This is a genomic window from Candidatus Kryptonium sp. (assembly GCA_025060635.1).
Lineage (GTDB): Bacteria > Bacteroidota > Ignavibacteria > Kryptoniales > Kryptoniaceae > Kryptonium.
On sequence record JANXBN010000001.1, the window covers coordinates 865,074 to 922,006 of the forward strand.

Sequence of the window (56,933 nt, forward strand, 5' to 3'; positions counted from 1 at the left end):
ATCCAGTTCCTGCAGCTGTTATCGCCTGTCGGTATACCTTGTCCGCAACATCTCCAGCTGCAAATACGCCTGGAACGCTTGTAGCAGTTGAACCTGGCTTTGTAATTATGTATCCAACCTCATCCATTTCAAGCTGACCTTTGAAAATTTCGGTATTTGGTTGATGTCCAATTGCTACAAACAACCCATCGCATTTGTAATCCATCGTCTCACCAGTCAAGACATTTCTTAATCTTACTCCTGTTACTTTTCTTTGACTTACATCATATACTTCCTCAACGACGGAGTTCCAAATAAAGGTTATTTTAGGATTTTTTAAGGCTCTATCTTGCATTATTTTGGATGCTCTTAGCTTATCTCTTCGGTGGACCACTGTTACTTTGCTTGCATATCTTGTTAAAAACAGGGCTTCTTCCATTGCGGTATCTCCGCCTCCGACCACAACAACTTCTTTATCTTTGAAAAAGAAACCGTCGCAAGTTGCACATGCCGAAACGCCGTATCCACGAAGTTTCTGTTCTGATTCCAATCCCAACCATTTCGCCGAAGCCCCAGTTGCAATTATAACTGCATCGGCTGTGTATAGATCTTCATCCGCCCAGATCTTGAAAGGTCTTGTTGAGAAATCAACCTTTGTAACATCAAGCATTTCAAGCTTTGCACCGAATCTTTCCGCTTGCTCTCTCATAAGTTGCATTAGCTCTGGTCCCTGTATCCCTTTGGGAAAGCCTGGAAAGTTTTCTACTTCGGTTGTTAACATCAACTGTCCTCCAGGTTGAGAACCTTCAAAAACGAGCGGTTGTAAATCAGCACGCGCAGCATATATCGCTGCTGTTAAGCCAGCAGGTCCTGAGCCTATGATTATAAGTTTTCTGTGTTCAATCGGTTGCATCTTTCACTTCTTCGTTTGTTTTTAAATTTTCCAAAATCTCCAAAAAGTTTTTTATTGAAATATCCGCGTAGTTAATTAACTCGTTTTTATCTAATGTGGTTTCAACACCGATAGCAAACATATTGGCGTTTTTAGCTGCTATTAATCCAGCGATTGAATCCTCAAAGACGATGCACTCACGGGCTTTGCATCCAAGTTTTTCAGCTGATAAATTAAAAATGTCGGGTGCAGGTTTACCACGACTTACATCTTTTGCTGTTACAACAACATCAAAAAGTCCGTTTAGGTTCAATTCGTTAAATATTAATTCAACATTTTCAACTGGGGCAGATGTCGCAAGCCCAATTTTTATCCCCTTTCGCTTTAAAATCAGTATGAATTCAATTACTCCATCCACAGGTTTTACTTGTCCGATGGCTATTTCTCTGAAAATTTTATCAACCTCAATCCCAATTCTTTTGGCTTCTTCTTCGGTTATTTTACCGTTAAATAAAATTTTTGCACTTTCCTCGCCCCTTCTTCCAAAGATAATTTTTCTGAATTCTTCATCGCTTAAGTTATGCCCAAACATCTCACATATTTTCCCCCAAGATTGTCTGTGAAGTTTAAAAGTATCAGCTACGACGCCATCAAGGTCAAATATGGCGCATTTGTAATCAAAATTTAAAATCTTTTGCCATACCAAATTTTTTATAGCATTTTTGACATTTCGCATAAAGCCTGAAAACTTTGCTCTTTTTATTGGACTTAACTTGTAGCGTGATTTAAATTCATCTTCTGTTAATTTTGAAAGCTCAAACAGGTTCGGATTTATGTTATAGTCAAATGCTTTAAATTCCGCGACATTTGTTTCTTTTTGGAATTTTATATTCCACGGGCAAACATCTTGGCAAATATCGCAACCAAAAATTAAATTAGCAAAATTTTTTGAAATATCTTCCGGGAAGAATTCACCCCTATATTCAATTGTCCAATATGAGATACATTTGTTTGAGTCCAAAACATATGGTTCAACTATTGCGTCTGTCGGGCAAGCATCTATACATCTTGTGCATTTGCCACAGTGATCTGCGATTGGTTCATCTGGGATGAGTTCAAGATCGCAAATAATTTCTCCTATGAAGACCCAAGAGCCAAGATCCTTTGTTATTAAATTTGTATGTTTGCCAATCCATCCAAGCCCAGCTCTTACAGCCCAAACTTTTTCCATCACTGCGCCAGAATCAACATAAATTTTTGCTTTAACATCTGGGACAATTTCACGGATGAATTCAAGTAATCGCTCTAATTTTGATTTCAAAACAATGTGATAATCTTGACCAAGTGCGTAGATTGAAATTTTGCCTTGTTCAGATGTGGCTGGTGGAATTTTTTGAAAGTAATTTAAAGCAACAACAATTATTGATTTCGCATCTGGTAAGATAAGTCGTGGATCCACTCTTTGATCAAATGTTTTCCCCATCCATTTCATATCGGCATGATAACCTTTGGATAGCCAATCCGATAGTTTTACTCCTTCATGTTCAAGTTTTTCAACTTTCGCTATCCCAACTTTGGAAAAACCGATCTCAATTGCTTTCCGCTTTATTTTTTGTGTCAGCTCAGATGTGTTCATCTTCAATTTTTATCCATATCTCGTCGTTTTTTAACATAATTTCAAAAGTTTTCAATTTCCCAGAGCCGTAAACTGGTTTTCCACTTTTTATTTCAAATGTCCAGCCATGCATTGGGCAAATGATGTTTTCACCCTCAATTATCGCATCAGTGCTGTTGACAATTTTTGTGTGTTGATGCGGACAAATGTTTGAAATAGCGAAGAATTTTGAATTTAAATTTATAATCGCGATCTCAAGACCATCTATTTGAAACGATCTTGCTTTTCCAGGGCGAATATCGGAAGTTTTACAAAGTTTTACCTCTTTCGGCATGACGCCAGAGATGTTTTTTATCCAAATTTAAGTTAAACTCTGAAAATTGAAAAATTTTAATTAACTTTATGCAAACCAAAAGGTGAAAATCATGCAGGTCAAAACCGAAATTGGAATAGATTTTGAAAAAATTAAAAATTTTCGCCCAAAAGAAGTAAGTGCTTTTGAGATCACAAAGCTATTGACACAATCGCTTGATAAATTTATAATTTCACTTTGCGATAAATTAAACATTGATAAATCTTTCGCCATCGTCGCAACCGGGGGATATGGTCGTGTTGAGCTCTGCCCGAGATCAGATGTTGATATAATGTTCCTCGTTGAATCAAAAAGCAGTGAATTAGAAAAAGTCGCTATAGATTTTTTCCAAAATTTATGGAATTCAAAATTTAGCATAGGACATAGTTTCAGGACAATTGATGAATGCATTGAGCTTTTTGAGGTTGATGTTGAATCGTGGGCATCGTTTCTTGAAGCAAGATTTGTCTTTGGGGATGGAAATTTATATGAACATTTTGTTCGGAAGATAAAAAGTAAGTCGCTTGGTGAAAATTCGCTTAAATTCATCAACGCAGTAATTGAGGGAAATAGGTTTAGACATCAAAAATATGGTAATACGATAAAACTTCTTGAACCAAATGTTAAAAAAAGCGCTGGTGGGTTGAGGGATCTTCACACATTATTGTGGATTTTCAAATCCACAGATCCCGATTTTTGGAATTTGCCCGAGGATCAGTCAATGTGTAAGGGAATGCTTGAGGTTATGTTTAAAAAGGGTTTAATTTCAGAGGAAAAATTTCACGCTGTCATTGATGCATTTGAATTTTTGCTCTGGACGAGAATAAAACTTCATCTTGCTGTGGATGGCTTTACAGATGTGCTTGATTTTAATGTCAAAGAAAAAGTGGCAGTTGAACTTGGTTATTCCGATAGCGGTGATAGAAATGCCGTTGAGATCTTTATGCGTGATTATTATTTGAAGGCGCGTGAAATTTTGATGTTGAATAAAATTTTCACGACGAGATTTGAAAAATCCCTAATTGTTGAATTAGTTGGGGAAATTGAAAATTTGGATGAAAAATTTTCGCTTTACAATGGAAAGATAATTCTTAACACATATAAAGAGTTTCTTGATGCGGAGGAAATTTTCACTGCGTTTTTGCACAAATGTAGAACAGGTGCAGATTTTGATGAAGATTTGAAGCAGACAATTATAAATAGCCTCGGCAGGATTGATTTTTCTGGTAAAGGTCAGGTGGATGAGATTTTTATTCAAATTTTGAATTCAAATTCAAATGTTGCATCAACGCTTGAGTTGATGCATGAACTTGGGGTACTTGGGAAATATGTCCCAGCGTTTCGTGAATTAACAGGGCTTTATCAGCATAATCGTTATCATTATTTCACAGTTGATGAGCATACATTGAAGGCGATTCAAATAGCTGAAAGCCTCCACGCAGATGATTCAAATCTTGGGAAAATTTTTAATCGCATTAGTAGGAAGGATGTCATTTACCTTGCGATTTTGTTTCATGATTCTGGGAAAGCTATCAAAATTGACGGTCATGCTGAAATTGGAGCTGAAATCGCAAGGGATTTTTTGACTAAAATAAATTACGACGCAATTGACGATGTCTGTTTCCTTGTTAAAAATCACCTTTTGATGGAGCAAACCGCATTTCGCCGAAATTTTTATGAACCGGAAACACTATACTCATTTGCGACAAATTTTGAGACGGTTGAACAAATTGACATGCTATATATTTTGACCTACGCGGATCTTTCCGCCGTTAATCCAGATGTATGGACAAGTTGGAAAGCTCAGCTACTTGAGGAACTTTATCTTCTCTCCAAGCCCATTGTTGAAAATAGATTAACACTTGATGATGTTTATCTGTTGTTTGAGGAAAGAGCAAATCAAAGAATTGAAGCGGTGATCTCATCTTTATCGGAGAAATTGGGACTTGAAACGATTGAGAATCATTTTGAAAACTTGGTAGAGAACGATTCATATCTTGATGTTTTCACTGACCTTGAAATTGCTGAACATATAAAAGCAATTGATAAGTCGGGGAATCAGAAGGTGGCTTTGATATTTTCTAACAAAGATGGATATACTGAGATAACTGTCATAACGAAGGACGCGCCATTTGTCTTGGCGAAGATATGTGGTGTTTTATCCGCAAATGATGCAAATATATTTGACGCAAAAATTTTCACAAGAAGAGATGGAATTGTGATTGACAAGTTTAGAGTTTTTGATTATATCTCTGGCGATGAGCTAACAATAAAACAATGTGAAAAAATAAAACAAGATATGGAAGATGTTTTCAACGGACGCGTTGATCTTGATGAACTTTTTGAAAGACATAGAAGAAGATGGAAAAGAAAAATTGAAAGGGTGAGAAAAGATGTTAAAATCGCCGTTGAATTTGAGGATTCAAAAGATTATACTATAATTGATGTTTTCGCTCCTGATTCGCTTGGATTTTTATATAAGATTTCAAGAAAAATGTCGGAGCTTGGACTTAACATTTACTTCGCAAAAATAGCGACACGAACTGATGGAATTGTTGATTCGTTTTATGTTCTTGATTTTAACGGAGAAAAAATAACCAGCGAGGAAGCAAAGGAGAAAATAAAGAATGAAATTTTGAGCGTGATTTATGAACTTAACAATTTAAAACTAACTTCGGAATAAAATAATGAAGCAAAGGTTAATTGAAGCAATACAAGCCGAGCTAACAAAACCAAAGCAGATCACCGAGCAGGTGCTGAACCATATTTTATCGCATTATTCGTATACGCTTGATCAGATTGATAAATTCTTCAGTGAGGAAATCCCAAACCTTGAAGATTACGAGATAGACATACTTTTCTCCCCGATCTTTACGCCAAAAGTGCAAGATAAAGCGTTGTTTTCAAAGATTCTTGATGAGATGGAAATAACCGAAAGCGATGTTGAAGAAATAATAAGGGAACTTGAGGAAAAGAATCTAACGGCAAGTTTCTATATCGTCTTGAAAAAAGGTGATGAATTTTTTGAGAAAAATTTTTCACTTCCACTCAACAAAGTAAATTTAAGAAGATATGTCAACCTGCTAAACCTTGACTGTAAACCTTCGGCTCAACTTTCAAAGGCGATTGAAGCTGTTTTCAGAGACGAAAGCGATAAAGTCAAGGCAATTTTGCGCGATAAGTTTTGGAAGGAAGAATGGCGCGAGGAATTTTTAAAAGTGTATCTTGGATACATCGCTGGGCATGGAAATGTGACGATTGAGAAATTTGAATTCTTATTAAAAATTTTGAGAGGAAATCCGACCGCATCAAATATATACGAGATATATGATTTGATCTCTGATGTTATCCAGTGGACGGAAATTCAAGTGAATGTTTTGAAAACCGGAAGGAAACAATTCTTCAACGAAATGATAGAACAATCTTACAGAGAGGAGGGAAGCGATAAAAGAATTCAAAGGGAGGAAGAACTAAGAGACAGGGAAACAGAGTTGAGATATTATTTTGAAATTAGAGACGAGGTCAATTTTATACTTGAAAATATGAGCGAACTTTTGCCAATAAATAACGCAAAGAGATTAGCGAGATCATAATGTAAAACAAAGTTGGCAAATAAGCGTATGTTTATACCTTCGTATGTTAAACTTTATGAATCGGGCGAATTGAAAAGAAGAATTGAGATTCTTGAATCAATGCTTGAAAAGTGCAATATATGTCCGCATCAATGTGGGGTGAATAGATTAAAAAACGAAATAGCAAGGTGCTATTCGGGATACAAACCGATTGTTTCTGCTTATGTTCCACATTTTGGTGAAGAACCTATCCTCGTTGGAGTTAACGGCGCAGGGAATATATTTTTTGGAAATTGTAACTTGAGGTGTGTTTATTGTCAAAATTATCAAATAAGTCAAAATTGGAGGATTGAGATAAAAAATGAGATAACATTTGAACGACTTGCAGAGATAATGCTTGAGCTTCAAGACAAAGGATGTCATAACATCGGGCTTGTTTCCCCAACGCATTTCGTCCCACAAATTGTAAAAGCGCTTTACATCGCCGTTGAAAATGGATTGAGGATACCGCTTGTTTATAACACAAATGCGTATGATTCAGTTGAAGTTTTGAAATTGCTTGATGGGATAATTGACATTTATTTGCCTGACATAAAGTATAGCGACGATGAAATGGCTTGGAAGTATTCAAAGATACCGAACTATGTTAAATTTTCAAGGATGGCAATAAAGGAGATGTGGCGTCAGGTCGGGAGTGAATTAATTATTGAGGATGGGATTTTGAAGCGCGGATTGATAATTAGACATTTGATTTTGCCGAATGAGATTGCAGGAAGCGTGGATTCGTTAAGGTGGATTGCGGAGGAATTGGGAACTGATGTAACATTGAGCATTATGTCGCAGTATTATCCGACAAATAAAGCATTTAAATATCCATTGCTTTCGCGAAGGATAATGTTCAGCGAGTATGTTGCTGTGCTTGATCTTTTGGATAAGTTTGGCTTCATGAATGGCTGGATTCAAGATTTTGAGGAATCACCAGATTTTTACCGTCCCGATTTTTCCGATAGAGAAGAACCTTTCAAAGACAGAATTAAGGTTAGAAACACAACTGGCTGAAATTTGGGTTTTCCCACGCGAAACTTGAAGGTAGATTTATTTGTTATATTATTTTGAATTTGTCTAAATCTAAAATTAATTTGGAGAAAAATGGAGATGAAGATAAATCAACTATCTTGGCTTGTTGGAGGACCCCAGGGGAGTGGAGTTGATTCAGGGGCAAACATTTTTTCAAGAGCATGTGCATATGGTGGACTTTATGTGTTCGGGAAAAGGGAATATCATTCAAACATCAAGGGTGAACATAGTAATTATGTTGTGAGAGTTAGTTCGGAGTTGATAAGATCACATCTTGATGAGATAGATTTTCTCGTCACATTTGATCCTGAGACCTTATTTAGGCACATTCATAAAGTTGTTCCTGGTGGTGTGATAATTTACGATATCAATCAAAAATCCATAACGGTTGATAAAATTCCAACCATTGATAAACCAGCTAACAGGAGAATAAAGTCATTTCTCTCTGCAAATGGAGTTGGTTATAGCGTTGGTGATGTGATTGAATATGCTTCAAAGAATGGAATTCTTACTTACGGGATTCCGTATGTTAAATTACTTGAGGGTCTTGCGGAGAAGCTTAATAATCCTCAAATTGCAAGGATGGATGTTATGATAAATGTAATGGCTGTATCTGCCTCGTTTGCACTTCTTCAGTATGACTTTTCCCTTGTTGAGAAAGCGATACGATATGTTTTTAGAGCGAAGAAGAAAGTTGCAGATTTAAATGTTGAAAGCGCAAAATATGTCTATGAGTATGTCCTTGAAAATTTTGAAAGAACAAACTACAAACTTGAACCTGTTCATAGAAATGAAGTTGAGCGGATAATAATTCAGGGTTATCAAGCATCAGCGCTTGGCAAAATTGCGGGTGGATGCAGATTCCAATCATATTATCCTATAACTCCGGCTTCTGATGAAAGTGTTTATCTTGAAGACAATGCTGTTTTTGAAATTGTAGGGGATAATGGCGATGTTGAAAAAGGCTCAATTGTTGTCGTTCAAACAGAAGATGAAATTGCAGCTATAACGATGGCGATTGGCGCTGGGCTTGCTGGAGTTAGGGCTTCAACTGCGACATCTGGACCTGGATTTTCACTTATGGCTGAAGGATTGGGATGGGCTGGAATGAACGAAGTCCCAGTTGTTGTTACGCTTTATCAAAGAGGTGGACCATCAACCGGATTGCCGACAAGACATAGTCAGGAGGATTTGCTCTTTTCAATCTACGCGGGGCATGGTGAGTTCCCAAGAATCGTGTATGCATCTGGTGATATTGAAGAGATATTTTATGACGCTGCGAAAGTTTTTAATTTCGCGGAAAGATATCAAACACCTGTTATTCATTTAATTGATAAGGCGATGGCTAATTCAATTGCAACTGTTAAAAAATTTGATCTAACCAAAGTGAAAATTGATAGAGGTGAACTTATTGAGGCATTTTCTGATGGTGTTTATAAAAGATTTAAGTTTACTGAGACAGGTATATCTCCGCGAGCTAAACTCGGGACAGAAAATACAGTTTTCTGGAATACTGGGGATGAACACGATGAGCTCGGGCATATAACTGAAGATCACGAAGTTAGAACAATGATGGTTGATAAGAGGATGAAGAAGTTAGATCTTGCACTCGTTGAGATTAGCGACGAAGATAAAGCAATTCTCTATGGCGATGCTTTTGCTGAATATGCTGTGTTAAGTTGGGGCTCAACGAAAGGTGCTATACTTGATGCGATGGAGATGCTTACAAAAGAGGGATATAGGCTGAAATTCATTCAAGTTAAGTTGCTTCATCCCTTTCCTAAAGACAGAGTTGAAGATCTTATCAGTGGAGCGAAAGTTTTAATTGATATTGAACACAACAAGATGGCGCAGTTTGGTTCAATTGTAAAGCGGGAGATTTTAAGGGATATTGACTACTACATCCTGAAATATAACGGGCGTCCGATGTCATTGAGCGAAGTTTATTCCGCTTTAAAATTAATCCTTCAAAACAAAGCAAACAAAATACAGGTATTGAACAATGGCGATTAAAATAGATGAAGTCAAAAAATTAACACTTGAAGAATATAAAACAGATGTCCACAACGATTGGTGTCCGGGTTGTGGTGATTTTGGAATTCTCCAGTCGGTGCAAGTAGCGTTGTTTGAGCTTGGGATCCCAAGGCATAAGGCGGTTGTTTTCTCTGGCATAGGTTGTTCTGGAAAGACACCACATTACATAAATGTCTATGGTATTCATACTTTGCACGGTAGAGCTGTGCCGTTTGCAATTGGTGCAAAGCTTGCTAATCCTGATCTAAATGTCATAGTCGTCGGTGGGGATGGTGATGGTCTCGGTATAGGTGTTGGACATTTTGTAAGCTCGGGACGAAGAAATGTGAACTTGACATATATTGTTTATAACAATGCTGTTTACGGTTTAACGAAAGGGCAAGCATCGCCGACATTGAAGCTCGGAGTTAAAACAAAATCGTTGCCTAAACCAAACATAAATGATTCTATAAATCCAATTGCCCTCGCTCTTGTTTCTGGTTATACTTTCATAGCAAGAGGTTACTCTTACGATGTCAAACATCTAAAAGAAATAATTAAAAAAGCTATTCTTCACAAGGGACTCGCTTTTATTGATGTTTTGCAACCTTGCCCAACATATAACGATATAAACACGAAAGATTGGTATTCAGGAAAGGATAGAGTTGATCCTGTGACAGGAAAGCCAATCCCGAGAATTTACAAACTTGAGGAGACAGGTTATGATCCTTATGTTCACAATCCCGATGATCCAAACGAGTTAAATCTCAAGTGGGTTCAAGTCGTTGAGAAATCACTTGAATGGGGAGATAGAATTCCCATAGGTATATTCTATGTCAATGAGCATGTATCAAGCTATGAGGAGAGAATAAGCGATGTTATTTCGGATTACTTTTCCAATCCACCAGCGATGCAGAAAATTTCGCTAAAGGATGGTAGGACAAATGTTATGTTAGAGCATTTATTAAGGGAATTTTCAACGACCTAAATTCAAATGCCCTCCCCTCGGAACTGGGGAGGGTTTTTTGTTTTTAAGCGAGTATTTGTTTTTTTTGTCCTTAATTGTTATATTTTTAAACACAGGTTGAAAAACGAAAAATAATTCTTGCGAAGTTTCAATTTGGAGGTTGAAGCGGAAAATAAAGAACTTAAAAACCTTGAGAAGTTTAGTCAGTGGGTTTGTCATTTTATAAGAGTGCACTCGCAAGGGTGCACTTTTTTATTAATAAACAAAATTAATATAAGAGGCTGTGGAATTGAAGAAAAAACTCGTCGCGCTTTACAAGTTGCAGATAATTGATTCAAAACTTGATGAAATCAAAGGGAGGCGTGGTGATCTACCAGAGGAAATTGATTCGTTGAGTGAAGAAATTAAAAGAATTAAAGAGGAGCTACAGCGTTCTAGGGATTCTTTGAAAAATGTAATTGAAGCAATTGATAATGTTGATTCCGAGATGAGCCTGTTGAAGGAAAATATAAAAAAGTGGAAGAAGCAATTAACACAAGTGAAGTCAAATCGTGAATACGATGCACTTCAGAAGCAAATGAGCAACGCAAATGAGAAAATTGACGAACTTACAGAAAGGCGATCACAGCTTATTAAACGGCAGGGGGAGCTTGAGGACATAATAAAAGATTACGAGAAGGAGCTTGAGAAATTACAGGAGGAATTTGAGCAGAAGCAAAAGGAACTTGAAGAAATTGATTCCGAAATCAAAGACGAAGAGAAAAGACTTCAAAAGATTCGGGCGAAATTTGAAGAAGATGTAGATAAAATTCTTTTGAAAAGATATCAAAGGGTTAGGGATTCGTTAGGAACACTTGTTGTTGTTCCAGTTAATAATGGGAGTTGTGGAGGTTGTGGAGCGAGAGTACCTGCCCAGAGAGTTGTTGAGATATGGCAAAATAACAGGATTTACACTTGTGAATCTTGCGGTAGAATTTTGATTTCGGATGAGGTTTATAATGAAGCTATGGAAAGTGTGAAATAGCTGGTGCGGGTTGGGCAGTTGCTCTCCTGTTTTTTAACAGGAGGGAGGAAAGTCCAAACTTCTTAGGGCGTTAAGTTCCGAGCAATCGGAAATTCCAGTGGCTACATCCGCTGGAAATGGAAAGTGCCACAGAAAACATACCGCCCCAACCTTTGGTTGGGGTAAGGGTGAAAAGGTGGGGTAAGAGCCCACCGTCCCGATAGCGATATCGGGAGCAGGGTAAACCCCTTATGAAGCAAGACCAAATAGGAGAGGACCTCTGTTCGGGAACGAACGGAGCCGAAGTTGCCCGCTTCGGCTTCATCCCGACTTTATGTTGGGACGAAGGACTCTCGGGTAGGTCGCAAAGAGAAATAACTGCCTCTCCCACTTCAAAGTGGGATAGACAGAATTTGGCTTACAAACCCGCACCAGCTTTTAAATTTTGAAACTTAAAAAATGGGTTGAAGAAATTGAAAAACAAATGGAAAATAATCCAGGTAGAAAAACCTGAACTTGTTAATAATCTTTCAAAAGATGCCAAAATTCCTAAACCAATCGCAAAGATCCTTGTCTCAAGAGGCATTGATTCGGTTGAGAAAGTGAACAGCTTTTTCAATCCGAGATTGGAGGACCTTCACGATCCATTTCTAATGGAGGATATGGAAAAAGCAGTTGAGAGAATTAGCAGGGCTATTCTGAACAAAGAGAAAATTTTAATTTATGGAGATTATGATGTTGATGGGACAACAGGTGCCTCAATGCTTTATCTTTTTTTAAGAGAACTTGGAGCAAATGTTGAAGTTTACATTCCAGATAGATTTAAAGAAGGTTATGGGATTTCAAAAATTGGCATTGAAAAAGCGCATCAGAAAGGCGTAAATGTGATGATAGCTGTTGATTGTGGGATAACCGCGATAAACGAAGTGAAAATTGCTCGTGAACTTGGCATTGATGTTATAATTTGTGATCATCATGAGCCTGGAGATGAAATACCCGAAGCTTTTGCAGTATTGAATCCTTTGAAAGAAACTTGTCCTTACCCTTTCAAATATCTATCTGGTTGCGGCGTTGCCTTCAAGCTTGTTCAAGCACTTCAGAAGAAATTCTCTTTTGACGAGATCCTTCCATTTCAATATCTTGATTTTGTTGCGGTCGCTGCTGCAGCGGACATCGTCCCGCTTATTGGGGAAAATAGAATCTTGGTTAAATATGGTCTTGAGCTTTTGAACTCGTCAAATCCACGAGTTTCGTTTCTTGCACTTCTTGAGAAAGCTGGATTAAGAAACAAAAAAATTAACACATGGCATATTGGCTTTGTAATAGGCCCGAGGATCAATGCGGTCGGTCGGCTTGGTGATGCAATTAGGGCTGTTGAATTTTTAATAAGTAATGATTATAACTCCGCTTCATATTGGGCTGAGCAGCTTCATCTTGAAAATGAAAGAAGGCAATCGCTTGATAGGGAAGCTTTTGAAGAAGCAGTTGAAATTATTGAAAGAGAAGAAATCTACAAAAAAGATAAAGTTTTCGTCCTATATAACGAAAACTGGCATCAGGGAGTTATAGGAATAGTTGCTTCAAAAATAGTTGAGAAGTATCATAGACCAACTATCCTTTTAACTTATGCCGATGGAGTGTTGAAAGGTTCAGCAAGAAGCATCCCGAACTTTGATATTTACCATGCTTTGAAAAAGTGTGAAAATACACTTATACAATTTGGAGGGCACAAGCATGCAGCTGGCATGGTTCTAAAACCTGAAAAATTTCAAGAGTTTAAAACGGCAATAAATAATTTTGCGGATGAATTTATAACTGATGATATGCTTATGCGTGAGATATGCATTGATGCTGTTGTTGATATTAATGAAATAGCAGGGCATATTTCGGAATACTGGAAGATTTTGAAAAATTTTGAGCCATACGGTCCTGGGAACCAAGAGCCAGTTTTCCTTTCAGCAAATGTCCCAATATCTGATGTCAGAATTTTTGGAAATAATCATTTAAAATTTAAAATTAAAGTGAATGGTCTGACGATAGATGCAATTGGCTATGGACTTAGCAAGTTTTATCCCGAGATCTTGGGCAGAGACAGAGCGAGCATCGTATTTAGTTTTGATGAAGGGCTTTGGAATGGTCAATCGGTTATACAGTTTAAAATTAAAGATTTAAAGTAAAAACTTAGGAGGTGTTAAACTATGTCTGGACATTCAAAATGGCATCAGATAAGACATAAGAAAGCAATAATTGACGCAAGAAAGGGAAAACTTTTCACAAAACTCATCAAAGAAATAACCGTTGCAGCGAAACAAGGCGGTGGTAATCCAGAAACAAACCCAAGATTGCGTCTTGCAATTCAGAACGCAAAGGCAGCAAACATGCCTTGGGAGAACATTGAAAGAGCAATTAAAAGAGGAACTGGAGAACTTCCAGGAGTAGCTTATGAAGAAGTCGTCTACGAAGGATATGGTCCAGGTGGAGTTGCGCTTTACATTGAGTCAACTACTGACAACAAAAACAGAACTGTTGCAGAGATAAGAAACATACTTAATCGTCACAACGGTAGCTTAGGGGAAGCTGGTTCTGTTGCTTGGATATTTGAAAGGAAAGGAGTTATCCAAATTCCAAAAGAATATGATGAAGACACAATACTTGCAATCATACTTGAAGCTGGGGCGGATGATTTGAAATCTTATGATACTTTCTTTGAAGTTATTACCGCGCCGGAAAATTTAGAACAGGTAAGGGAAGCACTTGAGAAAAACAATGTGAAAATTGACGATGCGAAGGTTAGAATGTTACCAAAGACGACCGTTAAAGTTGAAGGCAAGGATGCACAAACGCTTTTAAAACTTTTAGAAGCACTTGAAGATCACGACGATGTTCAAAATGTTTATTCAAACTTTGAAATTGATGATACGGTTCTTGCTGAATATAGCAAGCAAATGGGAGAGTAAAAATTTTTTATGGACAAAGTAAATGATAGTTCTCGGAATTGATCCAGGAAGCAACATTACAGGTTATGGTGTTGTCAAAGTTGAGGTAGAAGATAGCAAGATTGATAAAACGAGGTTGACGGCGATTGATTATGGTGCTATTAGAATTGATGAGCGAGATATTTTTCCAATCAGATTGAAAAAAATCTATGATAAGATAACCGAGATAATAAGCTTGCATAAACCGACGGAAGTTGCCATTGAAACAGCTTTCTATGGCAAAAATTTTCAATCCGCTTTTAAAATCGGACATGTTAGAGGTGTTGTAATTCTTTCTGCTGTGAATTTTGGAGCCTCTGTTTTTGAATACACGCCAAGAGAAGTAAAGAAAGCTGTCGTCGGCAGAGGAAGCGCAACGAAAGAACAAGTTCAGTTCATGGTGAAAGCAATTTTAAACTTGAAAAGTTTTCCAGAGTTTTACGATGTTTCTGATGCGCTTGCAGTTGCAATATGTCATATAAATAGAACTTATGTCCCAGAACAGATAAGATTTAGAGATTGGAAAGCATTTTTAAAGGCTCATCCAGAATTTTTGTCCGATGAGTCGGGGATAAAATTAAAACGAAAAGAGCGATGATATTTGCTCTTGAAGGAAAAGTTGTAAGCAAAGCACCAACAGAAATTGTAATTGATGTCGGCGGAGTAAATTACCTTGTGCATATTCCAGTTACGATTTATGATAAAATTGGGGATGTCGGATCAAATACAAAACTTTACACTTATCTTATTGTAAAAGACGAGGAAATGTTTTTATACGGCTTTTCAAGCATTGAGGAAAGGGAGTTCTTCAAAATGTTAATTTCTGTTTCAGGAATAGGTCCGAAGATGGCTCAGGCAATAATGTCGGGGATGAGCGTTGATGAGCTTAAAGAATCAATAGTTCGCGGAGATGTGTCAACACTTATTTCAATTCCGGGAGTTGGAAAGAAAACAGCAGAGCGAGTCATTGTTGAACTTCGTGATAAAATCGCGAAAATTGAATTTGCAGGGAAACACCCAGAGTTTGTATCATCCGATCAAGTTGAGGTAAGAAACGAAGCATTGCTTGCTCTTATTTCGCTTGGATTTACGCGACAATCCGCAGAAAAAGCAATTCGCCTTGCAATAAAGGAAAACGAAAAGAAGGAATTCACAGTAGAAGAACTTGTCAAACTCGCATTAAGGCATATAACTTCAAGATAAATTCAAAGTTAAAATGAAAAAATTCTTCGTATTTTTCCTCGCCTTAAACATTGTGATCGCTGGTGACCTTGAGAGATTTAAAATAAGAAACGATATTCTTTCTGGATCAACCACGGAAGGTAAAAAATCACCAGCTCTTGCCTTTGGTCTCTCACTTGCTGTCCCTGGACTTGGCGAGGCATATGTCAAAAGATTTGATATCGGGAGATATTTTCTTGCTTCTGAAATTTCACTTTGGCTTATTTATCTTGGGCTTAATGAATATGGACGGTGGCTAAATAACGACGCTATAAGTTTTGCTGTTGTTCACGCTGGGATTGATCCAAATGGAAAATCTGATGATTTCTTCGCTCATATTGAAAATTACCGAAGTGTTTATGATTACAATCTTAGGAAAGGGCGCGACAGAGATTATGAAAAGATCTACGACACAGAAAAATTTTATTGGTGGTGGGACTCGGACTTGTCAAGACAACGATATAAAAACATAAGAACGAAAAGTCGCGCTTTTAGATATTATGCGAAATTTGCCTTTGTTTTTATAATCACTAACCATTTCGCCTCCGCAATTGATGCTTTCATACTTGCAAGAAAACAAAACAAAAGTTTAAAACCTGAAGTAGGACTTGTTCTATCACCACATGGCTTAAATCTCTGTTTGAAAATTGATTTTTGAAATTCACCAATCAAATCATAATCACACCTATGAAAGCCCGAAATTTTGATGATGAAATTGAGATAATTTACGAAGACGATGATTTTGTCGTGATAAACAAACCCGCTGGGCTTTTAACCATTCCTGATAGATTTTCAAGATCGTTGCCGAACCTTTATGATATTTTAACCGAAAAATACGGAAGCATATTTGTAGTTCATCGCCTTGATAAAGAAACAAGTGGCGTTATATGTTTCGCAAAGAATGAAGAAGCACATTCGGATTTAAACGAGAAATTTGAGGAGCACGATGTTAAGAAAGTTTATCTTGCTTTGATAGCTGGACATTTGCGAAATAAAGAGGGAAGAATTGATATTCCTCTTTCTGAAAATCCGAAAGTCCCGGGCACGATGAGAGTTGATTATGAATCAGGGAAAAGGGCGATAACTGAATATAAGGTTTTGGAAGAATTTGAAAATTATTCACTTGTTGAAGCAAGACCGCTTACTGGACGATTGCACCAAATAAGAGTTCACTTCAAAGCAGTTGGACATCCGCTCGCGATTGATTCGCTTTATGGAAACAAAAGTGAAATTTTCTTGTCGGAAATAAAAAGAAAGTATAAAGCAAAGGAAGATGAAGTTGAAAAACCATTGATGAGTAGATTGACATTGCATGCGTTGAAGCTTGGATTTTTCCATTTCAGGCGAAAAGAATATGTTGAGTTTGAGGCAGGCTTGCCGAAAGATTTTGAAAGCTTGCTAAAGCAATTAAGAAAACACAGCGTGAAAGCAGAAAGCACTTAAAATTTTAATATCATAAAAAATTGGGAGAGCAAAAATGGTCAAGGAACAAAAATTCACACCTTGGTATTTTCAGCCAGAAATAGCAAAGGTTTATGAATCATTTTATGAGGGCAAGTATAAGGAAGCGGATATTCAAGAGAAAAATTTGTTAAAGTTTTTGCTTGACCAGATAGAGGGCGTAAGTGAAATTCTTGAGGTTGGATGTGGAACTGGGCACTTTACGAGGTGGTTGAATGCACTTGGATATAAAATCGTTGGAGCTGATATTTCGCCAGTGATGCTCGGAGTTGCAAAAGAATTGTGGAGCGATGGTAAATTTATAAATGCAAGATCTGAATTTTTACCATTCAAGGATAAAACTTTTGATGTTGTGCTTTATGTCGCTTGTCTTGAATATATGCCAGACCTCGTTAAAGTTTTTCGTGAGGCGGAGAGAGTTGCAAGGCGAGGAATTGTGATGGGATTAATGAATAGATGGAGCTTGCCAACGATAAGACGAATAATTCAAGTAAAACTCGGTAAAAATCCGTATTACTACAACGCAAAATTTTATTCGCTACCGATGATCAAGAGGGAAATAATGAAAGCGCTTGATGGAAAAAACTATGAGTTTCTTGATTGGCGTTGCGCTGTTTTTCCGAAAATTTTAGGAATAAAAAAACTTGCTAAAATTCCTTTTTTAGGCTCTTTCCTTGGCGTTGGAGTTAAATTCAAATAAAAACATCCTTGAAAAATGCAAGTAGATTTTCCAAAATTTGGCAAAGTTGGAAAGATATTTTTTGACAATGTAATTTATCCAAAACTTGGCGCGAAAAGAGATGAAGTTCTCGTCGGTCCAAATTATGGTTGCGATAACGCGGTTGTTAAGATAAACGACAGGCAAGTTATGATATTGACATCTGATCCGCTTTCAATTATCCCTGCGCTTGGATTAGAGGATTCAGCATGGCTTACGGTTCATCTTCTTGCGTCAGATCTTGCGACAAGTGGAATCCCGCCGATGTATGCGGTGCTTGATTTCAACCTTCCACCACAAATAACGAAAGAAGAATTTGAAATTTATTGGGATGCGTTTCATCGTGAATGTGAGAAACTTGGAATAGCAATAGTTGGAGGACATACGGGAAAATTTTTCGGTATTGATTACACAATCGTCGGAGGTGGGACATTTATAGCAATTGGTGATATTGATAAGTATCTCTCTTCAAACATGGCTAAACCTGGGGATAGAATCGTGATAACAAAAGGAGGAGCGATTGCAACCACAGGTATACTTGCTCGTGTCTTTCCAGAGACGATAGAAAGAAATTTCGGTTCTGACTTTTTGAAAGAGGCACAAAGTTATTTCAGAAAATTTTCAGTTGTTGACGATGCCTTAACTGCGGTTAAAATAGGTGTTCGTAATGATGGTGTTTCTGCAATGCACGATGCAACGGAAGGTGGTGTCTTCGGCGGAATCTACGAGATGGCGATCGCAAGCGGTTGCGGTGTTCATGTCTATAAAGAAAAAGTTAAAATTTCGGAGACGACAAGAAAGATTTGTGATCTATTTGAGATTGATCCATATATTTCGTTAAGCGAAGGGACATTGATAATCGCTGTTAAAGAGGAAAAAGTTTCTGAACTTGTTAATGTTCTCGCGGAAAATGGTATTGAATCATCAGAGGTGGGATATTTTGAAGAACCTTCGTATGGGCTATGGATTGAAAATCCTGATGGAAGTAAAGAAGCGCTTGTTTATCCCGAAGCAGATCCTTATTGGAACGCATACATAAACGCCATTAACAAAGGATGGAGGTAAAAATGAAAATAAAAGGTTTGTATTTTGTCGTTGATATATCGTTTGTTGAAAAAGTTGGCGTTGAAAAATTATCTGAAATTGTTGAAAGGGCTATAAAAGGAGGAGTTGATGTAATTCAGCTGTGGGCTGATGAAGCAAAGTGGCAGTTGAATTTTAAAGAGTTCTTTGATGTAGCGAAAAAACTAATTGATGTCGCTCATAAATACAATGTTCCCGTTCTAATTGCAAATGATGTTGAATTATGCGCAAAACTTAACGCTGATGGCATCCATCTTGATGGTTATGAGATACCTAAACAATCGGGCGAAGAAATAAGAGAAATCATTGGTTCTGATAAAATTATTGGTATCACCTGTGGAAATGACATCAAAAAGATTGAATGGGCAAAACAAAACGGTGTTGATTATATCTCCTTTTGTTCTATTTTCCCGACTTCTTCAGTTGATTCATGCGAGATAGTCCCGCTTGAAATGATAAAAAAGGCAAAAGAGATACTTGGAGAAGATTTCCCAGTTTTTGCATCTGGAGGAATAACCATTGAAAATGTGAGCGATGTTTTGACAGCAGGCGCAGATGGAGTTGCGGTGATCTCCGCTATAATGAAATCGGAAAACCCAGAGGAGGTTAGTTCAAAGTTTAAGGAAAAAATTCTCTCAGCAAAGTGATAAAGCATGCGCAAGGTTTATTGTGAAATTACAGGTAAAGAATTGACGCTTCCGGATAAATGTCAAAGAATTGTTAGTTTCAGTCCAGCGATCACAGAGGCACTTTTTGAGATGGGGCTTGGGGATTTCGTCGTTGGAGTTAGCGTTTACTGTGTAAGACCTGAAACCGCAAGGAAAAAGACGATCGTCGGAAGCTACAATACCTTCAAAGAAGACAAACTTATATCTTTGAACCCGGATATTATTTTCACTACAACAGGATACCAACTTGATCTCGTTAACAAAATTGCTGACAAGTTCGTCGTTTATCCTGTTCGCCTTCCGCCGAGCGTGGCGGAAATAATAGCAACATCTTACGAAGTTGGAGTTGTTGCAGGATATTTTTCGGAAGCGAGAGAGCTTGAGAGAAAACTAACTTTTGAATTTAGCAATATAATTTCAAACCAAAAGATAAGCCAGGTAAAACCGAAGGTTTACATTGAAATTGACCTTGGGGGACCGGTGACATTTGGAGCCTATAGTTATATTACCGACGCAATTGAATTACTTGGTGGTGTGAACATATTTGGTGATTATCCTGCGGAATGGCTTTTTCCCAACGATGAAAAAGTTAGAGAGCTAAATCCAGATGTTATAATTTACGAACCAAAGATGTTTTCAAAGAATAGGGACAGAGGGAAGATTGTGAGTTTTCTTCAAAACAGGTTTGGTCAGGTAAATGCGATAAAAAATGAAAAAGTTTTCATCACGCCTGGAATTTATGATTTCATAGCACATCATGGACCAAGTTTCATAACTCAATCAATGCGTTGGTTGAAAGACATCATTGAAGGTTTGTAAATAGCTCCTTTCTTAAAAATCTTCCAGTGTATGAGTTTGGATTTTGCGCTACTTCTTCTGGGGTCCCCTCCGCAACTATATAACCACCTTCATCGCCGCCTTCGGGACCAAGATCAATTATCCAATCGGCAACTTTTATAACTTCAAGGTTATGTTCAATGACTATTACAGTGTTACCTTTGTCCACAAGTTTATTTAAGACATCAAGCAACATTTTGATATCTTCAAAGTGTAATCCAGTTGTCGGCTCATCAAGTATATAAAGAGTTTTTCCAGTTGCGACTTTTGAGAGTTCAGTTGCAAGTTTAACTCTTTGTGCCTCCCCGCCTGACAATGTCGGTGCAGGTTGACCAAGTTTTATATAACCAAGTCCAACATCATGTAGAGTTTGAAGTTTTCGCTTTATGTTCGGTATATCCTTGAAGAACTCAAGCGCTTCGGAAACGGTCATATTTAAAACATCGCTTATAGATTTTCCTTTGTATCTTATTTCAAGTGTTTCTTTGTTATATCTTTTTCCTTTGCAAACATCGCAAACAACATAAACATCTGGAAGAAAGTGCATTTCAATCTTCTTAACGCCTGAACCTTCGCACGCTTCACATCTTCCGCCCTTCACATTAAAGCTAAATCTTCCAGGTTTGTACCCTCTAAGTCGGGATTCAGGAAGTTGGGAAAAAAGATCTCTTATGAAAGTGAAAACTCCAGTATAAGTTGCTGGATTTGAGCGTGGGGTTCTTCCAATTGGTGATTGGTCTATTTCAATGACTTTATCAATGTGTTCAATCCCTTCAATTGATTTGTAAGGCAGTGGTTCTTGGGTGGAATTATAAAAATGTTTCGCAAGTATTCTGTAAAGTGTCTCACTTATAAGCGTTGATTTTCCTGAACCGCTCACGCCCGTGATGCATATAAATTTTCCAAGTGGAAATTTAACATCAATGTTTTTCAGATTATTTCCAGTTGCGCCTCTCAGGATTAGATATTTCCCGTTTCCTTGTCTTCTTTTTTGTGGGATTTCAATTTTCTTTTCACCTTTTAAATATTGCGCCGTTAATGATCTACTATCAAGCTCGTGTGGTTTTCCAATTGCGATGACATATCCACCATTTTCGCCAGCACCAGGTCCGAGGTCTATAACGAAATCAGCATTTTCAATCGTTTCTTTGTCGTGTTCAACAACGATAACTGTATTTCCAAGGTCGCGCAGTTTTTTCAGAGATTGAATTAGCTTAATGTTATCTCGCTGATGCAAACCTATGCTTGGTTCATCAAGCACATATAAAACTCCAGAAAGTTGAGAACCAATTTGTGTTGCGAGACGAATGCGTTGTGATTCGCCACCTGAAAGAGTTTTTGCAGGTCTATCAAGCGTTAAATAATCAAGTCCAACGTCAATGAGAAATTTCAATCTTGATTTTATTTCTTTCAAAATTTGGCTTGCGATTATAAGCTCTCGCTCTGTTAATTTTAGGTTTTCAAAAAATTCGTAAGCTGATTTTATTGGCATTGAAACTATTTCATCAATACCTATCTTCTTGCCAGTTTCTGCATCAATAATTTTCACAGCAAGTGATGATTTTTTCAATCTTTTACCTTGGCATTCTTGGCACGGTTGACTGCTCATAAATCGTTCAACCCATTGCCTAACGCTATCTGATGTTGTAATCGTGTAAACTTTTTTTAGATAGTTTATCACGCCATCAAATTTATCGGTGTATGTCGTGGTATATCCATCGGAATATCTATATTTGACTGAAAATTTTTCATCTTCAGCTCCGTAGAGAAGTATTTTAACTTGCTCTTTTGATAGTTTTTTGAATGGCTTTTCAAGATCAATATCATATCTTTTGGCGACCGCTTTTAAAAGAGACCATTCCCAGTTATCCTTTTCTTTCCCGTATGGAGCGATAGCGCCTTCCGAGATTGAAAGCGAAGGGTTCGGAATTATAAGTTTCAAATCAAACTCCATTTTTTCTCCAAGCCCATTGCATTCGGAGCACGCGCCATATTTGGAATTAAATGAGAATGAATTAGGGGAAAGTTCTTCATAGCTTATATTGCAATCAACGCAAGCGAAATGCTTGCTGAAAAATAAATCTTTTTCTCCATCGTTTACGATCACTGAGTTATTTCCGTATTCAAGAGCAAGTTCAACTGCCTCGTAAATTCTTCTTCTTGATTCTTTTGAGATGGTGAGTTTATCAATTAAGATTTCAATGTTGTGAATTTTATATCTGTCCACTTGCATTCCTGGGGTTATCTCTCTTACCTCACCATCAACTCTCACTCGTAGAAAGCCATCTCTTGAAATCTTTTCAAAAAGCTCTCTGTAATGACCTTTTCTTCCGCGGACGACTGGAGCAAAAATTTCAATTTTAACACCGTTACCAATCTTCAGTATGCTTTCAACAATTTGATCTGTTGATTGTTTTTGAACTCGCTTTCCACAATTATAACAAAATTGAACTCCAATCTTTGCAAATAGTAGTCGCAGGTAATCGTAAATTTCCGTCACGGTGCCAACGGTTGAGCGAGGGTTATGGCTTACAGATTTTTGATCAATTGATATAGCTGGGCTCAAACCATCTATTAAATCAACATCTGGCTTTTCCATTATGTCAAGGAATTGTCTTGCGTATGCTGATAGAGATTCAACATATCTTCTTTGTCCCTCTGCGTAAATTGTATCAAACGCAAGTGATGATTTACCTGAGCCTGAAATGCCAGTGATAACTATAAATTTGTTTCGTGGTATATCAAGATTTATATTTTTTAAATTGTGTTGCCTTGCCCCGCGGATTATGATCTTATCCAACATCTTTTTATTTACAACTTCAAATTTTTTTCTGTGCCTTCAATATGAAATCAATTATTTCCCTTACCGCTCCATTTCCTCCTGATGCAGAAGCAACATAGTCAACGACTCTCTTAACTTCGTTTCTTGCGTTTGCAGGTGCAGCGCTGAAACCAACTTTTTTCAAAAGCGGAATATCAAGTATGTCATCGCCAACATAGCAAAATTGTTCTGGTTTGAGGTTGTATTTTTCGGCGAGCATTTCAAAAGGTTTCACTTTGTCAATCGCACTTTGAATCAAATCCGTTATCCCAAGCTCGCTTGCCCTTTTTTTGATTATGTCAGATTCTCTTCCAGTGATAATTCCAACCTTTAGGTCAAGCTCAATAGCTCTTACGATGCCAAATCCGTCCTGCGCATTGAAAATTTTTATCTCCCCGCAGTTTGAAGAATAAATTATGCTCCCATCTGTTAAGACGCCGTCAACATCAAGAAGTATCATTTTAACTTTTTTAGCTTTTTCAAGTGCGTCTTTTTTTGCTTTCATTTGGCAACAGTTGTTTGTTCAAATTTTTTAACGAGCTCATCTATTTGTTTGACTTGGCTTAATAGTTCATATAAGTAATCAAGTTTTAGCTGGCTTGCCGCATCGCTTAAAGCTCTTGATGGTTCTGGATGTGTTTCAAGGAATATCGCATCAACTCCGACGGCAACAGCAGCTCTTGCGATGTGAAATATAAACTCAGGTCTTCCGCCAGATTTCTCTCCAACGCTTGGCAATTGAACTGAATGAGTGGCATCTATTACGACAGGATAACCTGTTGAGCGCATAATTGGTAAGGAGCGCATGTCAACGACGAGATTATGATATCCAAATGTCGTCCCTCGTTCGGTTAACAAAATTTTTTCATTTCCAGTTGAAGCAACCTTTTCAGCTGCATATTTCATATCTTCTGGTGCCATAAATTGACCTTTTTTTATATTAACTGCTTTTCCCGTTTTTCCAGCGGCAATCAGTAGTTCCGTTTGTCTGCAGAGGAAGGCCGGTATTTGAAGTACATCAACATATTCAGCAGCCATCTCCGCTTCCGGTTCTGAATGAATGTCGGTGAGGATTGGGATGTCAAGTTCTTTTTTAATTTGCGCAAGGATTTCAAGCGCTAATTTTTCACCAATCGTTGAAAAACCCTTTAAACTTGTCCTATTTGCTTTTTTATAACTTGATTTAAAAATAAAAGGCATTCCAAGTTCGGTTGTGATCTGTTTAGCTCGTTTGGCTGTTTCGTAAGTTATTTCGTAATTCTCAACTACGCAAGGTCCAGCTATGACGACGATTGGATTTCCACCGCCGATTTTTATGTTTCCAACTTCAACTATCTTTGTCATAACGATTTGCATAATTTTTTTATCAAAAATAAAAAAGTGGGATCTCAAATCAAAAATCCATACGGCTTTGGATAAATGTTGCTTTAAAAGGGCAAAGAATGTTATTTAGCGTGTGGTCTCGCTTGGATTTGTGGCTTCGCTTGAAATCGCATTTATGATGATCTCCGCAGTTGCAAGATTCGTCGCAAGTGGGATATTGTAAACATCACAAACTCTCATTAATGTTTTAATGTCGGGATCGTGTGGGTGAGGTTCAAGCGGATCGTGAAGAAAGATAACAGCGTCGCATTTACCTTGCACAACAAGTGCTGCGATTTCCACATCACCACCATATGGACCTGAATGATATGCTTTGATTTTTAAACCTGTTTTTTCCTTTACAAGTTTAGCGGTCGTTCCGGTTCCAATTAAATTGAATTTTTCAAGTTTCTTTTTGTTTTGAGTTGCAAATGCAACCATGTCCGCTTTTTTTCTATCATGGGCTATCAATGCTACTGTTTTCGGTTTCACCGCCGTTTTTTGCTTTCTTTTTGAGAAAGATAAACCAAATTGGGGATTGGATTACGGTCGCGATTGTGATAACTATTGTATCGTGTAATGCTTTTAATTTAGTTGTCATCTCTCTTCCGATGAAGAAAAACTGGGCTAAAAATCCCCCAACTTGCAAAGCGACGAAAAACAAAACGAACAGAAAAATTAAAATTAGAAAAGCGGATTTTAAACCGCCCTTTTTATTATGTCTGTAGCCAAGTACGGAAAAAACTACGATGTGAGCAATGTAAAAGATAACATTTACAAGTCCAAGGATTTCTTCAGTTTTCAAGATACAAGTTTTTTTGTTTTAACTTCGCTCTGGCAAAATTACGCTGTCTATTCCATTTAATCCTATAGGGCTTAGCGTTAAAAATGGTTCTCCGTATTTTCGTCCTATCATCTGTCCGAAGAAACGAGCTTGAGCAATGAGATACTCTTTAAAGTCCGCCGTGCTCAAAAGAGTTTCATCTGCATTTAACTTTACAGATGGATTAAAAAACTGTGATTTGTAACATTCAATGACTTTCATCTTTTTCTCAAACACATCGGATATGTCTATGATCAAGTTTGGGATGAACTGTTGATAAAAGTATTGCACATAGAAGAAAATTTTCTTCGGGCGAAATGCTTCTTGTTCTTTCCCATTTAATTTTGTTTTTAACTTAACAAGCCCTGAAAGATACCATGCTTCCCGGACAAGTTTGCTCGTGTTTTCGTGGTCCGGGTGTCGCTCAATCCAATATGGAGCGAAAATTATTTCGGGTTTGTATTTTCTGATTATTTTTATCAGCTCAATTTTGTTTTTTTGAGTGACTTCTATCCCACCGTCTGGTAGTTTAAGATTCTCACGGATGCTAACGCCCATAAGAGATGAAGCTTCCTTTGCTTCTTTTGCCCTCATTTTCTCATCCCCTCGTGTGCCAAGCTCTCCTCGGGTAAGATCAAGAATCCCAACGGGATAATTTTTTTGTGTTAATTTTATTATCGTTCCACTACAGCTTAACTCTATGTCGTCTGGGTGAGCTGCGATCGCAAGAGCGTAAAGTTTCATAAGCTCAAGGTTTGTTTGATGTTTCAATTAATTGAAAATTTCAAGGAAACTCTATGCGTGTTTCCAAGTTCCGAACTAAATCTTGCAAATGAATAATCAATATCAAGGCGATTTAATTTAACTCCAGCGCCAAGCGTAAATTCTCCGTTTTCTGTGAAACCGGATCTAACCGAGAGCAAATCTTTAAAAGTATATTCACCACCGATATTTATGTCAAAACTTACGAAGTTCGTCCCAAGGAAAGCAGTTTTGTTTCTTCCTTCAAACCTTGTTATTAAATCAAGCGACGGTGTTAATCTTCCCCATAAAATTTCAAATTCTCGGCTTATTCCAGTTATCAAAGATGGAACTACAAGTTCGTTTTTACCTGTGTTCCATATTATAAGTGTTGAAGTTATGTCTTTCACGACGAGCCCAAGTGAGAAGTTTGAAACTTTAAATTTTACACCTGCATCAAATCCAACGCCTATCCCAGAGTTTTTTTCAATTTTTCTATAGATGAACTTTACATTACCACCAAATGAAAATTTTTCATTTGAGCTTTTCGCAAATGATGTTATCACGATCCAATCGGATGATGAAACGAATGTGATCTTGTTGGGATCAATTCGGTCAAACTCGGGATTAAAAATCCCATCACCATTGTTGTCAAGAAGTGCCCCTTCTGTATATGGTATATCGTCAATGCCGAGACGAATGATTGACAAAGCAAATGATAAAAAGTTTGTCGGTTTTAAAGCAAGTCCGAAGTAATCGTGATTTAATATTCCAGCAAATCTTTCATCGTGCATCAAGATTAATTGAGTGTTTGATGATAATTGGGCAAGTCCTGCTGGGTTCCAATATCCAGCAGTTACATCGTTTGCAACGCTTGTAAATGCTCCTCCCATTCCAAGCGCTCTTCCACCAACACCAATTGACATAAATTCACCAGCATATTTTGAAAACTTGAAGCTATTTGAAAAAGCAATTGAGATAGAGAAGAGATACAATATCAAAAACAAATTAATCAATCGGTCGTGCGCCGAGATTTTCAATAAGCGCTTTGACAAATGGGGACTCATTCATAAGTTTTTTTAGTTTTAAATCAGGGCTCTTTTGAATAATTTCGTCCTTGAAATTTTGAACATCGCATATCAAAACATCAATATCAAGTTCAGCGTTGCATATCTTTGAAATTTCCCTTCTCAAAAATCCTATGTCTTTTCTTATCCATTCAAGGTGTAAATCTGTGGCTGTTCCAATTTTAATCTTTGTGTCTTTCATCTCAAGTGGATATGAAAGTTTAAGCGCGGTCGCAAGATTGAGATTGTAACTTTGTGCTTTGTCTGCTATCTCATCCCATTTCTCGCGAATTAAATTTAAAATTTTTTCTGGGTCGTCAATTTTTTGTTGCTCTAATCTTTGAAATGATTTCGTTTCGTATTTTGCGAGCGGATCTTGGAATAATTTGTTTATTTCTTGAATATCATCGTGTTGAAGTTGTGAAGGTTCATTCTTTTTAGATTCGGATTTTATATTTTTTTCGGTTGAGTAAGTTAAGATTTCGGATTTGTTCCCCCTTTTCGGGGGATTGTTAAAATTTTCAGACGAAGAACCTCCAGATGAATTAAGTGAGTTTTCAATTTTCTCAATCTTTGAGATCAGCTCTTGAATTTTAACTGTGCTGTCAAGCGATGCAAGTTGCGTTATGACCATTTCAAGCTTTAGTCTCGGCTGAGGTGTCCATCTTATGGTGATTTCTGCATCGTTGACAATTTTAAGCATCCTTAAGATATCGGATTCATTAAAATTTTTCGCTTCGTTCATATAGCGAGTTTTATAATACTCCGTTGCTTCAATTAATTCAGCCGATTTTGTTGTTATGGCAACCAAAAGATTTCGCAAGTGCTCTGATAAACCGCTCAAGAATTCTTGAAAGTCGTAGCCGAGTTTGATTATTTCATCAACGAGTTCAAATCCAGCTTTTATATTCTTCTCCTTAACTATGTCGGTGACCTTGAAGAAAACTTCCTGATCAATTATGTTTAATGCTTTTATTACATCATCAAATTTTATCTTCTCACCACAGAATGAGACGACCTGATCAAAAATGCTCAAAGCATCACGCAATGAACCATTGGCTTTTTTCGCAATTGTAAAAAGTGAATCGTCATCAATTTGAATTTTATCTTGTTGCGCAATAAGTTTTAATCTTTCAATGATCTTTTGGATTTCAATTCTTCTGAAATCAAATCTTTGACATCTTGATAAAATCGTTGATGGGACTCTATGTGGTTCGGTAGTCGCAAAGATAAATAGAATATGCGGTGGGGGTTCTTCAAGTGTTTTCAAGAGGGCGTTGAAAGCTTCTTTCGTAAGCATGTGAACTTCGTCAATGATATAAACTTTATACTTCGCTTTAGTCGGGGTATATCTAACGGATTCTCGTAAGTCACGCACCTCATCAATTCCTCGGTTTGATGCACCATCAATTTCAAGCACATCAATGCTTCTTCCGTTTGAAATTTCAAGGCACATTTCACATTCATTGCAAGGTTCATAATTTTGCGGATTTAAGCAGTTTATTGCTTTAGCAAGTATTCTTGCAACTGTTGTTTTGCCAACTCCACGGGGACCAGCGAAGATATATGCGTGAGCAACGCGCCCAAGTTTGAGAGAATTCAAAAGAGTTGCAGTAACATGTTCCTGACCGACAACTTCATTAAATCTTGTAGGTCGCCATTTTCTTGCGGTTACGAGATAAGTCATACCTTAACCTTGCCTATTATTTTGAAATCAATATAATAAAAATTGAAAAATTGAGCAATTTGATCCTTGAACGCAGGAGCTTTAGATGTTTTGGTTTTTTCGCTTTTATTGCTCCTAAAATTTTGACATCATTTGATTTTTTTGCCATTTGTGTTAAATTAACAAAAAAATGATTTTAAAATGCGGAAATTAGTTTTACTATTAGCGTTTGTTTTTGTTCTTGTTCAATTCTTATCATCCCAGGAGATTTTGCTCAGATATCAACCGGAGAAGGGCAAAAAATTTGCCTATTCTTTTTCAACCGATGGGACCATAACGCAAACCGTTATGGGGGTGGAACAGACGATAAATTTAAATACGAAAATGACAATTCACTATTTAGTTCAAAATATAGCATCTAACGGAAATGTTGAACTTATAATTTCAGTTGATACAATTGAGACGAGGATGAAAACGCAAGTGTTACAAATGGATACAACGCTGATTTTGCCCGTCGGATTTAAGTTTAGACAGGTGATTGATAAATTTGGTAGGGGAGTAAGTTTTGAAATTCTTGAGATAAAACAACAAAGATTGCTAAGTGGATTTGGAGAAAACTTGGACAAGCGTCAATATACTCACGCGGTCATCTTCCCTGAAAGAAAAATTAAACCGAATGACAGTTGGAATTTCTCTTATGCCGATACAACTATTTCTGATGAAGGACAAGCAATTGTAAAGACAAGTGGGAAATACACTTTTGAGGGAATTGAAACCGTAAACCAAATAAGATGCGCAAGGTTGAAGGTTGACGCAAATTTTGCAATATCTGGGCAAGGAACTATACAAGGTATGAAATATGGACTTGAAGGTGAAGGTAAAAATGTCGGGACATTGTGGGTAGATCTCGGGACTGGAATTGTAGTTCGTTCGGATACAAACGCAGAAATTGAAACGGCGATGGGAATAAAGGGGCAAATTGAAATGACTTTGCCTATGAGTCAAAGGATGAGAACTGTTTTAAACTTGATAAGGTAATTGTTAGATATTGTTTAAAATTCTCTTCGCAAGGCGAACATCATCTGTGATTATGCCATCAACGCCAAAATTTATCATTCTTTTTATATCTTCGGGTTTATTTACTGTGTAAACGAAAATTTTAAAGCCAGCGCTGTGTATTTTCTTTACAAGATTTGGGGTTGTGAATTTGTAGTTGTGGATTAGAGCAACTGTGCCAAGATTTTTAAGCGTTTTGATAGGATTGAAATACACCGGATAATGATATAAGAAGGCGGTAGGGATTTCATTTGTTAGTTTTTTAATCTTTTTGAGAATTCTTGGGTCAAATGAACTGATTAAAACTTTATCTTCACATTGTTTCTCAAAAACGATAGCAAGAACTTTTTCCGTGATCCTGTCCTTAAGAGATGAGCTTTTTATCTCTATATTGATTGGAACCTTTTTAGCGAAAAGCTCTAAAACTTCTTCAAGTGTTGGGATTTTTTCTCCCTTGTATTTTGGATGAAACCAACTCCCTGCGTCAAGTTCTCTCAAAAGCCAAAGGTAAAGATCCTTTACTTTTCCTGTGCCGTTTGTTGTTCTGTTAACTTTTGCATCGTGGATCACAACAGGGGTTCCATCTTTTGTGATGCGAACATCAAGCTCAATCATATCCGCTTTATGACGAAGCGCGATCTTAAATGCTGAGAGAGTATTTTCCGGAGCAATTGCCGAAAGACCACGATGCGCAATCAAAAGAGGAGAGCCGGATTTGAAAAATTTCTCAAAAGCTTCTTGAGATTTCATTTCAAGACCTCAAGGAAGATTGTTTTCAAATAAAGAGTTTCTGGCATTTGAAGAACCCAAGGATGATCCTCTGGTTGAAATGTCACATCAATTACTCTTAATTTCCTCCCCAAGTCATTGCTTGCAAATCTTATTGCCTCCTGAAGCATTTCAAGCGATATATGATAAGCACAAGATGAAACCATAATTTTACCACCTGGTTCAAGCATTTTAAGCGAGTTTAGAATTAATTTGTGAAAAGCCCATTTGACACCTTCTGCGCCTCGTTTTGTTTTTGTCATAGCTGGTGGATCAATGATGATAAAATCAAACTTTTCGCCAGAGCTTGCCATTGATTCAATAGTTTCAAAGGCATCCGCAGTTAAAAAATTCACTTTATCACTTAATTTATTTATCTTTGCATTTTCTCTTGCCAAATCGGTTGCACTTCTATCCGAATCAACGCCAATTACATTTGCTCCAGCGCTTGCGCAATAAATGCTAAAGGCCCCTGAATAACAAAAAAGATCAAGAACTCTATCACCTTTACCTATCATCTCCTTAACCTTTTTCCTATTGTCGCGCTGATCAAGGTAAAATCCTGTTTTTTGTCCGTGGTGCAAGTCAACGATAAATTTCAAAGCGTTCTCTTCAATTTCAGTGTATCTTGGAACATGCCCATAAAGTTCACCAGATGAAATTTCAAGTCCCTCTTCTTTTCTTGATTCCATATCGCTTCGCTCATATATTCCCGAAACTTTCAAAATATCGGTTAAAATCGTAACTATTTCGTGCTTGAAATTTTCTATCCCTGCTGTCCTTGTTTGAAGTATGAGATAGTTGTTAAATTTATCTACGATAAGCCCAGGGATCTCGTCAGCTTCTGCATGAATTAGGCGAAATGCATTTGATTTAATTTTTAATTTTTTTCTTCTATCAAGCGCTTCTTTTATTTTGCTTCTGAAAAAGTTTGCGTTGATTTTTTCGTTATTTTGCGTTAGAATTCTTGCAATTATGTGTGATTTAGGGTTGAAAAATGCTTTTCCAAGGAATTCACCAGTTGAACTTTTTACATCAACTATTTGGACAGGTTCGTTTTTTAGTTTTTCAAAATTTTCTATTTCGTCCCTAAATATCCAGAGGTAAAAGTTTTTTATTTTTTTCTCCTTACCTTTTTTCAAGGTGATTTCCATTCAGGCAAGTCCCAATCTTTTAGTTTCATTTTGAAAATTTTTGACTTTTTATGTAAAACTTGATTTTTCCAGTTCGTTTTGATATATTTGTATCTGAATTTATCGGGGCGTAGCGCAGATGGTTAGCGCGCTTGCCTTGGGAGCAAGAGGTCCCCGGTTCAAGTCCGGGCGCCCCGACTCTTTTTACTTAGAATTTTCCTTTCCTTATTAAACCATCAACTGAAATCCCCTCACCACCTTTAAAAATAAACACAAGGGCTATCAGGAAATATAAGGCAGCTAGTTCAAATCTCATATCCGTTATAAGATGTCTGTAAACCGCAACAGCCATCGTAATACCAATGAAGATTGCTGAATATCTTGTAAATAAACCGATCGCGAGCAAAATTCCTCCAACGAACTCTGATAATGTAGCAGCAAGAGCGAAAAGTTCTGGAGCTGGAAAACCAATATCTTTCACTGTATTCAAAAATCTCCATTCATTTCCCTTGACAAAATATCCAAATGCTGATTTGGCTTTGCCAAGACCATGAAAATATGAAAGCATTAAACCAGAACCAAAGCGGAATAAAGAAAATATTATATTTGATGCCCTTGACATTGAATTAATCCTTTTTGGTTTTTAAGATAAAACTTTCAAAAGAAAATTTCAACCTGGTGAACTTTTCCACAACCACAAACAGGTAATTTGTTGTCAGTTAGTTTTTGGGCATCAAGTTTTACATAAAATTCACCTGTTCTGCTATATTTAAACTCGTAAACACAATTTCTGTAAATTCTTTTAACATAGATTTCGTCCCACTCATCCGGGAAAGATGGTTGCGTAATGTAAATTCCATCGTAATCTGGCTTGATCCCGCAGATGTATTCAAGAAAGGATTTGAACATCCAAACGGATGAGCTCGTAAGCCAGGTAAAGGAAGCCTCGCCGAAATGTGGTGAATCTTTACCGCAAATATATTCTGGATAGAGAAATGGCTCGGCTTTATATCTTTTATCATTTAGAAATTTTAAAGGTAGAAGTTTGGTGTAGACCTCAAAAGATTTTCCCTTGAACACATCTGAAAGAGTTGAAAAAGCCATTACAGCCCAAGCGTTTGCAGTGATTGAAAAACTTGCGTTTTCTTTTTCACCAGCTATCAATCTTGTCGTTATCCCAAGTTTATCATCCGGTGTTGTATAAGCAGGATCAAGTAAAAGAAAACCATATGTTGATTCAAGAAATTCAATTGCGGAATTTAAACATTTGATTTTTATGTCTTTATCGCAAACATCGCTTAACACAGCCCATATCTGTGGCTCAAGGTAAATTTTGCCTTCCTTTGAGAAATAACTTCCAATTTTTTCACCGTCTTTTGTAAAACCTCTTATAAACCAACCTGCATTGTTGAGTTTTTTATACTCCTCATAGCAATGTCTATTTATAGCATTTCTGATGTTCTCTCGCTTAACTTTGTATTTTTCAACATCAATTTCTAAAAATTCATTTAACTTTATCCACTCATTTAGAGCATAAAGTAAGATCAAACTTGTAAGAGTTGACTCAATGGATTCGCTTGATAGTTTTTCAAGGATAAGTTGATGATTCCCGCTTTGGCCGAGAACAAAATCTATTCCTCTTTTCAAATGTTCGTATATTGAACTGTTTTCCTCTGAATCGTAATAGTTTAAATTCTCTTCTAAAACTTTAAAATTGCCTGTTTCTTTTAGGTATTCAAATGTTGCAATGCAAAGCCACAATGGATTATAAGTATCGTCTGAATGTGTTGAAAAATTATTAAAAGGATTGAATCTATCGCAAGTTTTTCCATTTGAGAGTTGAAATCTGAAAAGATATTTAAGTCGCTCTTTACAAACATTATGATTTATGGGCAAAATTCCGATAATTGATTGAACTGAATCTTTATAGTTTACCATATCAGAACCAGATGTGTAACTGTTTGCTGAATGTCCGCCCAAGTAGAAATAAATCAGATTTTGATATTTATTCCATCGGTTTATGAAAAGATTTATGTTTTCATCGGGTGTTTTTACTTTCACACCTTTTTCAAATAGCTCATCTCGGTAAAAGGAGAGCATTTTTTCAAAGTCATTTTTTGCAATTTCAATTTTCGCTTCAGATTTTGTTCTTTCGTTCAAAACTCCCAACGCTATTAGAATTTCTTTTTCGTCAGCATTTTCAATTTGAATATCATGCTGAAAGGAGAAGATCGCTTCTCTTCCATTTGCTATTGATTCAAAACACCAACCTTCTTTCACAGCTTGTGGAAGTTCAATTGTCCCGTTTCCTATAAATGCTGATTTCAGACAATCAAATGATTCGGGAGTTGGCTCGGATGAAAAAAAGACGGTCTTATTCCAAAGATTGTTTGTCGCAAAGAGCTTTTGATTATTTACCCAGGTTTTGATAAAAAGTTCTTGGTGATATGGTTCAAGGATTGAAGAGCGTAAGTCACCAAGCGAAAGTTCCACGGCTGAAAAAACTTTTAAGTTCCTTTTTTCACCTGATTCGTTTCTTATTTTCACAAACCAATATTCAAGATCCTTGTCAATCGGGACGAAATAGGTGATTTCGCAGTAGATTTTATTTTTTAATGATTTAATTTTCAAATAGCCAATTCCAAAACTAACTTTCCAAAAACTAAATTCGTAAACTTTCGGTAGGTTAATACACCAACTTTCTTCTGTCAAAGTGTCTCTTATGTAAATAAAGCGTCCAAGTTGCGAGTTTATCTTCGGAGCCCATTTGAGGATAGAATTAAATGTTGGGTGTTCATAAAAGCTATGCCCTGTTCCATTATACAAGACAAGCGAAGTATATTTTCCATTTGTAAGTATAATTGACCAATCGGTGTTTGGGATTTCTTCAAGCGTTATTTCTCCGCTTTCAAGGTTCAGGCTTCTTTTCATAAGCAGTTGCAATTTTTAGTGAATATGTTTAAATTTTGTGTTGTAATAAGTTATTGAAAATGAGTGAAATTTTGAAAAATCTTTCGCATTTTCAAAATTTTGAGGTGAAACAAAAAGTTTAAATCTGATGGAATTAAAGATCGGCTCGGAGGAAAAAGGAGGAAAGTATCGTAGGGTAATGGTTGTTTTAATGTATGTTTTAATCACTGCTTTAATTTCAAATTTTATTGCGTTTATCACCGAATGGATTTATAGAGGTATAGTTAAAAATGTTTTTTATTTTGTAGCTCCAACCGTTATTGGTGTATTTCTTGGGATTGCGTTTGCAATTTTAAGATTTTCAATTGAGCGGAGAATTGATGAAACGAAAAGATTTTGGGAAAGCATTTTTCAATCTACTGTAAATGGTATAATTTTAACTGATTTGACTGGCAAGATAAAGTATGCAAATAGTTATGCTATTAATTTTCATGGTTACACGCTTGATGAGATAAAGGAATTTTACATTTTTGATCTTGTCGTTCCTGATTTTATTGAGATTGTTCGTGAATATATTAGAGATATAGTTGAAGGCAAAGGACATGAGGTTTTTGAAGTTGGATTTCTAACGAAAAGTGGTGTTGTTAAGTATGCTGAGTTGAGCGGACAACTAATAAAATATGGGGCAACAGAGTTAATTCAATTTGTTGAGGTTGATACGACTGAGAAAAGACGTTTTGAAGATGAATTGATAGAAGCAGAACGAAGATATAGAGAACTTTTTGAGAATGCAGTTATCGGGGTTTACAGATCAACTCCAGATGGTAGAATAATTGATGTGAATCCAGCATTTGTTAGAATGTTTGGCGCAAAAGATAAGTTTGAGATATTGCGAAGAAACGCTTCTGAATTTTATGTTAACCCAGAGGATAGAGATAAATTTATTCGTGCTTTGGAAATTTCTGATTCAGTTTCAAATTTTGAGAATCGCTTGAAACGACTTGATGGAAAAGAAATATATGTCCGTGAGCATGTCAGAGCAGTTAAAGATTCCATTGGGAATGTTCTTTATTACGAAGGTATGATAGAGGATATAACAGGGCAAAAGATATGGGAAGAAAAATTAAAAGAGTCGGAAGCGAAATATAGGACTCTCGTTGAAGGTTCTCTTGTTGGGACATATATTTTTCAAGATGGCAAGTTTAAGTTTGCCAGCGGGCAAATTGTTTCAATTCTTGGATTCAAAAGCGAAGAGATACTTGATACGAGAACAATCCTTGATTTCGTCCATCCTGATGATAAGAGAAGAGTGATGGAAATGTTTGCTTTAGGCTTAAAAGGGGATCTCCCGATGGCAAATTTTTCATTCAGGGTCTTAAAGAAAAACGGTGAAATTGCTTGGGTTGAAGTCCTTAACAATATCATAACTTACAACGGTAAGCCCGCAATTCTTGGAACAATGCTTGATATAACCGATAAAGTAAAGGCGGAACAAAGAAATCGTATTCTGTCAAACTTATTACTTAACCTAAATGATGCTGTTGTTATAACTGATGAACAAGCGAACATACTTGAGGTAAATGATGCCTTTTGTAGAATTACAGGCTACTCAAAAGATGAGGTAATTGGTAAAAATCCAAGGATTTTAAAATCGGGGCTCCATGAGCCAGAGTTTTATAAGGATATGTGGGAATCAATTTTAACTAAGGGTTACTGGTCTGGTGAAATAATAAATAAAAAGAAAAATGGTGAGTTTTATTTCGCTTTTCTTTCAATTACATCTGTCAAAGATGAACTTCACGGGGTAACATATTATCTTGGGATTCAATCTGATATAACGGAAAGAAAGAAAATAGAGGAGCAGATAAGGTATCAAGCAAATCTACTTGAGAATGTCAATGACGCTATAATTGCAGCGGATTTAAATTATAGAATAACTTCCTGGAATAAGGCAGCTGAAAGGATGTATGGATATAAGTCCGAAGAAGTTATAGGAAAGGAAATAAGTGAAGTTGTGCCAGTGGAGTTTCCAAATTTATCAAGAGATGAGGTTAGAAAGATAATCCTTGAAAAGGGATTTTGGAAAGGTGAAGCGATCCATTACAATAGATTTGGTGAGAAAATTTATGTGAGTTCATCTATTACGGTTTTGAAAGATTCTCAAGGTAATCCAATTGGAACAGTCGGGATAAACCGCGATATAACTGAGCAGAAAAAAGCTGAGGAAAAGTTAAAACTATATGCTGAACAGCTTGAGATTGCAAACGCGCAGCTCCAGGAATTGAATAAGCTCAAGAGTGAATTTCTTGCAAACACATCGCACGAATTAAGGACCCCGTTAAATTCAATTATTGGATTTTTGAACTTAATAAAAGAAGGGTTATATGAAAATCATGAAGAGATGATGAAATTCGTTGATAATGCTTTGATGAGCGCAAGGCATCTTTTGAACATAATAAATGACATACTTGACATCGCAAAGATAGAGGCAGGTAAGCTTGAACTTAACATTGAAGACATTGAGGTTTCGGAACTTCTCTATGAGGTTTGGACATTATCCCATGTTCAAGCGGAGCAGAAAAAGCTTGAATATAAATTCATTTATCCAGAGCGTAATGTTTTTATAAGGGGAGATAGAAACAGGTTAAAGCAAATCCTTTTAAATTTAATTGGAAATGCAATTAAGTTTACACATAAAGGAGGTATAACGGTAAGAGCAGAAGTTTTTGAGGAAAAAGGATTTTGCCAATTTACAGTTTCAGATACAGGTATAGGGATTCCGAAAGAAAGGCAAGCAAAGCTTTTCCAAAAGTTTGTGCAAGCAAACGGGACAACTACAAGGAAATATGGTGGCACAGGGCTTGGACTTGCGATTACTAAAAGTTTGGTGGAATTAATGGGTGGAATTATAGATCTTTACAGCGAGGGCGAAGGGAAAGGAACAACCGTAATATTTACGATTCCTTTATCTGGAATTTCATATGGTGAAAAATTTGAAATTGAATCAGGAAAAATTTATGGCGACTCTGGTCTATTGATCCTTGCCGTGGATGATGATGCAAGATTTGCTAACTTTTTGAAAACATTTCTTGTAAAAAATTCGTTTAGATTTGTTTGGGCAGCCAACGCCGAAGATGGATGGAACTATATTTTAAAACTTAAACCAGATGTTTTAATACTTGATTATGCAATTCCATATAAAGCTTCCGCTTTGATAAAAAATGGATTTGACCTTGTTTTAAAGGTTTATGATACACCTGAATTTCAAGATACACCAGTTATAATTTTGACGGGGCATCCACAAAAGGTAAGGGAATTGTTGAAACTTTCCTTTATCAATTTCCAACCAAATGTTCTTGAAAAACCGATTGAGCCAAATTATCTTTTGAATTTACTTAGACAGTATGTGAAAGAAAAGGATGAGGTTAATATCTTACTTGCCGATGATGATGCAAATATTGAGATTTATTTGAGGAAAATCTTGCCTGATATATACAAGATTGATTATGCAAAAAACGGCAGAGAAGCGATAGAAAAGATAAAGACAAATAATTACGACATCCTTCTTCTTGATTTGATGATGCCAGAAGTTAACGGTTATGATGTTATAAGAGAGCTAAGGTTAAATAAACTTGCACCTGAACTTCCAATACTTGTCATAACTAATTTCCCTGACCCAGCAACTGAGGAGGAAAGGGAACTGTTATCAAAGAGTATGGGGATAATTGTTCTTGATAAAAGCGAGCTTAATTTGGATCCTGGCAAATTAATTGATTTGATAAACAAACAAATCAAAATAAAGCAAAGGTAAATAATGCCTCACATTCTTGTCGTTGAGGACGATATTATGAGCGCGCAACTTTTTGAGATAATTCTAAAACGAAAAGGTGGATTTGAGGTAACTGTGACTGACGATGGCCAGAAGATAATTGAATTGATAAAATCTGGTAGCGTTGATTTGGTAATAATGGATGTCTCGCTTCCTGGGACATTTGTAGATGGTGTCCAAGTTGATGGGCTAAAGTTAACAAGGATGATAAAAGAAAATGAAGCGACTGCTAAAATTCCAGTTATACTTGCAACTGCCCATGCGATGCGAGGAGACGCTGAAAGATTTCTTGAGGAAAGCAAAGCTGATGATTATATCTCAAAACCAATTAGTGATCATAATTTTTTAATTCAAAAAATTAAGGAGTATTTGAAAAGTGAGTGAGGAAACGAAAGGAAAAATTTTAATAGTTGAGGATGATCAAAGCTACGCTGAAATCTTAAAAAGGGTGATAGCAAAGAATGGATACGATGTCAAACTTGCTTATAATGGAATTGATGGTTTTAATCAAATGATGGAGTATAAACCAGATATAGCCATAGTTGATTGGATGATGCCAGGGATGTCTGGAATTGAATTAGTTAGAAAGATCAAAGAAGACCAAGAGTTAAAATTTTCTTATGTTATAATGCTTACTGCAAGAGTTGAGACTGAGGACAAGGTGACAGGACTTGAAGCTGGAGCCGATGATTTTATCACCAAGCCCGTTGATTTCAGCGAACTTATCGCAAGAATAAAAGTTGGATTAAGGATAAAAGCGCTTCAATCTGAAGTAGCAGAACTTCAGCATGAAGTCGCGCTTTTAGAAATGGCAAGGACATTGGGACACGAGATAAATAATCCGTTGAATATAATTTATCTTTCAATTGAGCTTATAAATCGCTCTCTGAAAGATGGTGACATTGAGAAAATCAAGGAAAATCTATCTCGGGTTTTTCAAGCATCTGAAAGAATAAAAGAAATTGTTAATAAACTTATCTCTCTTCGTAAACCTGCCTTCAAAAATTATGTTGATGGCAAACGAATGCTTGACCTCAGTGGAGAATAAATAACCCTATCAAAATTACCTATCCTTTTTGTAATTTTTACCAACTATCTTGTGCTTTTCAATAAAAATTTCTTTGTGATTTAAGCAAATTCAAGGTCAATTTTTTATGTTTTATTACTGGCATATTAATTGAAGTCTCAATCTTGTGAGATCGTTAAAACTTAAAAGTTTCCGGTAATGTCCATTGTTTGCAAAATACTAATTTATACGAACGACGCAAATTTTAAAGATAAAATGAGCAAAGTTTTTGAAAATGGAAAATATGTGATAAAAGTTGTGGAAATGTTTACTGATGTCGTTGAAGTGTTGCATTTTGAGCTGTATGATGTGTTAGTGATTGAAACGGAATTTTTGAGTGAAATGAATGAACTTTTGAAAATTGCAGATAACATTTTGCTTGGTATACCGATAGTTGTCGCTTGTGGTGAGGATGGATTGAGGGTTGAGAATGGGAATAATTCAAAATTTTACTTCTTGAACAAATTTGCTGAACCAGAAGAATGGAGGAAGGTAGTTCAAATGGTTGTAAGTGAGAATTATACCATAAACATTAAGGAGATTTGAACATGCTGTCGGTTATAATTCAAAGCTTGGCTTTTGTGATTTTTATAGGTGTGTTTCTGCTTACAATAAAAATTTTGAATGATGGAGTTTCAAGATTAAAATGGATTTTCGTTAGCGTGTTATTGTCCTGGCTTACAGTGGTTGTGCATACTGATTTAAGTTTTGTTCCTTTGTTATTTCTTTTTTCTGGGGTTGTTTCAGGTATTTACGGATTAATTTTGCTATCAAAAGAAAAAGATAAAAAGGAAAAGCGCAAAATAACATCAATTAAATCTGCGATAAATTCTATAATTGAAAAGACGGGCGCAAAAGGTATAATAGTTGCTTGGAATGATCTTAATGGAAATTCAAAAACTGTCCTTAAATATGGTGAAGATGAAGAATGCTTAATGATAATAATCCCTGTTAGCTTAAGTGATGGTTCTGTTTCTTATATTGCTCTCTACGGAGATAAGCCATTCGTTAATTTTAAAAAGGATGATTTGGAGGTTGAAATCAGCTTTGTAAAACTTTACATTGAAAATTTAAGGTTGCAAGAGAAAATTAAGCTTGTTAAAAATGATAGCATAAAAGTTAAAGATTCAATTTACAACTACATCCACTTGCTTTCTCACGAGCTTAAAAAACCATTAACCGTAGTTATCGGTTTTTCGGAAATTTTAAGAGACGAATTCAGAAATCTGACTGAGAAAGATGTGATTGACTTCGTCACAAATATAAAAAGATCGGGTGAAGAAATGCTTGTAGCGTTAAGCTATGTTGGTGAAATAGCCGAAATTGAGACGGGAAAAGTTAAGTTGAACTTTGAAAGATTTAAAGCATCGGAGGTTGTAAATGATGTGCTCAATTATTTTGCGGGTGAAATAGGTAAAAAGAATTTAAATGTAATTCTTGAAATTGATGATGTTCTTGAAATTGAGGCAGATAGAAGAAAATTTAGAGAAGTTGTCTATCAGCTTGTTTCAAACGCTGTTAAGTTTTCAGATAAGAGTTCTTCTATTACAATAGCTCTGACGAGAAGAGACGGTGAATTTGAACTTAAAGTAAAAGACGAAGGAATTGGTATTCGTCCGGAGGATATGGATAAAATTTTCAAACCTTTTCCAAGGATAAAGACGCATTTAAATGGCACTGGTCTTGGTTTAGTTTTAGCGAAATATCTCGTTGAGCTTCACGGCGGAAAAATAAGTTTTGTAAGTGAATACGGTAAAGGAAGTGAATTTAAAGTGATATTGCCATTGGAACAAAATCTTGATCAGTTTAAGAAGGTTGCTGAAAATTGCAAAACTATATAGATTTTTTTAAAAAACCTCATGGCTACCTCCACTTAGCGTGGACTTAATGTCCACGCTTTTTTGTATAAAAATCGTTTACTATTTCTCTTATTACCTTGATGTGCTCTGGGGTTGTTCCACAACATCCCCCAATTATATTCGTCCCAAGCTCAACAAGTTTCCTAACAGATTCAGATATATTTTCTGGTGTATCTGGATAAACCAACTTGTTATCAACTTTGTGAGGAGTGCCAGCTGATGGGTTTATAAGTATTGGAATTTCTTTCGTAATTGATTTAAAATATCTTGCGATCTCAACCATTTCTGCAAATCCATTTCCGCAATTTGCGCCGATGATTTCAGAACCAAGACTTAACATCTCTTTGGTAGCAGTTTTAATATCAATTCCCGAATATGTTTCAAAACCGTTCTTTGTTTTACGAAAGCTCATTGATAATGCTATTGGCAATTTTGTCTCACTGCGCGCGACTTGATACGCTATTTTCATTTCATCAGTAAAGATCATGGTTTCAATCAAAATTATATCAACATTACCATCAACTAAACCATGGATTTGCTCAGAAAAATAATTAGCGATCTCTTTAAATTCCTTTTCATGTGGTTTTAAACCAGTTGGTCCAACGCTTCCAAAGACGAGGATGTTGGGAAGCTTTACCTTGTTAGCTATTTGTGCGGATATTTTGTTGATTTCGTATATGTTAACGGGTATGTTTTTTAATCTTACTGGGTTTGCTACGAACGAATTTGTTGTTATGATGTCAGCGCCAGCTTTTATGTAATCAATATGAAGAGATTCAACTATTTCTGGTTTGGTTAAATTTAAAATTTCGGGAATTTTTTCATTTGAGCGTTTTAATAGTTCAGTGCCAATCGCTCCATCGCATACAAGTGTTTCGTTTATCAATTGTTTAAGCATAAACTTTTTATGATCTTTGCAATTTGTGTTGAGGTGTCAAATAAAATTTTTGAAGCTTTTTTAATTGCTTGTGTTTCTTTCATTCCGATGTGCGTCATGCTTATAATTGATGTCAATCCAAGCATATTTGCGAGCTCATTTGGTTCACCTTCAATTTTTCCGACTATTGCGAGCACAGGTATGTTTCCAGCTCTTTCTATTATCCCTTTAATTGCTTTTCCATATTTAACTTGTGAATCAATTTTTCCCTCGCCCGTTATTATAAGTTTTGAGTTTTTAATTTTTTCATCAAATGACACGATGTCAAGAAACAAGTCAATTCCTCTTACAATTTTTGCATTGCAGAACGCAACAAGACCTCCGGCGAGTCCGCCTGCAGCGCCAGCGCCTGGTAGATTTTCTATGTCAATTTCATATTTTTCTTTCACGGCTTCTGCTAATTTTTTCAAAGCTTTGTCGAGCAGAGGTAAATCTGATTTTCTTGCTCCTTTCTGAGGTGCATATGTAAACGAAGCACCTTCAGGACCGCAGAGTGGATTTAAGACATCAACAGCAACTTTGAAGTTAACATATTTAATCCTTTGATCTATTTCAGAATCGTCAATTTTTTTCAACTTCAATAGATTTATTCCACCTTGTTGTATTTCCTTTCCATTTTTATCAAGAAATTTATAGCCAAGTGCCGAAGCCATTCCCATTCCGCCATCGTTTGTTGCGCTTCCACCGACGCCAACTATTATTTCTTTTACATTGTAATCAAGCGCTTTTTTTATAAGTTCACCGACGCCATAGGTCGTTGTAATTTTAGGATTTCGCTTTGATTTTGGGACAAGTGTTAATCCACTTGCAGATGCCATTTCAATTATTGCGGTTTCGTCTTTGATTAAAAATTTAGATTTTATTCTCTGTCTTGGCAATGGACCAGATACAATTATTTCAATTAGTTTTCCGCCGGTTGAAAAATGAATTGCGTCAACGAAACCTTCCCCTCCATCTGACACAGGGATTTTAACAACCTCAAACTTTGAAGAAACTTTTTCAAATGCATTTGCTATTATCTGAGTTGCTTGTATTGAGGTAAGAGAACCTTTGAAGGAATCTGGCGCTACGATGATCTTCATTCGTTTATTTGAATAAAATTTTTTTGAAATCTATGCTGATTTTCGTTCACTTCGGTAAAAGAAAGTGAAAATTTAAGAAAGAGATCTATGTTTTAAGCGGTTTTTAAAAATTTTTGCCGAAAGAATTATTGCTGATTTCATGCTTTCCTCGTTAGCAATAAGTTTCCCCGCGATGTCGTATGCAGTTCCGTGATCTGGAGAAGTTCTAACGATTTTGAGTCCAGCTGAGAAGTTAACAGTTCTGTAAAAATCAATTAACTTCACAGGGATAAGTCCTTGATCATGATACATGGATAGAACGGCGTCGTAATTTTCATATTTTTTCTCGCCGAAAAATCCATCCGCTGGAAAAGGACCTTCAATTTTAATTTTACCTCTATTGAAACGCTTTAAAACGGGTTTGATAATTTTTTCTTCTTCATCACCTATTAAACCGTTCTCTCCCGCATGAGGATTTAAGCCAAGGACAGCTATTGTTGGTGAACTTATGTTGAAGTCAAGATTTAGTGAATCAATCAAGATTTCAATTTTTTCTGTCAACAGCTTTTCTGAAAGAATTTTGCCAACTTTTGATATTGGGACATGTATCGTGACGAGACCGAGCTTGATTTGTTCATTTACAAACATCATCATATATCGTTTTGAGTTGGAAAGCTTAGCTATCATTTCAGTTTGTCCGGGAAAGTTAAATCCAGCAAGTTTTAAAGCTTCTTTTGAGACAGGCGCGGTGCAGATGGCATCAGCTTTGCCTTGAAGACATAGTTCAACTGCTATGTTTATTGATTCGCCTGCGATTTTGCCAGATGTTTTGGTTGGCTTCCCGATATTAATATCAAAATTTCTGAATTCCTTCATCGGAAGAATGTTGATCACATTTATCTCTGACGAAAAGTCATTCTCGTTTTCCATAATGTGAAATTTTAAATTCATCAGCTTGCAATATATCTCAACGATTTTCGGAGGGGATATTATGAAGGATTGAGTTTTTGAAAAAACGATTTTTTGTGATAAAGATTTTATTGCAACTTCTGGACCGATGCCATTTATATCTCCAATTGTCACTGCAATTTTAGGGAGCATAGGTTTCAACCGATGTTAATTTAAAAGAGCCAAATTGATCGACAAAGACAAACTTTCTTTTAATTGGTTCGTAATACCATATTTCTTCTGTTGATCTTCCTGGTGTATATTTTCTTTCAATTCTGGTTGGTTGTCCATAGAGAATGTAAACTTTACCTCTATCTGTTCTTGCACCGTCTCGCTCTCGCATTGTCGCAAAATTTATATACGCGTAATCAACTCTGCGGTAGTATTCAGCCATAAGCTCATTGTAAATTGTTTTCGGCGTCGGATCTCGTTGAGCCCAAAACTCCTTGAACTTTAATAACCTTGCTTGTGGGGTTCCAAATCTTAACTTTGCCATTTCGTCAGGTGTCGCTATGTATTCTAAAATTTCAATTGCGTAATCAAGATTTTGAAGCGAAAACGGCATATCAATCCATTCAACGGTAAATCGTTTTGAAAATGCCTTTTGGATTTCTTTTTCGGTTGCATCTTTAAATTTTACATAAAAATAAAGTTCGTATTCCCCAAGGTCAAGTGAGTCGCCATCAAATGGGATAAGTAAAGAATAATAACTTTGTGGTTGGGATGGGATCAAAAAATATGTGAAAACAGTATCGCCAGGGTTTTCTCTGAAAACAAATTTCCTATCGTTTGTGATCTCGTCAGGTTGAATTGAGGATTTTTTTATTTCTTTCTTCCTTCCGAACTCTGAAAGGAAAAATAAAGTATAGCTAAATTCTGCAGGTTTATCGGTGAATTGAACATAGACAGTAAAATCCCTACCGAAGTTAACTCTATTTCCGATGTTTGTCGGTAGCAAAATTATCGTATCGCCAACTTGCTTGCTTTCTTGAATAATTGTTAAGTCAGATGTTTCAAAGGAGTAAGGTTTAAATGTTTTAAGAGTTATATTTCGTTCTCGTCTTAAAAGCTGGTTGGCTTGTTCATCTTCTATCAAAAGTATCAAACGGTAGTTTCCCGGTGTCAAATCAAAGCGAAAGTTGCCTTGTGTGTAAATATCTTTTGAATTTGTTTCTTCAAAGTTGTCAGTTGCCTTGCGCCCACTGAAAATTTTTCTTGCTATTGATTTGCCATCTTTATCAATGATCTCCGCACTAATTGTAAAGTTTGCGATGTATGTTGGGGAGCTTAGTGGATTTTTTACAAATGTAAGTAGATCGTTAGCGATTCTGAAGTTTACATCAATTCTGCTTTTTGATGTATCTTCGCTTATTAGATTTATAACTTCATAAAAGAAGAGCTTACCAAATTCTCTGTCGGTCGTTGAGAAAAACGGTCGGAAGAGGGGAAGTTGTGCGAACAATGTTGATGTCAAAAACAAAAAAGTTGGAAATAGTTTTCTCATCCTAAAACCTCCAAAATTTTTTCTCTGGCCTTAATTTAAACATATAGATGGGAAAATTCAATTAAAGGTTTAATCGTGGGCTTTTCTGAAAATGTGCTCTTAAATGAGCGTTTTCTTAAAGGTTTGATTAGCACAGCGTGGTTTTAAATTGAAACTTGACAGAGTTTTAAAAAATTGTTATTTTTTCAAAAAAATTAAATAGCAAAATTTTGTGAAGCAAACGCCACTTTACGAAATACATCTTGACCTTGGTGCTGAATTCGGCATTTATTCAGATTGGGAGTTGCCCAAGCATTACATCAATCCTATTGAGGAATATAAGGCGATTAAAAATTTAAGCGCTATAATTGATAGGACATATCTTGGGAAATTGCGGATTTACGGGAAAGATGCAATTGATTTTTTAAATAGAATTTCAACGAATGATCTCCGAGGGCTTTCGCCAGGTATGGGCGTCGGAACAGTGCTGACTGATGAAAAGGGCAAGATGATTGAGGTTTTAACTCTTTACATTTTAAAAGCCACTGAGGATTATCAAGAGGTTTTTGCTTTGTTAAGCTATGAGGCCCTTGATAAAGTGAAGAACTGGTTAAGTAAATTGATAATTATGGATGATGTTAAAGTTGAGGACATAACTGATGATTATGTGATCATTTCAATTTTTGGTTCGGATGTCCATAAGGCAGTGGAAGATGATTTTAAAGTTGATCATAAGCGTTTTACAGATATATCAAAGATGACGACGCATAATTTCGTTCAGGGTTTTATATTTAACGAAGAAGTAATTCTATCAAGAACAGATGAATTTCTCGTCCCTGGGTATAATCTCATTTTCAGGTCTGCTATTGCTATTGATGTGTGGAGAACATTACATAGAAAAGGTCTAACGCCAGTTGGAAGGGAAATTTTTGAGGTGTTCAGAGTTGAATCTGGGATTCCTGCCTATGGGAAGGAGATAACTCAAGATTACAATCCTCTTGAAGCAAATCTTGTCAAATATGTGAGTTTCACAAAAGGCTGTTACATTGGACAAGAGGTGATCTCAAGAATTGATTCTTACAAAAAGCTACAGAAAAAACTCGTTGGATTTATAATAGAGAAAGGGAAAAGCAGGGAGAGAATTTATGAAGGTTCATCCGTGTGCATTGGTGGTGAGGAGGTTGGTAAATTAACCAGCATCGTGTATTCATATGGATTTCAAAAGTTGATTTCTCTCGGTTATATCAAAATAAATCACGCTATCCAGGGGGAAAAAGTTGAAATTAAGTGTGATGATGGAAGTAATACCGCCACCGTTATTATTCCTCCGTTTTCAATTTGAAAACAAAATCTCAAAATCAAGATGGAGCAAATAGTTATAAAGGGTCAAACAAAGGAGGAGATATATTCAGAACTTTTGCCACAAATAAAATCTCTGATTGAGGATGAACCTGATCTAATTGCAAATCTTGCGAATGTTTCATCTGCTTTAAAGCAAGCATTTCCTTCTTTTTCTTGGGTTGGTTTTTACCTAATGAAGGGAAATGAACTTGTCCTTGGTCCATTTCAGGGAAAACTTGCTTGCACGAGGATAAAAATTGGTTCGGGCGTATGTGGGACAGCAGTTTTAAAAAAGGAAACGATAATTGTCCCAGATGTTGAAAAATTTCCAGGGCATATTTATTGTGATCCTGATTCAAAATCTGAGATAGTTGTTCCATTGATCAAAGATGGTGAGGTTCTCGGTGTTCTTGATATTGATAGTTATGAATTAAACAATTTTGATGAAGTTGATAAAATTTACCTTGAGAGACTTGTCAGTTTGTTGATTTCAAAATTATAAGGTGATGTCAAAAATGGGTTCAAAGGTTGCACTTATCACTGGTTCTGGAAGGAGGTTGGGAAGGCAAATTGCGATTGCCCTTGCCCAATCTGGTTTTGATATAGTTGTTAATTATAATCAATCAAAAAATGAAGCGGAGAAAACGATAGATAAAATAAAAGATCTTGGCAGAGAAGCGATCGCTATAAAAGCAGATATCACGAAAAGCTCGCAAGTAAAAAAGATGGTTGAAAAAGCTATTGAGAAGTTTGGACAAATAGATGTCCTCGTGAACAATGCTGCTATTTTCCCTAAACCAGTTAAGTTTTGGGAGATAAGCGATGAACTTTGGGATCATGTGCTTAATACAAACTTGAAAGGACAATTTTTATGTTCAAGGGAGGTAGTTAAGTTCATGCTTGAGAGAAAAAAAGGGAAAATAATTAACATTGCTTCACTCGGTGGTTTGCAAGTTTGGACTGAACATATAGCTTATAATGTCGCAAAGGCTGGATTGATAATGTTAACTAAGGCGATGGCGAAAGCACTTGCGCCGTATATAACTGTGAACGCAATTGCCCCTGGAACTATAATAATTCCCGGAGAGGAATCTGGCGAGATTAAACATATCCCAGAGCATAAGATTCCGCTGAAAAGATATGGAAAGCCCTCCGATATAACTGACATGGTTGTATTTTTGGCAACCAAAGGTGATTATATAACTGGTCAGGTTATCTTTGTTGATGGTGGAAGGTCAATTTTATAAACAAAATTAAAAATCGTATGTCAAAAGAGAACATTGAAAGAGATGAGGAAAAATTAATCGCAAATGCAAATAGGCAACCTGTGAAAGCGTATAAAAACCTAAAATTTTTGAACAGCCCTGATGCGAGGGTGTTGAGAATCCTCGCAGAATATCTTGAGCCATTGTCAAGATTTAAGAAATATCAAATTGTTGATACGATCGTTTTCTTCGGCTCAGCAAGAGCAAAACCAATGAAAGAAGCTAAGGCAAGATTGCGGGAGATTGAATCTGAAATAAAAGAGTTGGAAGCGAAGGGCAAAGTTGTGCCACAAAGTTTGATTGATGCGAAGGCAAAGGCAGAAATGGATGTCTTCATGGCAAGATATTACGAAGACGCGGTTGAACTTGCAAGATTGATAACGGAGTGGTCAAAAGGACTTAGCGATGCGAACGGATATCGCTTCGTTGTTTGTTCTGGAGGTGGACCTGGGATTATGGAAGCGGCAAACAGAGGAGCCAGTAAAGCAAAGGGTTTAAGTATAGGACTTAACATAAGCTTGCCATATGAGCAAAAGCCAAATCCATACATAACAAATGAGCTTGCTTTTGAATTTCATTATTTCTTCATGAGAAAATTTTGGTTTGTCTATCTTGCTAAAGCGCTGGTCATATTTCCCGGGGGTTATGGGACTCTTGATGAACTTTTTGAAGTCCTTACACTTCTTCAAACTAAGAAAATTAAAAAGAAATTGCTTGTCTTGATTTACGGAAGCGAATACTGGAAAAAGATAATTAATTTTGATGCGATGGTTGAATATGGCGTGATAGATAAAGATGATTTGAAACTTTTCAAATTTGCCGACTCGCCTCTTGAAGCGTTTGAATACCTGAAAAATGAATTAACAAAACATCACTTGTGATCTCAGAGGGATACATAGTTTCGCTTGTCAAACTTCTTGATGATGAAGATGCCTCGGTTTCTAAAATTGCTTACGAGAAGCTTCTAAATTTGGGGAGCAATGCGCTCCCAATGCTTTTAAAGATTAAAGATGTTGCGAGTGATAAAGCCAAAAGTTTATTGCTTGAGATCGTTGATGTTATAAGATATAGAAAATATGTTGACGATGTTATTTCGTTTTTCGCTGCTCCTGAAAAAGACATTGAAAAAGGTTCCTTCCTTGTTGCTAAGTTTGCTTATTCCGAAGTTAATTTTAAGCATTATTCAGAGATACTTGATTTAATGGCAGTTGAATTGAGAAAGAGGATTTACACGAAGGAAAATTTTTATGATATCGTTGAAACGGTGAATAAATTCTTCTTCGTTGAACAAGGTTTTAGGGGAAATATGGAGAATTACTACGATATTGATAATGCTTTGATAAATCGCGTCATAGACAGACGTCTTGGTATACCGATAACTCTTTCCCTGATTTATATACTTGTTGGAAAAAGAGTAAATTTGCCTGTGTGTGGTATTGCAATGCCAGGTCATTTTATTGTAAGATATGAGTCAAATGGTTTTGAGATTTATGTTGATCCATTTGATAGTGGTAGGATAATGACAAGAGCGGAATGCGAAAAGTTTGTTTCTCAAATTGGTTATTCGGAAAAAGATATTTATTTTAAACGCGCAACGCCAGAGTTGTTTGTAAAGTTAATGTTTGAGAATCTTGCACTTGCTTATAAAAGCAACGGGTATATTGCGAACGCTCAAAGGTTAATTGAGATAATAAAACTAATTGAGAATTTCAGATGAAAATCTACACGAGAACAGGAGATGATGGTACGACATCACTTTTCGCGGGTGGAAGAGTGAAAAAGGATAATCTTAGGGTTGAAGCTTACGGGACTATTGATGAACTTAATGCGATCCTCGGGATCGTTAGAGCAATTTCAAAAGATAGTATGATCAACGAGATAATCGTAGATACTCAAAATCTGCTTTTCATACTTGGCGCTGATCTCGCAACTCCAATGGGGGTTGAAAATATCAAGGTGAAAAGAATTACGAAGGATGATGTTGAAAAAATTGAAAAGTTTATTGATAAGATAGATGAAAATCTTGAGCCGTTGAAGAATTTTATACTTCCTGGTGGAACTTTGCTTGCTTCTTTTTTGCATCTTGCGCGAACTGTCTGCAGACGCGCTGAACGAAGAATAGTTTCTTTTTCTGAAAAAGAGAAAATCAACGAAAATGTGATACCATTTGTTAACCGCCTTTCGGATTTACTTTTTGTGCTTGCAAGATATGCGAACAAAATTGAAAATGTTGATGACATAAAATGGACAGGATAAAACTTCTCTCGCCGGCGAAGATAAACATCGGATTAAGAGTTTTAAGAAAACGAGGCGATGGTTATCATGATATAGAGACGATTTTTCACGAGGTGAAACTTTATGACGAGATTGAAATTGAAATCTCCGATTATGTTGAATTAGAAACTAATTCAAGCGATGTGCCGGTCGGTTTTGAAAATCTGTGTTTGAAAGCTGTCAGAATTTTCTTGGAAAGTTTTGGTGTTCATTCAGGGGTGAAAATTTATCTTAAAAAGAACATACCAGTTGGAGCTGGTCTTGGTGGGGGAAGCAGTAATTCAGCGACCGTCTTGAAAGGGCTTAACATTTTATTTGGGATCGGTGCTGACGATGAACATCTAAGCGAGCTTGGAAGTTTGATCGGCTCCGATGTCCCGTTTTTTATAAAAGGTGGAACTGCCTATGCAACAGGTAGAGGTGAGATAATTGAACCAATTGATGTTGAAATTCCTTATAAAATTGTCATTGTTTATCCTAATATTAAAGTTTCAACTGCGTGGGCATATGGAAATTTGAAATTGAGGAACCATGAAGGCAAAGAAAGTTTGAAAAAAGTTTTGCTTGAAAACATTGATAAGCCCCATATTTTGAAAGAATTGGTCACAAATGATTTTGAGGAGATCGTTTTTTCGCATTTTCCAATTGTTGGTGAGGTGAAGGAAAGGTTTTATGAGCTTGGTTCTGTTTTCTCGCTTATGTCTGGCAGTGGCTCTGCGGTTTTTGGATTTTTTGAAGAGATAGGTGAAGAGAAACGAAGAGAAATTTTGAAGGTGTTCTCTGGATATCAAGTTTTCATATTGAGTTGAAAAATTTTGCGAATTTTTTTAGTTTATCTTTGAAAATTTACAATTTAATTTGAGAAAGCAATGAACCTTACAGATGAAGAAAAAATTGAACTTTTAAGGATAGCTCGCAACTCAATAGTAAGTGTCGTCAATGGTGGGGATCTTCCAGAAGTGGAGCCAAAGACAGAAAATTTGAAAACTCCGTGCGGGGCTTTCGTGACTTTAACAATCAATGATACATTAAGAGGATGCATCGGTTATGTTGAAGCTGTAAAGTCGCTTGCTGAAACTGTGAACGAGGTCGCGGCAAAATCAGCGCTTGAAGATCCGCGTTTTCCTCCAGTTGAACCTTTTGAAATTGATAAAATTGAAATTGAGATATCTGTTTTGTCGCCTTTGAGTGCTGTTGAATCAATTGATGAAATAAAAATTGGTGAACATGGATTGATGATAAAAAAAGGTTGGCGCAGGGGTTTGCTCTTACCTCAAGTTGCAATTGAACATAACTTAACAAAGGAAGAATTTTTGGAACATACTTGTCTTAAAGCGGGATTGCCACCAGATTGTTGGAAAGATAAAGATACGGAAATTTTCAAATTTACCGCCATTGTTTTCAAGGAAAGTGATTTCAAACTAAAAACGGGAGAAAATATATGATCAAAGAAAAAGTAAGACATCCAGCAGTTGCTGGTTTGTTTTATCCTGATGTTCCATCAATTTTGAATGCTGAGATTGAAAAGATGTTTGAACGAGCAAAGGACATCATAGGAGATAAAAAAATTAGCGGAGAGATAAAAGCTTTAATAGCACCTCACGCCGGCTATATGTATTCAGGTCAAACAGCTGCGATCGCTTATTCACTTATCCGTGGCAAGGATTATGATACTGTTGTCGTGGTTTCACCAAGCCATAGGGAGTATTTTGATGCGATCTCAATTTATGATGGGAAAAGTTATAAAACACCGCTTGGTGAAATTGAAATTGATTTTGAACTTGCTGAAGAAATTGTTAGCGCAGGAAACGGCTTGATTGAATTTTCAAGTTATGGGCATAGATCCGAGCATGCTGTTGAAGTTCATCTTCCATTTTTGCAGAAGGCATTGAATCATTTTAAACTTGTCCCAATTGTGATGGGAGATCAAAAATCTGAGTATAGTTTTCGTTTGGGCGACATACTCGGGGAAGTTTTAACGGGTAGAAATGTTTTGCTTGTTGCAAGCACTGATCTTTCGCATTACTATCCTTATGATGTCGCGATGAAATTTGATAAGATCGTAATTGATGATATCGCAAGTTTTAATCCGGAGAAGCTAATGGATGACCTTGAACAACAGAGATGTGAAGCGTGTGGTGGTGGTCCGACGGTTGCAGTGATGCGTGCAGCGAAAAAGCTCGGAGCGGATAAATCTGAAGTTCTTTACTATTGTAACTCCGGAGATGTAACAGGTGATAAAACTGGCGTTGTCGGTTATCTCTCAGCTGTGCTATTTAAACAGGTTAATTGAGGTTGACATTTAAAACCTTCAACATAGCAATCGTTGGTGCAGGAAGAGTTGGAACTTTAATAGCAAAATTTTTAAGCGAGATAATTGGGCATAGGATAATTGCTGTTATAAGTAGAAGTGACGATTCTCTCCAGAGGTTTTTGAAAAGGATAAAATCCGATGTTGCTTCAAAATCAATAAGCGATCTTCCAGCAGAAGTTGAAGTTATTTTCATAACGACTCCCGATTCAGCGATAAAAGAAAGTGCTGAAAAGATTTCGGATCTTAAAAATTTGAATTTCAAAAATCTCGTTGTCTACCATGCTTCTGGGGTTTTAACCAGCGATGTTCTTTCTCGTTTGCATCAGCTTGGAGCTGAGGTCGGTTCGCTTCATCCAGTTTATTCTGTCTCACATTTTGATTATTCGCTTGATGAGATAAGAAAAGTAAAATTCACACTTGAAGGTAGCCGAAAAATTTACGACATAACGAAGTGGATATTTTACAACTTTGACTCAAACATCTTCCCATTGGAAAAGTCGCAGAAGATTTTGTATCATATTGCGTGCGTGTTTGCATCTAATTATATGATATCGCTTCTTCATGCAATAGATGAAATTTTAAGCAGGGCGAATTTAAATTTTGACAATAGGTTTTTGACACCTCTTATTGATGTTTCGCTTAGAAATGCAAGTGAAGTCGGACCTGTAAATGCGCTGACAGGACCGATTGAAAGAGGCGATATTGAAACCGTGAAACTTCATCTTGATGAACTCAAAGATAAATTTCCAGAAATTTTGCCGCTTTATTCATCTCTTGCAATTGAAGCTGTAAGGATTGCATTTAAGAAAAAGAGCATTTCAATGAATCTCGCTTCGCAAATGTTAAACCTTGTGAGCTCATACATCGGGAAGAGGTAGATTTCATAACAAATAGCTTTTGACAATGGTTGATTATCACACTCACACAAAACTTTGTAAACATGCTAAGGGTGAAATTAAGGACTATGTTTTGAAGGCGATAGAGAGAAACTTAACAGAGATTGGAATTTCAGATCATATGCCACTTCCAGATGATTTTGATCCTGAACATAGAATGAGAATGGATGAATTTGAAATTTACAGAAGTTGGTATGAAGCGGTCGTTGAGGAGTTCGGGGATAAAATAAAGATAAGGTTCGGGATTGAAGCGGAGTTCATAGAAGACAAAATTGATTTCATTAGGAACTTTATCAAAGATGTTAATTTTGATTATGTGATCGGGTCAGTTCATTTTCTCGGTGAGTGGAACATCGCAAGCCATAAGGAGGAGTGGAAATGGTTTGAGAAAGATGTTAACGAGGTTTATGAGAGTTATTATCAAACTTTGAAAAAGCTTGTGAGATCTGGGATTTTTGATGTCGTTGGGCATTTTGATATGATCAAAAAATTTGGACACTATGCTGATAAAAATTTTGATGAATTGTTAAGGGAAATTTTGAAAATCATCAAGGAAAATGGTTTGTGTATTGAGATTAACACATCTGGGCTGAGGCATAAAGCCAAAGAAATTTATCCTTCGGTTGAGATTTTAAAGGTTGTCAAGGAATATAAAATTCCACTTACGCTCGGTTCAGATGCACATAATCCAGAAGATGTTGGAAAGGATTTTGAGATCGCTCGTGAGCTAGTCCAAACCTATGGCGATGGCAAGATTTCAATTTTTGAGAAGAGGGAGAGGAAGGAGGTTAAGTTGTGATCATATAGCTAAAATTTTCGCAATTTTAAGAAGATATGGGTCAAGGTCTTTTCTTCTGTTAAATGTTTCTTTCAATGGCGTTAGTTTAATTTCACCTTTTACTTCTCCAACCATGACATTGACATGACCATTGAGCAGTGCTTCAACTGCTGCGACTCCAAGTTTGCTTGCGAGGATTCTATCTCTTGCGCTTGGTCTTCCTCCCCGTTGGATATGCCCGAGCACAACTACGCGATAATCAAAACCGTAGAGCTCTTTTACTCTCTTTGCGATTTTGAAAGCTCCTCCTTCCTCATCCCCTTCCGCAACTATAATTATACTGCTTGTTTTATCTTTCCTGAAGCCTTTTAAAACATTTCTTATGTCTTCGTAATCTGTTTGTTTTTCGGGGATAGCGATATATTCAGCGCCACCACCGATGCCAGCTTCAATTGCGATGAAACCGCTTGTTCTTCCCATGACCTCAACATAGAATAATCTGTCGTGCGCATCTGCGGTATCTCTAATTTTATCAATTGACTCAAGCGCAGTATTGACTGCGGTATCATATCCAATTGTGTAATCAGTTCCGTATATGTCGTTGTCAATGGTTGCTGGTATTCCGACGGATGGTATTCCATGTTCTTCATATAAAGCGACAGCTCCTCGGAAAGTGCCGTCTCCGCCAATTGCAACAAGTGCTTCTATTCCTTGTTCTTTAAGATTTTTTGCAGCTTTTGCTCTTCCTTCTTTTGTCATGAATTCTTCTGATCTTGCAGTTTTTAGAATTGTTCCACCGCGTTGCAAAATTCCTGATACAGATCTTGCCTGTAGAGGAATAAATTCGCCGTTTATCATTCCTTGGTATCCGTGACCTATTCCGATGACTTCAAGACCGTAGTAAATTCCTGCTCTTACAACAGCTCTTATGCAAGCGTTCATTCCTGGTGCGTCGCCACCGCTTGTAAATACGCCAATTCTTTTCATATTTTTATGGCAAATCTTTGTTTTAAAAATCAGGTTTAAATTTAATCAAGCGAATGGAAAAATACAACACAGAGGTTTAGATTTTGAGGCTTCTGTTTTGAGTTTATTATGAGAAAGGTCTTTTAAAGTTAGTTTAAAACTGGATTAGTTTACTTGACAAAAGCGATTTTTTTTGTTATATTGTTTACGATCGTAGTTTGAAAGAAGGCAAGAGAGGATGTTTTTAGTTTGTTGTTTTGATTTTTTAGTATTTGGGGTGGGAGTTGAGTTTGAAAGATAGAAAATAAGTTTACAAAAACCAAAAGGAGAGATTGCTATGAGGTTAATAAATGGTGTTAATTTATTTTTGGTTTTAATTTTAATTTCTGGTGTTTTGTTTTCGCAGAATCCGGAGTGGGTGAATTTCACATATGGTAATGATGTTTACGCAGTTGCGATAGAGGGTAGTTATGTTTGGGTAGGTACAAGCGGGGGACTTGTTCGGCTTGATAGGACAACTGGGGCAATGACATTTTACAACAGGTCAAATTCAGGTTTACCAAGTAATTATGTTTATTCAATCGCCATAGATGGACAAGGAAACAAGTGGATTGGGACATATGGAGGGCTTGCTATGTTTGATGGTTCAAGATGGATAGTTTACAACACGACGAATTCAGGTTTGCCAAGTGATTGGGTTAATTCAATCGCCATAGATGGCCAGGGGAACAAGTGGATTGGGACAATTGGTGGAGGGCTTGCTATGTTTGATGGTTCAAGATGGACAGTTTACAACATATGGAATTCAGGTTTGCCAAGTGATTATGTTTATTCAATCGCCATAGATGGCCAGGGGAACAAGTGGATTGGGACATATGGTGGAGGGCTTGCTATGTTTGATGGTTCAAGATGGATTGTTTACAACACGACGAATTCAGGTTTGCCAAGTGATACTGTTATTTCAATCGCCATAGATGGCCAGGGGAACAAGTGGATTGGGACTTGGGGAGGAGGGCTTGCTATGTTTGATGGTTCAAGATGGAGAGTTTACAACATATGGAATTCAGGTTTGCCAAGTGATATTGTTATTTCAATCGCCATAGATGGCCAGAGGAACAAGTGGATTGGGACATGGG

54 protein-coding genes, 1 tRNA gene, 1 other RNA gene and 1 pseudogene (1 of these 57 only partly in view) are annotated in these 56,933 nt (G+C 36.6%); 36 read left to right on the forward strand and 21 right to left on the reverse strand.

The window, feature by feature from the left end:
- The 4 genes and pseudogenes from trxB to NZ923_04140 form a co-directional block, all read right to left on the reverse strand.
- On the reverse strand, positions 1-892 hold the 5' portion of the coding sequence (gene trxB, locus NZ923_04125; GenBank protein MCS7229209.1) for a thioredoxin-disulfide reductase. 50 nt of this gene lie to the left of the window's left edge; 892 of the gene's 942 nt are visible here — the first part of the coding sequence; it begins with the start codon at positions 890-892; its stop codon lies beyond the left edge, outside the window.
- On the reverse strand, positions 879-1,577 hold the full coding sequence (locus tag NZ923_04130; GenBank protein ID MCS7229210.1) for an HAD family phosphatase: 699 nt from the start codon (positions 1,575-1,577) through the stop codon (positions 879-881). Before NZ923_04130 ends, trxB begins: the two co-directional genes overlap by 14 nt.
- Positions 1,572-2,507: pseudogene (gene queG / locus NZ923_04135) on the reverse strand (tRNA epoxyqueuosine(34) reductase QueG). The gene NZ923_04130 and the pseudogene queG overlap by 6 nt, the downstream one beginning before the upstream one ends.
- A complete protein-coding gene (locus NZ923_04140; GenBank protein MCS7229211.1) occupies positions 2,494-2,820 on the reverse strand; it encodes a Rieske (2Fe-2S) protein in 327 nt (108 codons plus the stop codon). Before NZ923_04140 ends, queG begins: the two are co-directional and overlap by 14 nt.
- Positions 2,821-2,911: 91 nt before the next feature.
- Between NZ923_04140 and glnD the strand changes: the two genes are divergently transcribed.
- From glnD to NZ923_04225, 17 genes are all read left to right on the forward strand, one after another.
- A complete protein-coding gene (gene glnD / locus NZ923_04145; protein ID MCS7229212.1) occupies positions 2,912-5,521 on the forward strand; it encodes a [protein-PII] uridylyltransferase in 2,610 nt (869 codons plus the stop codon).
- 4 nt (positions 5,522-5,525) lie between these two features.
- On the forward strand, positions 5,526-6,431 hold the full coding sequence (locus NZ923_04150; GenBank protein MCS7229213.1) for a hypothetical protein: 906 nt from the start codon (positions 5,526-5,528) through the stop codon (positions 6,429-6,431).
- Positions 6,432-6,458: 27 nt separating this feature from the next.
- Positions 6,459-7,469, forward strand: coding sequence for a radical SAM protein (locus NZ923_04155; GenBank protein MCS7229214.1), 1,011 nt, complete (start codon positions 6,459-6,461; stop codon positions 7,467-7,469).
- Between the two features lie 90 nt (positions 7,470-7,559).
- Complete coding sequence (locus NZ923_04160; GenBank protein MCS7229215.1) at positions 7,560-9,500, forward strand: 2-oxoacid:acceptor oxidoreductase subunit alpha; 1,941 nt, start codon at positions 7,560-7,562, stop codon at positions 9,498-9,500.
- On the forward strand, positions 9,490-10,488 hold the full coding sequence (locus tag NZ923_04165; GenBank protein ID MCS7229216.1) for a thiamine pyrophosphate-dependent enzyme: 999 nt from the start codon (positions 9,490-9,492) through the stop codon (positions 10,486-10,488). Before NZ923_04160 ends, NZ923_04165 begins: the two co-directional genes overlap by 11 nt.
- Before the next feature lie 268 nt (positions 10,489-10,756).
- Positions 10,757-11,491 carry a C4-type zinc ribbon domain-containing protein gene (locus tag NZ923_04170; protein ID MCS7229217.1) on the forward strand — a complete coding sequence of 245 codons (735 nt, stop codon included), beginning with the start codon at positions 10,757-10,759 and terminating at the stop codon, positions 11,489-11,491.
- Between the two features lie 2 nt (positions 11,492-11,493).
- An RNA gene (rnpB, locus tag NZ923_04175) (RNase P RNA component class A) lies at positions 11,494-11,907 on the forward strand.
- 36 nt (positions 11,908-11,943) lie between these two features.
- Positions 11,944-13,647 carry a single-stranded-DNA-specific exonuclease RecJ gene (gene recJ / locus NZ923_04180; protein MCS7229218.1) on the forward strand — a complete coding sequence of 568 codons (1,704 nt, stop codon included), beginning with the start codon at positions 11,944-11,946 and terminating at the stop codon, positions 13,645-13,647.
- A 21-nt stretch (positions 13,648-13,668) separates the two neighbouring features.
- Entirely contained in the window at positions 13,669-14,427 is a 759-nt protein-coding gene (locus tag NZ923_04185; GenBank protein ID MCS7229219.1) for a YebC/PmpR family DNA-binding transcriptional regulator, read from the forward strand.
- A 22-nt stretch (positions 14,428-14,449) separates the two neighbouring features.
- Positions 14,450-15,043 (forward strand): crossover junction endodeoxyribonuclease RuvC, encoded by a 594-nt coding sequence (ruvC, locus tag NZ923_04190; protein MCS7229220.1) that lies wholly within the window; start codon positions 14,450-14,452, stop codon positions 15,041-15,043.
- On the forward strand, positions 15,040-15,648 hold the full coding sequence (ruvA, locus tag NZ923_04195; protein MCS7229221.1) for a Holliday junction branch migration protein RuvA: 609 nt from the start codon (positions 15,040-15,042) through the stop codon (positions 15,646-15,648). The genes ruvC and ruvA overlap by 4 nt, the downstream gene beginning before the upstream one ends.
- Positions 15,649-15,661: 13 nt before the next feature.
- Positions 15,662-16,324 carry a hypothetical protein gene (locus NZ923_04200; GenBank protein MCS7229222.1) on the forward strand — a complete coding sequence of 221 codons (663 nt, stop codon included), beginning with the start codon at positions 15,662-15,664 and terminating at the stop codon, positions 16,322-16,324.
- A 29-nt stretch (positions 16,325-16,353) separates the two neighbouring features.
- Positions 16,354-17,109, forward strand: a complete 756-nt coding sequence (locus NZ923_04205) for an RluA family pseudouridine synthase (protein MCS7229223.1) — start codon at positions 16,354-16,356, stop codon at positions 17,107-17,109.
- 34 nt (positions 17,110-17,143) lie between these two features.
- On the forward strand, positions 17,144-17,827 hold the full coding sequence (locus tag NZ923_04210; protein ID MCS7229224.1) for a class I SAM-dependent methyltransferase: 684 nt from the start codon (positions 17,144-17,146) through the stop codon (positions 17,825-17,827).
- Positions 17,828-17,842: 15 nt separating this feature from the next.
- A complete protein-coding gene (locus NZ923_04215; GenBank protein MCS7229225.1) occupies positions 17,843-18,910 on the forward strand; it encodes an AIR synthase family protein in 1,068 nt (355 codons plus the stop codon).
- Positions 18,911-18,912: 2 nt separating this feature from the next.
- Positions 18,913-19,575, forward strand: coding sequence for a thiamine phosphate synthase (gene thiE, locus NZ923_04220; protein MCS7229226.1), 663 nt, complete (start codon positions 18,913-18,915; stop codon positions 19,573-19,575).
- Between the two features lie 6 nt (positions 19,576-19,581).
- Positions 19,582-20,415, forward strand: a complete 834-nt coding sequence (locus NZ923_04225; protein MCS7229227.1) for an ABC transporter substrate-binding protein — start codon at positions 19,582-19,584, stop codon at positions 20,413-20,415.
- Here the strand turns inward: NZ923_04225 and uvrA are convergent.
- From uvrA to dnaX, 8 genes are all read right to left on the reverse strand, one after another.
- Positions 20,399-23,236: an excinuclease ABC subunit UvrA gene (uvrA, locus tag NZ923_04230; protein ID MCS7229228.1), complete on the reverse strand. Its 2,838-nt coding sequence runs from the start codon at positions 23,234-23,236 to the stop codon at positions 20,399-20,401. The genes NZ923_04225 and uvrA overlap by 17 nt on opposite strands.
- A gap of 16 nt (positions 23,237-23,252) precedes the next feature.
- A complete protein-coding gene (locus NZ923_04235) occupies positions 23,253-23,759 on the reverse strand; it encodes an HAD hydrolase family protein (GenBank protein ID MCS7229229.1) in 507 nt (168 codons plus the stop codon).
- Positions 23,756-24,598, reverse strand: coding sequence for a 3-deoxy-8-phosphooctulonate synthase (kdsA, locus tag NZ923_04240; protein MCS7229230.1), 843 nt, complete (start codon positions 24,596-24,598; stop codon positions 23,756-23,758). The genes NZ923_04235 and kdsA overlap by 4 nt, the downstream gene beginning before the upstream one ends.
- Positions 24,599-24,703: 105 nt before the next feature.
- Positions 24,704-25,057 carry a methylglyoxal synthase gene (locus NZ923_04245; GenBank protein MCS7229231.1) on the reverse strand — a complete coding sequence of 118 codons (354 nt, stop codon included), beginning with the start codon at positions 25,055-25,057 and terminating at the stop codon, positions 24,704-24,706.
- A 16-nt stretch (positions 25,058-25,073) separates the two neighbouring features.
- Positions 25,074-25,421 carry a hypothetical protein gene (locus NZ923_04250; protein ID MCS7229232.1) on the reverse strand — a complete coding sequence of 116 codons (348 nt, stop codon included), beginning with the start codon at positions 25,419-25,421 and terminating at the stop codon, positions 25,074-25,076.
- 18 nt (positions 25,422-25,439) lie between these two features.
- Positions 25,440-26,210 carry a bacillithiol biosynthesis deacetylase BshB1 gene (bshB1, locus tag NZ923_04255; GenBank protein ID MCS7229233.1) on the reverse strand — a complete coding sequence of 257 codons (771 nt, stop codon included), beginning with the start codon at positions 26,208-26,210 and terminating at the stop codon, positions 25,440-25,442.
- Complete coding sequence (locus NZ923_04260) at positions 26,207-27,181, reverse strand: PorV/PorQ family protein (protein MCS7229234.1); 975 nt, start codon at positions 27,179-27,181, stop codon at positions 26,207-26,209. The genes bshB1 and NZ923_04260 overlap by 4 nt, the downstream gene beginning before the upstream one ends.
- A gap of 7 nt (positions 27,182-27,188) precedes the next feature.
- Positions 27,189-28,934 (reverse strand): DNA polymerase III subunit gamma/tau, encoded by a 1,746-nt coding sequence (dnaX, locus tag NZ923_04265; GenBank protein ID MCS7229235.1) that lies wholly within the window; start codon positions 28,932-28,934, stop codon positions 27,189-27,191.
- Between the two features lie 249 nt (positions 28,935-29,183).
- On the opposite strand from dnaX, the gene NZ923_04270 reads away from it, so the two are divergent.
- Complete coding sequence (locus NZ923_04270; GenBank protein ID MCS7229236.1) at positions 29,184-29,951, forward strand: DUF6263 family protein; 768 nt, start codon at positions 29,184-29,186, stop codon at positions 29,949-29,951.
- Between the two features lie 3 nt (positions 29,952-29,954).
- Here the strand turns inward: NZ923_04270 and NZ923_04275 are convergent, their stop codons facing one another.
- Positions 29,955-30,719 (reverse strand): glycerophosphodiester phosphodiesterase, encoded by a 765-nt coding sequence (locus tag NZ923_04275; protein MCS7229237.1) that lies wholly within the window; start codon positions 30,717-30,719, stop codon positions 29,955-29,957.
- Positions 30,716-31,891 (reverse strand): class I SAM-dependent rRNA methyltransferase, encoded by a 1,176-nt coding sequence (locus NZ923_04280; protein MCS7229238.1) that lies wholly within the window; start codon positions 31,889-31,891, stop codon positions 30,716-30,718. The genes NZ923_04275 and NZ923_04280 overlap by 4 nt, the downstream gene beginning before the upstream one ends.
- 103 nt (positions 31,892-31,994) lie before the next feature.
- Here NZ923_04280 and NZ923_04285 point away from each other — a divergent pair.
- A tRNA-Pro gene (locus NZ923_04285) sits at positions 31,995-32,068 on the forward strand.
- 10 nt (positions 32,069-32,078) lie between these two features.
- On the opposite strand, the gene NZ923_04290 is transcribed toward NZ923_04285, so the two are convergent.
- Both NZ923_04290 and NZ923_04295 read right to left on the reverse strand, forming a co-directional pair.
- Positions 32,079-32,492 carry a DoxX family protein gene (locus tag NZ923_04290; GenBank protein ID MCS7229239.1) on the reverse strand — a complete coding sequence of 138 codons (414 nt, stop codon included), beginning with the start codon at positions 32,490-32,492 and terminating at the stop codon, positions 32,079-32,081.
- Between the two features lie 35 nt (positions 32,493-32,527).
- The gene (locus NZ923_04295) at positions 32,528-34,801 is read right to left on the reverse strand and encodes a hypothetical protein (GenBank protein ID MCS7229240.1); all 2,274 of its coding nucleotides are present in this window, start codon (positions 34,799-34,801) and stop codon (positions 32,528-32,530) included.
- A 127-nt stretch (positions 34,802-34,928) separates the two neighbouring features.
- Here NZ923_04295 and NZ923_04300 point away from each other — a divergent pair, with 127 nt between their 5' ends.
- From NZ923_04300 to NZ923_04320, 5 genes are all read left to right on the forward strand, one after another.
- Positions 34,929-38,591 (forward strand): PAS domain S-box protein, encoded by a 3,663-nt coding sequence (locus NZ923_04300; protein ID MCS7229241.1) that lies wholly within the window; start codon positions 34,929-34,931, stop codon positions 38,589-38,591.
- A gap of 3 nt (positions 38,592-38,594) precedes the next feature.
- Positions 38,595-38,993, forward strand: a complete 399-nt coding sequence (locus NZ923_04305; GenBank protein MCS7229242.1) for a response regulator — start codon at positions 38,595-38,597, stop codon at positions 38,991-38,993.
- Positions 38,986-39,657 (forward strand): response regulator, encoded by a 672-nt coding sequence (locus tag NZ923_04310; protein ID MCS7229243.1) that lies wholly within the window; start codon positions 38,986-38,988, stop codon positions 39,655-39,657. Before NZ923_04305 ends, NZ923_04310 begins: the two co-directional genes overlap by 8 nt.
- A 177-nt stretch (positions 39,658-39,834) precedes the next feature.
- Entirely contained in the window at positions 39,835-40,221 is a 387-nt protein-coding gene (locus tag NZ923_04315) for a hypothetical protein (protein MCS7229244.1), read from the forward strand.
- 2 nt (positions 40,222-40,223) lie between these two features.
- Complete coding sequence (locus NZ923_04320) at positions 40,224-41,516, forward strand: HAMP domain-containing histidine kinase (protein MCS7229245.1); 1,293 nt, start codon at positions 40,224-40,226, stop codon at positions 41,514-41,516.
- A 43-nt stretch (positions 41,517-41,559) separates the two neighbouring features.
- On the opposite strand, the gene NZ923_04325 is transcribed toward NZ923_04320, so the two are convergent.
- From NZ923_04325 to NZ923_04340, 4 genes are all read right to left on the reverse strand, one after another.
- On the reverse strand, positions 41,560-42,432 hold the full coding sequence (locus tag NZ923_04325; protein MCS7229246.1) for a homocysteine S-methyltransferase family protein: 873 nt from the start codon (positions 42,430-42,432) through the stop codon (positions 41,560-41,562).
- On the reverse strand, positions 42,417-43,553 hold the full coding sequence (locus tag NZ923_04330) for a glycerate kinase (protein ID MCS7229247.1): 1,137 nt from the start codon (positions 43,551-43,553) through the stop codon (positions 42,417-42,419). Before NZ923_04330 ends, NZ923_04325 begins: the two co-directional genes overlap by 16 nt.
- Positions 43,554-43,625: 72 nt before the next feature.
- Positions 43,626-44,633 (reverse strand): 4-hydroxythreonine-4-phosphate dehydrogenase PdxA, encoded by a 1,008-nt coding sequence (gene pdxA, locus NZ923_04335; GenBank protein MCS7229248.1) that lies wholly within the window; start codon positions 44,631-44,633, stop codon positions 43,626-43,628.
- Positions 44,623-45,984, reverse strand: coding sequence for a GWxTD domain-containing protein (locus NZ923_04340; GenBank protein MCS7229249.1), 1,362 nt, complete (start codon positions 45,982-45,984; stop codon positions 44,623-44,625). Before NZ923_04340 ends, pdxA begins: the two co-directional genes overlap by 11 nt.
- Positions 45,985-46,195: 211 nt before the next feature.
- On the opposite strand from NZ923_04340, the gene NZ923_04345 reads away from it, so the two are divergent.
- Genes NZ923_04345 through hisJ form a run of 11 tightly spaced genes read left to right on the forward strand, consistent with a single transcriptional unit; the run spans position 46,196 to position 54,852 of the window.
- The gene (locus NZ923_04345; GenBank protein ID MCS7229250.1) at positions 46,196-47,305 is read left to right on the forward strand and encodes an aminomethyltransferase family protein; all 1,110 of its coding nucleotides are present in this window, start codon (positions 46,196-46,198) and stop codon (positions 47,303-47,305) included.
- A 21-nt stretch (positions 47,306-47,326) separates the two neighbouring features.
- Complete coding sequence (locus NZ923_04350; protein ID MCS7229251.1) at positions 47,327-47,806, forward strand: GAF domain-containing protein; 480 nt, start codon at positions 47,327-47,329, stop codon at positions 47,804-47,806.
- A gap of 13 nt (positions 47,807-47,819) precedes the next feature.
- Positions 47,820-48,551 (forward strand): 3-oxoacyl-ACP reductase FabG, encoded by a 732-nt coding sequence (locus NZ923_04355; protein ID MCS7229252.1) that lies wholly within the window; start codon positions 47,820-47,822, stop codon positions 48,549-48,551.
- 17 nt (positions 48,552-48,568) lie between these two features.
- Positions 48,569-49,450, forward strand: coding sequence for a TIGR00730 family Rossman fold protein (locus tag NZ923_04360; GenBank protein MCS7229253.1), 882 nt, complete (start codon positions 48,569-48,571; stop codon positions 49,448-49,450).
- Positions 49,447-50,286 carry a transglutaminase-like domain-containing protein gene (locus NZ923_04365; protein MCS7229254.1) on the forward strand — a complete coding sequence of 280 codons (840 nt, stop codon included), beginning with the start codon at positions 49,447-49,449 and terminating at the stop codon, positions 50,284-50,286. Before NZ923_04360 ends, NZ923_04365 begins: the two co-directional genes overlap by 4 nt.
- Complete coding sequence (locus tag NZ923_04370; protein ID MCS7229255.1) at positions 50,283-50,825, forward strand: cob(I)yrinic acid a,c-diamide adenosyltransferase; 543 nt, start codon at positions 50,283-50,285, stop codon at positions 50,823-50,825. The genes NZ923_04365 and NZ923_04370 overlap by 4 nt, the downstream gene beginning before the upstream one ends.
- The gene (ispE, locus tag NZ923_04375; protein ID MCS7229256.1) at positions 50,813-51,652 is read left to right on the forward strand and encodes a 4-(cytidine 5'-diphospho)-2-C-methyl-D-erythritol kinase; all 840 of its coding nucleotides are present in this window, start codon (positions 50,813-50,815) and stop codon (positions 51,650-51,652) included. Before NZ923_04370 ends, ispE begins: the two co-directional genes overlap by 13 nt.
- 60 nt (positions 51,653-51,712) lie before the next feature.
- Positions 51,713-52,288 (forward strand): AmmeMemoRadiSam system protein A, encoded by a 576-nt coding sequence (gene amrA / locus NZ923_04380; protein MCS7229257.1) that lies wholly within the window; start codon positions 51,713-51,715, stop codon positions 52,286-52,288.
- A complete protein-coding gene (gene amrB, locus NZ923_04385; GenBank protein MCS7229258.1) occupies positions 52,285-53,136 on the forward strand; it encodes an AmmeMemoRadiSam system protein B in 852 nt (283 codons plus the stop codon). The genes amrA and amrB overlap by 4 nt, the downstream gene beginning before the upstream one ends.
- A gap of 2 nt (positions 53,137-53,138) precedes the next feature.
- On the forward strand, positions 53,139-54,035 hold the full coding sequence (locus NZ923_04390) for a DUF2520 domain-containing protein (GenBank protein MCS7229259.1): 897 nt from the start codon (positions 53,139-53,141) through the stop codon (positions 54,033-54,035).
- Between the two features lie 25 nt (positions 54,036-54,060).
- A complete protein-coding gene (gene hisJ / locus NZ923_04395; protein ID MCS7229260.1) occupies positions 54,061-54,852 on the forward strand; it encodes a histidinol-phosphatase HisJ in 792 nt (263 codons plus the stop codon).
- Here the strand turns inward: hisJ and pfkA are convergent, their stop codons facing one another.
- A complete protein-coding gene (gene pfkA, locus NZ923_04400; GenBank protein ID MCS7229261.1) occupies positions 54,853-55,818 on the reverse strand; it encodes a 6-phosphofructokinase in 966 nt (321 codons plus the stop codon).
- A gap of 316 nt (positions 55,819-56,134) precedes the next feature.
- On the opposite strand from pfkA, the gene NZ923_04405 reads away from it, so the two are divergent.
- Positions 56,135-56,933 (forward strand): two component regulator propeller domain-containing protein (locus NZ923_04405; GenBank protein MCS7229262.1); only part of this gene is annotated, 799 nt, incomplete at its 3' end.

Bases quoted from the DNA above. Each gene is read 5' to 3' on its own strand.
- NZ923_04140 (MCS7229211.1), bottom strand. From the start codon at position 2,820: ATGCCGAAAGAGGTAAAACTTTGTAAAACTTCCGATATTCGCCCTGGA.
- glnD (MCS7229212.1), top strand. From the start codon at position 2,912: ATGCAGGTCAAAACCGAAATTGGAATAGATTTTGAAAAAATTAAAAAT.
- NZ923_04150 (MCS7229213.1), top strand. From the start codon at position 5,526: ATGAAGCAAAGGTTAATTGAAGCAATACAAGCCGAGCTAACAAAACCA.
- NZ923_04155 (MCS7229214.1), top strand. From the start codon at position 6,459: ATGTTTATACCTTCGTATGTTAAACTTTATGAATCGGGCGAATTGAAA.
- NZ923_04160 (MCS7229215.1), top strand. From the start codon at position 7,560: ATGGAGATGAAGATAAATCAACTATCTTGGCTTGTTGGAGGACCCCAG.
- NZ923_04165 (MCS7229216.1), top strand. From the start codon at position 9,490: ATGGCGATTAAAATAGATGAAGTCAAAAAATTAACACTTGAAGAATAT.
- NZ923_04185 (MCS7229219.1), top strand. From the start codon at position 13,669: ATGTCTGGACATTCAAAATGGCATCAGATAAGACATAAGAAAGCAATA.
- ruvC (MCS7229220.1), top strand. From the start codon at position 14,450: ATGATAGTTCTCGGAATTGATCCAGGAAGCAACATTACAGGTTATGGT.
- ruvA (MCS7229221.1), top strand. From the start codon at position 15,040: ATGATATTTGCTCTTGAAGGAAAAGTTGTAAGCAAAGCACCAACAGAA.
- NZ923_04200 (MCS7229222.1), top strand. From the start codon at position 15,662: ATGAAAAAATTCTTCGTATTTTTCCTCGCCTTAAACATTGTGATCGCT.
- NZ923_04205 (MCS7229223.1), top strand. From the start codon at position 16,354: ATGAAAGCCCGAAATTTTGATGATGAAATTGAGATAATTTACGAAGAC.
- NZ923_04210 (MCS7229224.1), top strand. From the start codon at position 17,144: ATGGTCAAGGAACAAAAATTCACACCTTGGTATTTTCAGCCAGAAATA.
- NZ923_04215 (MCS7229225.1), top strand. From the start codon at position 17,843: ATGCAAGTAGATTTTCCAAAATTTGGCAAAGTTGGAAAGATATTTTTT.
- thiE (MCS7229226.1), top strand. From the start codon at position 18,913: ATGAAAATAAAAGGTTTGTATTTTGTCGTTGATATATCGTTTGTTGAA.
- NZ923_04225 (MCS7229227.1), top strand. From the start codon at position 19,582: ATGCGCAAGGTTTATTGTGAAATTACAGGTAAAGAATTGACGCTTCCG.
- uvrA (MCS7229228.1), bottom strand. From the start codon at position 23,236: ATGTTGGATAAGATCATAATCCGCGGGGCAAGGCAACACAATTTAAAA.
- NZ923_04235 (MCS7229229.1), bottom strand. From the start codon at position 23,759: ATGAAAGCAAAAAAAGACGCACTTGAAAAAGCTAAAAAAGTTAAAATG.
- kdsA (MCS7229230.1), bottom strand. From the start codon at position 24,598: ATGACAAAGATAGTTGAAGTTGGAAACATAAAAATCGGCGGTGGAAAT.
- NZ923_04245 (MCS7229231.1), bottom strand. From the start codon at position 25,057: ATGGTTGCATTTGCAACTCAAAACAAAAAGAAACTTGAAAAATTCAAT.
- dnaX (MCS7229235.1), bottom strand. From the start codon at position 28,934: ATGACTTATCTCGTAACCGCAAGAAAATGGCGACCTACAAGATTTAAT.
- NZ923_04275 (MCS7229237.1), bottom strand. From the start codon at position 30,719: ATGAAATCTCAAGAAGCTTTTGAGAAATTTTTCAAATCCGGCTCTCCT.
- NZ923_04280 (MCS7229238.1), bottom strand. From the start codon at position 31,891: ATGGAAATCACCTTGAAAAAAGGTAAGGAGAAAAAAATAAAAAACTTT.
- NZ923_04290 (MCS7229239.1), bottom strand. From the start codon at position 32,492: ATGTCAAGGGCATCAAATATAATATTTTCTTTATTCCGCTTTGGTTCT.
- NZ923_04295 (MCS7229240.1), bottom strand. From the start codon at position 34,801: ATGAAAAGAAGCCTGAACCTTGAAAGCGGAGAAATAACGCTTGAAGAA.
- NZ923_04300 (MCS7229241.1), top strand. From the start codon at position 34,929: ATGGAATTAAAGATCGGCTCGGAGGAAAAAGGAGGAAAGTATCGTAGG.
- NZ923_04305 (MCS7229242.1), top strand. From the start codon at position 38,595: ATGCCTCACATTCTTGTCGTTGAGGACGATATTATGAGCGCGCAACTT.
- NZ923_04315 (MCS7229244.1), top strand. From the start codon at position 39,835: ATGTCCATTGTTTGCAAAATACTAATTTATACGAACGACGCAAATTTT.
- NZ923_04320 (MCS7229245.1), top strand. From the start codon at position 40,224: ATGCTGTCGGTTATAATTCAAAGCTTGGCTTTTGTGATTTTTATAGGT.
- NZ923_04325 (MCS7229246.1), bottom strand. From the start codon at position 42,432: ATGCTTAAACAATTGATAAACGAAACACTTGTATGCGATGGAGCGATT.
- NZ923_04330 (MCS7229247.1), bottom strand. From the start codon at position 43,553: ATGAAGATCATCGTAGCGCCAGATTCCTTCAAAGGTTCTCTTACCTCA.
- pdxA (MCS7229248.1), bottom strand. From the start codon at position 44,633: ATGCTCCCTAAAATTGCAGTGACAATTGGAGATATAAATGGCATCGGT.
- NZ923_04340 (MCS7229249.1), bottom strand. From the start codon at position 45,984: ATGAGAAAACTATTTCCAACTTTTTTGTTTTTGACATCAACATTGTTC.
- NZ923_04350 (MCS7229251.1), top strand. From the start codon at position 47,327: ATGGAGCAAATAGTTATAAAGGGTCAAACAAAGGAGGAGATATATTCA.
- NZ923_04355 (MCS7229252.1), top strand. From the start codon at position 47,820: ATGGGTTCAAAGGTTGCACTTATCACTGGTTCTGGAAGGAGGTTGGGA.
- NZ923_04360 (MCS7229253.1), top strand. From the start codon at position 48,569: ATGTCAAAAGAGAACATTGAAAGAGATGAGGAAAAATTAATCGCAAAT.
- NZ923_04370 (MCS7229255.1), top strand. From the start codon at position 50,283: ATGAAAATCTACACGAGAACAGGAGATGATGGTACGACATCACTTTTC.
- ispE (MCS7229256.1), top strand. From the start codon at position 50,813: ATGGACAGGATAAAACTTCTCTCGCCGGCGAAGATAAACATCGGATTA.
- amrA (MCS7229257.1), top strand. From the start codon at position 51,713: ATGAACCTTACAGATGAAGAAAAAATTGAACTTTTAAGGATAGCTCGC.
- amrB (MCS7229258.1), top strand. From the start codon at position 52,285: ATGATCAAAGAAAAAGTAAGACATCCAGCAGTTGCTGGTTTGTTTTAT.
- hisJ (MCS7229260.1), top strand. From the start codon at position 54,061: ATGGTTGATTATCACACTCACACAAAACTTTGTAAACATGCTAAGGGT.
- pfkA (MCS7229261.1), bottom strand. From the start codon at position 55,818: ATGAAAAGAATTGGCGTATTTACAAGCGGTGGCGACGCACCAGGAATG.